The sequence below is a fragment of the Hymenobacter daecheongensis DSM 21074 genome (assembly GCF_900141805.1).
In the GTDB taxonomy this organism is placed as follows: Bacteria; Bacteroidota; Bacteroidia; order Cytophagales; family Hymenobacteraceae; genus Hymenobacter; species Hymenobacter daecheongensis.
On the sequence record NZ_FQYN01000001.1, the window covers coordinates 56,946 to 113,330 of the forward strand.

Annotated in this window: 57 protein-coding genes (2 of these 57 running past the window's edge); 26 read left to right on the forward strand and 31 right to left on the reverse strand. The window is 59.3% G+C overall.

Going from position 1 to position 56,385, the window contains the following annotated elements; genetic code table 11:
* The 7 genes from BUB62_RS00250 to BUB62_RS00280 all read right to left on the reverse strand — a co-directional run.
* On the reverse strand, positions 1-1,898 hold the 5' portion of the coding sequence (locus tag BUB62_RS00250; RefSeq protein WP_073104716.1) for a TonB-dependent receptor. Its footprint begins 481 nt before the window's first position; 1,898 of the gene's 2,379 nt are visible here — the first part of the coding sequence; the start codon lies at positions 1,896-1,898; its stop codon lies off the left edge, out of view.
* 100 nt (positions 1,899-1,998) lie between these two features.
* Complete coding sequence (locus tag BUB62_RS00255) at positions 1,999-2,727, reverse strand: head GIN domain-containing protein (protein ID WP_084538708.1); 729 nt, start codon at positions 2,725-2,727, stop codon at positions 1,999-2,001.
* A gap of 354 nt (positions 2,728-3,081) precedes the next feature.
* Positions 3,082-3,660 (reverse strand): YdeI/OmpD-associated family protein, encoded by a 579-nt coding sequence (locus BUB62_RS00260; RefSeq protein ID WP_073104720.1) that lies wholly within the window; start codon positions 3,658-3,660, stop codon positions 3,082-3,084.
* 86 nt (positions 3,661-3,746) lie between these two features.
* Entirely contained in the window at positions 3,747-4,151 is a 405-nt protein-coding gene (locus BUB62_RS00265) for a DoxX family protein (protein ID WP_073104721.1), read from the reverse strand.
* Between the two features lie 78 nt (positions 4,152-4,229).
* Complete coding sequence (locus BUB62_RS00270) at positions 4,230-4,793, reverse strand: Crp/Fnr family transcriptional regulator (RefSeq protein WP_084538709.1); 564 nt, start codon at positions 4,791-4,793, stop codon at positions 4,230-4,232.
* Between the two features lie 93 nt (positions 4,794-4,886).
* Entirely contained in the window at positions 4,887-5,468 is a 582-nt protein-coding gene (locus tag BUB62_RS00275; protein WP_084538710.1) for an RNA polymerase sigma-70 factor, read from the reverse strand.
* Positions 5,469-5,588: 120 nt separating this feature from the next.
* Entirely contained in the window at positions 5,589-6,902 is a 1,314-nt protein-coding gene (locus tag BUB62_RS00280; protein ID WP_073104725.1) for an MFS transporter, read from the reverse strand.
* A 151-nt stretch (positions 6,903-7,053) separates the two neighbouring features.
* Here BUB62_RS00280 and BUB62_RS00285 point away from each other — a divergent pair, with 151 nt between their 5' ends.
* From BUB62_RS00285 to nth, 5 genes are all read left to right on the forward strand, one after another.
* A complete protein-coding gene (locus tag BUB62_RS00285; protein WP_073104726.1) occupies positions 7,054-7,482 on the forward strand; it encodes a hypothetical protein in 429 nt (142 codons plus the stop codon).
* An 83-nt stretch (positions 7,483-7,565) separates the two neighbouring features.
* A complete protein-coding gene (locus BUB62_RS00290) occupies positions 7,566-8,135 on the forward strand; it encodes a DUF6799 domain-containing protein (protein ID WP_073104728.1) in 570 nt (189 codons plus the stop codon).
* Positions 8,136-8,473: 338 nt separating this feature from the next.
* Positions 8,474-9,109 carry an RNA polymerase sigma factor gene (locus BUB62_RS00295; protein ID WP_073104729.1) on the forward strand — a complete coding sequence of 212 codons (636 nt, stop codon included), beginning with the start codon at positions 8,474-8,476 and terminating at the stop codon, positions 9,107-9,109.
* Positions 9,048-9,278 carry a hypothetical protein gene (locus BUB62_RS00300; protein ID WP_073104730.1) on the forward strand — a complete coding sequence of 77 codons (231 nt, stop codon included), beginning with the start codon at positions 9,048-9,050 and terminating at the stop codon, positions 9,276-9,278. Before BUB62_RS00295 ends, BUB62_RS00300 begins: the two co-directional genes overlap by 62 nt.
* Positions 9,279-9,393: 115 nt before the next feature.
* Entirely contained in the window at positions 9,394-10,113 is a 720-nt protein-coding gene (nth, locus tag BUB62_RS00305; protein ID WP_073104733.1) for an endonuclease III, read from the forward strand.
* A 140-nt stretch (positions 10,114-10,253) separates the two neighbouring features.
* Here nth and BUB62_RS00310 read toward each other — a convergent pair whose 3' ends face one another.
* On the reverse strand, positions 10,254-11,462 hold the full coding sequence (locus BUB62_RS00310; RefSeq protein WP_073104734.1) for a glycosyltransferase family 4 protein: 1,209 nt from the start codon (positions 11,460-11,462) through the stop codon (positions 10,254-10,256).
* Positions 11,463-11,581: 119 nt separating this feature from the next.
* Positions 11,582-12,583: a gliding motility lipoprotein GldB gene (gene gldB, locus BUB62_RS00315; protein ID WP_234988434.1), complete on the reverse strand. Its 1,002-nt coding sequence runs from the start codon at positions 12,581-12,583 to the stop codon at positions 11,582-11,584.
* A gap of 108 nt (positions 12,584-12,691) precedes the next feature.
* Here gldB and BUB62_RS00320 point away from each other — a divergent pair, with 108 nt between their 5' ends.
* Complete coding sequence (locus BUB62_RS00320; RefSeq protein WP_073104736.1) at positions 12,692-13,378, forward strand: porin family protein; 687 nt, start codon at positions 12,692-12,694, stop codon at positions 13,376-13,378.
* Between the two features lie 253 nt (positions 13,379-13,631).
* On the opposite strand, the gene BUB62_RS00325 is transcribed toward BUB62_RS00320, so the two are convergent.
* From BUB62_RS00325 to BUB62_RS00335, 3 genes are all read right to left on the reverse strand, one after another.
* Positions 13,632-15,242, reverse strand: a complete 1,611-nt coding sequence (locus tag BUB62_RS00325) for an Rne/Rng family ribonuclease (protein WP_073104738.1) — start codon at positions 15,240-15,242, stop codon at positions 13,632-13,634.
* A 325-nt stretch (positions 15,243-15,567) separates the two neighbouring features.
* Positions 15,568-16,461, reverse strand: coding sequence for a tetratricopeptide repeat protein (locus BUB62_RS00330; RefSeq protein WP_073104740.1), 894 nt, complete (start codon positions 16,459-16,461; stop codon positions 15,568-15,570).
* Positions 16,462-16,534: 73 nt separating this feature from the next.
* A complete protein-coding gene (locus BUB62_RS00335; protein ID WP_073104742.1) occupies positions 16,535-16,840 on the reverse strand; it encodes an HU family DNA-binding protein in 306 nt (101 codons plus the stop codon).
* Between the two features lie 245 nt (positions 16,841-17,085).
* Here BUB62_RS00335 and mutY point away from each other — a divergent pair, with 245 nt between their 5' ends.
* From mutY to recG, 4 genes are all read left to right on the forward strand, one after another.
* Positions 17,086-18,126, forward strand: a complete 1,041-nt coding sequence (gene mutY, locus BUB62_RS00340; protein WP_234988441.1) for an A/G-specific adenine glycosylase — start codon at positions 17,086-17,088, stop codon at positions 18,124-18,126.
* Positions 18,127-18,211: 85 nt separating this feature from the next.
* Positions 18,212-18,634, forward strand: a complete 423-nt coding sequence (locus BUB62_RS00345) for a single-stranded DNA-binding protein (protein ID WP_073104744.1) — start codon at positions 18,212-18,214, stop codon at positions 18,632-18,634.
* A 161-nt stretch (positions 18,635-18,795) separates the two neighbouring features.
* On the forward strand, positions 18,796-19,395 hold the full coding sequence (gene gldD / locus BUB62_RS00350; RefSeq protein ID WP_073105909.1) for a gliding motility lipoprotein GldD: 600 nt from the start codon (positions 18,796-18,798) through the stop codon (positions 19,393-19,395).
* A 65-nt stretch (positions 19,396-19,460) separates the two neighbouring features.
* Positions 19,461-21,554 carry an ATP-dependent DNA helicase RecG gene (gene recG, locus BUB62_RS00355; protein ID WP_073104747.1) on the forward strand — a complete coding sequence of 698 codons (2,094 nt, stop codon included), beginning with the start codon at positions 19,461-19,463 and terminating at the stop codon, positions 21,552-21,554.
* Positions 21,555-21,614: 60 nt separating this feature from the next.
* Here recG and BUB62_RS18860 read toward each other — a convergent pair whose 3' ends face one another.
* Complete coding sequence (locus tag BUB62_RS18860) at positions 21,615-21,848, reverse strand: hypothetical protein (RefSeq protein ID WP_143163966.1); 234 nt, start codon at positions 21,846-21,848, stop codon at positions 21,615-21,617.
* A 409-nt stretch (positions 21,849-22,257) separates the two neighbouring features.
* On the opposite strand from BUB62_RS18860, the gene BUB62_RS00360 reads away from it, so the two are divergent.
* Positions 22,258-23,706, forward strand: a complete 1,449-nt coding sequence (locus BUB62_RS00360) for a hypothetical protein (RefSeq protein ID WP_073104750.1) — start codon at positions 22,258-22,260, stop codon at positions 23,704-23,706.
* A gap of 305 nt (positions 23,707-24,011) precedes the next feature.
* On the opposite strand, the gene BUB62_RS00365 is transcribed toward BUB62_RS00360, so the two are convergent.
* From BUB62_RS00365 to BUB62_RS00400, 8 genes are all read right to left on the reverse strand, one after another.
* Positions 24,012-25,796, reverse strand: coding sequence for an acyl-CoA dehydrogenase family protein (locus tag BUB62_RS00365; protein WP_073104753.1), 1,785 nt, complete (start codon positions 25,794-25,796; stop codon positions 24,012-24,014).
* A 185-nt stretch (positions 25,797-25,981) separates the two neighbouring features.
* On the reverse strand, positions 25,982-26,302 hold the full coding sequence (locus BUB62_RS00370; RefSeq protein WP_073104755.1) for a 50S ribosome-binding protein YggL: 321 nt from the start codon (positions 26,300-26,302) through the stop codon (positions 25,982-25,984).
* 73 nt (positions 26,303-26,375) lie between these two features.
* On the reverse strand, positions 26,376-27,554 hold the full coding sequence (locus BUB62_RS00375) for an acetyl-CoA C-acyltransferase (protein WP_073104758.1): 1,179 nt from the start codon (positions 27,552-27,554) through the stop codon (positions 26,376-26,378).
* Positions 27,555-27,757: 203 nt separating this feature from the next.
* On the reverse strand, positions 27,758-30,166 hold the full coding sequence (locus BUB62_RS00380; protein WP_073104760.1) for a 3-hydroxyacyl-CoA dehydrogenase/enoyl-CoA hydratase family protein: 2,409 nt from the start codon (positions 30,164-30,166) through the stop codon (positions 27,758-27,760).
* Between the two features lie 144 nt (positions 30,167-30,310).
* On the reverse strand, positions 30,311-30,790 hold the full coding sequence (locus BUB62_RS00385) for a MarR family winged helix-turn-helix transcriptional regulator (RefSeq protein ID WP_073104763.1): 480 nt from the start codon (positions 30,788-30,790) through the stop codon (positions 30,311-30,313).
* Positions 30,791-30,921: 131 nt separating this feature from the next.
* Entirely contained in the window at positions 30,922-31,707 is a 786-nt protein-coding gene (locus tag BUB62_RS00390; protein WP_084538711.1) for a carboxypeptidase regulatory-like domain-containing protein, read from the reverse strand.
* 128 nt (positions 31,708-31,835) lie between these two features.
* Complete coding sequence (locus tag BUB62_RS00395; protein WP_073104769.1) at positions 31,836-32,630, reverse strand: SdrD B-like domain-containing protein; 795 nt, start codon at positions 32,628-32,630, stop codon at positions 31,836-31,838.
* A gap of 135 nt (positions 32,631-32,765) precedes the next feature.
* A complete protein-coding gene (locus BUB62_RS00400) occupies positions 32,766-34,544 on the reverse strand; it encodes an AMP-dependent synthetase/ligase (protein WP_073104772.1) in 1,779 nt (592 codons plus the stop codon).
* Between the two features lie 237 nt (positions 34,545-34,781).
* Between BUB62_RS00400 and BUB62_RS00405 the strand changes: the two genes are divergently transcribed.
* The 3 genes from BUB62_RS00405 (at position 34,782) to murQ (ending at position 37,519) form a co-directional block, all read left to right on the forward strand.
* Positions 34,782-35,930, forward strand: a complete 1,149-nt coding sequence (locus BUB62_RS00405; protein WP_073104775.1) for a formimidoylglutamase — start codon at positions 34,782-34,784, stop codon at positions 35,928-35,930.
* A 287-nt stretch (positions 35,931-36,217) separates the two neighbouring features.
* On the forward strand, positions 36,218-36,490 hold the full coding sequence (locus BUB62_RS00410) for a cytochrome b5 domain-containing protein (protein WP_073104778.1): 273 nt from the start codon (positions 36,218-36,220) through the stop codon (positions 36,488-36,490).
* A 228-nt stretch (positions 36,491-36,718) separates the two neighbouring features.
* Positions 36,719-37,519: an N-acetylmuramic acid 6-phosphate etherase gene (murQ, locus tag BUB62_RS00415; protein WP_073104781.1), complete on the forward strand. Its 801-nt coding sequence runs from the start codon at positions 36,719-36,721 to the stop codon at positions 37,517-37,519.
* Between the two features lie 431 nt (positions 37,520-37,950).
* On the opposite strand, the gene BUB62_RS00425 is transcribed toward murQ, so the two are convergent.
* Together BUB62_RS00425 and BUB62_RS00430 are read right to left on the reverse strand one after the other, a co-directional pair.
* On the reverse strand, positions 37,951-38,292 hold the full coding sequence (locus tag BUB62_RS00425) for a DUF5615 family PIN-like protein (RefSeq protein ID WP_073104785.1): 342 nt from the start codon (positions 38,290-38,292) through the stop codon (positions 37,951-37,953).
* 6 nt (positions 38,293-38,298) lie between these two features.
* Entirely contained in the window at positions 38,299-38,532 is a 234-nt protein-coding gene (locus BUB62_RS00430) for a DUF433 domain-containing protein (RefSeq protein ID WP_073104788.1), read from the reverse strand.
* 159 nt (positions 38,533-38,691) lie between these two features.
* On the opposite strand from BUB62_RS00430, the gene BUB62_RS00435 reads away from it, so the two are divergent.
* On the forward strand, positions 38,692-39,258 hold the full coding sequence (locus tag BUB62_RS00435; protein ID WP_073104791.1) for a hypothetical protein: 567 nt from the start codon (positions 38,692-38,694) through the stop codon (positions 39,256-39,258).
* Between the two features lie 75 nt (positions 39,259-39,333).
* Here BUB62_RS00435 and BUB62_RS00440 read toward each other — a convergent pair whose 3' ends face one another.
* The 3 genes from BUB62_RS00440 to era all read right to left on the reverse strand — a co-directional run bounded on the left by BUB62_RS00440 (position 39,334) and on the right by era (position 42,250).
* Positions 39,334-39,582, reverse strand: a complete 249-nt coding sequence (locus BUB62_RS00440) for a hypothetical protein (protein WP_073104793.1) — start codon at positions 39,580-39,582, stop codon at positions 39,334-39,336.
* Positions 39,583-39,847: 265 nt separating this feature from the next.
* Positions 39,848-41,170 carry a ribosome biogenesis GTPase Der gene (gene der, locus BUB62_RS00445; RefSeq protein ID WP_073104796.1) on the reverse strand — a complete coding sequence of 441 codons (1,323 nt, stop codon included), beginning with the start codon at positions 41,168-41,170 and terminating at the stop codon, positions 39,848-39,850.
* A gap of 180 nt (positions 41,171-41,350) precedes the next feature.
* Positions 41,351-42,250 (reverse strand): GTPase Era, encoded by a 900-nt coding sequence (era, locus tag BUB62_RS00450; protein ID WP_073104799.1) that lies wholly within the window; start codon positions 42,248-42,250, stop codon positions 41,351-41,353.
* A 206-nt stretch (positions 42,251-42,456) separates the two neighbouring features.
* Here era and hemH point away from each other — a divergent pair, with 206 nt between their 5' ends.
* Positions 42,457-43,500: a ferrochelatase gene (gene hemH, locus BUB62_RS00455; protein WP_073104802.1), complete on the forward strand. Its 1,044-nt coding sequence runs from the start codon at positions 42,457-42,459 to the stop codon at positions 43,498-43,500.
* Here hemH and BUB62_RS00460 read toward each other — a convergent pair.
* The 3 genes from BUB62_RS00460 to BUB62_RS00470 are packed head-to-tail and all read right to left on the reverse strand — an operon-like array spanning position 43,497 to position 44,925.
* Positions 43,497-43,721: a hypothetical protein gene (locus BUB62_RS00460; protein WP_143163967.1), complete on the reverse strand. Its 225-nt coding sequence runs from the start codon at positions 43,719-43,721 to the stop codon at positions 43,497-43,499. The genes hemH and BUB62_RS00460 overlap by 4 nt on opposite strands.
* Positions 43,722-43,727: 6 nt before the next feature.
* Positions 43,728-44,216: a PRC-barrel domain-containing protein gene (locus tag BUB62_RS00465; protein ID WP_073104807.1), complete on the reverse strand. Its 489-nt coding sequence runs from the start codon at positions 44,214-44,216 to the stop codon at positions 43,728-43,730.
* A gap of 46 nt (positions 44,217-44,262) precedes the next feature.
* Positions 44,263-44,925, reverse strand: coding sequence for a hypothetical protein (locus BUB62_RS00470; protein WP_073104810.1), 663 nt, complete (start codon positions 44,923-44,925; stop codon positions 44,263-44,265).
* A gap of 120 nt (positions 44,926-45,045) precedes the next feature.
* Here BUB62_RS00470 and BUB62_RS00475 point away from each other — a divergent pair, with 120 nt between their 5' ends.
* Both BUB62_RS00475 and BUB62_RS00480 read left to right on the forward strand, forming a co-directional pair.
* Positions 45,046-46,026, forward strand: a complete 981-nt coding sequence (locus tag BUB62_RS00475; RefSeq protein ID WP_073104813.1) for a DUF2157 domain-containing protein — start codon at positions 45,046-45,048, stop codon at positions 46,024-46,026.
* On the forward strand, positions 46,023-47,222 hold the full coding sequence (locus tag BUB62_RS00480; RefSeq protein WP_073104817.1) for a hypothetical protein: 1,200 nt from the start codon (positions 46,023-46,025) through the stop codon (positions 47,220-47,222). The genes BUB62_RS00475 and BUB62_RS00480 overlap by 4 nt, the downstream gene beginning before the upstream one ends.
* A gap of 6 nt (positions 47,223-47,228) precedes the next feature.
* Here the strand turns inward: BUB62_RS00480 and BUB62_RS00485 are convergent, their stop codons facing one another.
* The gene (locus BUB62_RS00485) at positions 47,229-48,371 is read right to left on the reverse strand and encodes a cysteine desulfurase family protein (protein ID WP_073105911.1); all 1,143 of its coding nucleotides are present in this window, start codon (positions 48,369-48,371) and stop codon (positions 47,229-47,231) included.
* A 159-nt stretch (positions 48,372-48,530) separates the two neighbouring features.
* Positions 48,531-49,919 (reverse strand): phosphoglucosamine mutase, encoded by a 1,389-nt coding sequence (glmM, locus tag BUB62_RS00490; protein WP_073104820.1) that lies wholly within the window; start codon positions 49,917-49,919, stop codon positions 48,531-48,533.
* Positions 49,920-50,080: 161 nt separating this feature from the next.
* Here glmM and mazG point away from each other — a divergent pair, with 161 nt between their 5' ends.
* The 8 genes from mazG to BUB62_RS00530 form a co-directional block, all read left to right on the forward strand.
* Positions 50,081-50,920, forward strand: a complete 840-nt coding sequence (gene mazG, locus BUB62_RS00495; protein WP_073104823.1) for a nucleoside triphosphate pyrophosphohydrolase — start codon at positions 50,081-50,083, stop codon at positions 50,918-50,920.
* 273 nt (positions 50,921-51,193) lie between these two features.
* Entirely contained in the window at positions 51,194-52,078 is an 885-nt protein-coding gene (locus BUB62_RS00500) for a MotA/TolQ/ExbB proton channel family protein (RefSeq protein ID WP_084538712.1), read from the forward strand.
* Between the two features lie 67 nt (positions 52,079-52,145).
* The gene (locus BUB62_RS00505; RefSeq protein WP_073104826.1) at positions 52,146-52,769 is read left to right on the forward strand and encodes an ExbD/TolR family protein; all 624 of its coding nucleotides are present in this window, start codon (positions 52,146-52,148) and stop codon (positions 52,767-52,769) included.
* 12 nt (positions 52,770-52,781) lie between these two features.
* A complete protein-coding gene (locus BUB62_RS00510) occupies positions 52,782-53,309 on the forward strand; it encodes an ExbD/TolR family protein (RefSeq protein ID WP_073104829.1) in 528 nt (175 codons plus the stop codon).
* Complete coding sequence (locus tag BUB62_RS00515) at positions 53,306-54,130, forward strand: energy transducer TonB (RefSeq protein WP_234988443.1); 825 nt, start codon at positions 53,306-53,308, stop codon at positions 54,128-54,130. The genes BUB62_RS00510 and BUB62_RS00515 overlap by 4 nt, the downstream gene beginning before the upstream one ends.
* A gap of 226 nt (positions 54,131-54,356) precedes the next feature.
* On the forward strand, positions 54,357-55,178 hold the full coding sequence (locus BUB62_RS00520; protein ID WP_159437377.1) for an energy transducer TonB: 822 nt from the start codon (positions 54,357-54,359) through the stop codon (positions 55,176-55,178).
* 215 nt (positions 55,179-55,393) lie between these two features.
* Entirely contained in the window at positions 55,394-55,648 is a 255-nt protein-coding gene (locus BUB62_RS00525; protein ID WP_073104835.1) for a hypothetical protein, read from the forward strand.
* On the forward strand, positions 55,638-56,385 hold the 5' portion of the coding sequence (locus BUB62_RS00530) for a PstS family phosphate ABC transporter substrate-binding protein (protein ID WP_073104838.1). The gene runs 215 nt beyond the window's last position; 748 of the gene's 963 nt are visible here — the first part of the coding sequence; its start codon is at positions 55,638-55,640; the stop codon falls past the right edge of the window. The genes BUB62_RS00525 and BUB62_RS00530 overlap by 11 nt, the downstream gene beginning before the upstream one ends.

Here is a 56,385-nt window from a genome sequence, read left to right on the forward strand (position 1 = left end):
CAGCCGGTGAAGTCGCCCTGGTTTTTCTTCACGTAGAACTCGGCCCCGTAGGCGCGGCCGCGGCCGTAGAGCAGCTCGGCCTCCAGGTTTTTGTTGAGCAGCGTGTTGGCCCCGTTGATGTAGTCGATCTGGTTGTCCATGCGCTTGCCAAACACCTCCACCGAGGCCTCGTAAGCGTTGTCCTGGAAGTTGCGGAAGTAGCCTACGGCCACCTGATCGGCTTTTTCGGGCCGGATGTTGTTGGTGCTCGGGGTCCAGACATCCAGCGGCGAGGAGGCCGTGGTGTTCGATACCAGATGAATGTACTGCACCATGCGGTTGTAGCTGGCTTTCAGCGAGCTGGTTTCGCTGAGGGCATAGCGTAGCGAGGCCCGGGGCTCCAGGTTGGGGTAGCGTTTGATGACTTTGCCCGCGCCGTACTGCCGCGGGTTCACCGGCGTTTTCTGGCGGCCGTCGGGGCCTTCGTAGTCGAACACGGTGCCCGCGCCGAGGTAGTCGAACATGCTCAGACGCAGGCCATACTGCGCCGAGAGCCGAGCCGAAAACGTCTGCTCGTTGTCGAGGTAGGCATCGTATTCCACGGCCTGCTGCTCATCCAGCGCCAGCGGGCGGAAGATGGAGCTGGCATTGCCGGGCGTGACGCGGCCGGGCAAAAAGGTGTAGTAAATGGCGCCCGCGCCGAAGTTGAGCGTGCTCTGCGGCGTGCGGTAGTAGTTGAAATCGGCCTTCAGGTTGTAGTTCACGATGTTGGACTTCCAGTCGAACGCCTGATTGCCCTCGGGCACGCCCAGGCCGTAGTCGTACTTGCTCACCACGCCCGTCACGTTGGCAAACAGCCGGGCGTTCAGCACGTGGTTCCAGCGCACGGTGCCGGTACGGTTGCCCAACGTATTCTTGAAATCCTTACCGAAGGCGAAAACGTCGCGCCCGAGGTAGCCGCTCACGTAGAGCCGGTCCTGGGTGCCCAGCGTGTAGTTGGCCTTCATCGAGAGGTCGTAGAAATACGCCTGATTGTCCTTCTGCGCGGGTATCAGCTTCAGGAACAAGTCGCCGTAGGAGCGCCGCCCGGCCACGATAAATGAGCCCTTATCTTTCACGATGGGCGCTTCCACCGCCAAGCGCGACATAATCAGCCCCACGCCGCCGCTCACGCCCAGGCGCTGGGTGTTGCCCTCCTTCATGCGCACATCCAGCAGCGAGGAAAGCCGCCCGCCGTACTGCGCCGGAATGCCGCCCTTCACCAGCTTGATGTCCTTCACGGCATCGGGGTTGAAGGTCGAAAACAGCCCGAACAGGTGCGAGGCGTTATAAATCGGGGCCTCATCCAGCAGAATCAGGTTCTGATCGACGCCCCCGCCGCGCACGTTGAAGCCCGCGGCCCCCTCGCCCACCGTGCTGATGCCCGGCAGCAGCTGAATGCTGCGAATCACATCGACTTCGCCCAGCAGCGCCGGCATCAGCTTCACCTGCTTCAGGTCGAGCCGGTTCACGCTCATCTCGGTGCTTTTCACGTTTTCGTCGGGTTTCTGGCCCGTTATCAGCACCTCACTAGTCTGCACGCCGCGGGTGGCCAGGCGCACCGAGCGGGTCAGGCTGGTGGTCAGCGTGAGGGGCGTTTCCTGCGCCTCGTAGCCCAGGTAGGTGTAGGTGATGGTGTAAGTGCCTTTCGGCAGCGTGAGCGAGTAAAAGCCGTACTCATTGGCCGTAGCGCCCACGGCCAGGGCTTTCACGAATACCGACGCGCCCACCAGGGCCTCGCCGTTGGCGGCATCGCGCAGGTAACCGCTCAGCGTCACGCTGGCGTTGGCGTCGGGGGCGCGGCCGGGGCCGGGCTGCTGGGCCATGGCCGTGAGGCCGGGCAGCAGCAAAAGCAGAAACAGCAGAAAAGGGCGGAGCATAAGCAGCCAGGAAAAGAGGAGTAGTTGAAGGGAAAAGGCCGGCCAAAGCCGCCACCTGCCGCCGGGCGGGCCGAAAAGCGGCAGAAAGTCCGGCAAAAAGCTAGTTGGCATCCACCACGCGGCCGGAACCCGACACGCGCACCGTCACGGCCGGCCGGCCGCGGTAGTAGATGTTGCCCGAGCCGCTGATGGTGGCCCGCAGGGCCTCCGAGGCCGTGAGGTAGCACGCGCCCGAGCCGCTGATGCGCACGTCGGCCGTTTGCAGCCGCAGCCCATACGCCTCCACCTTGCCCGAGCCGCTGAGGTCCACGCTATGGCTGTGCGCCGCGCCGCTGAGCCGTACCGTGCCCGAGCCGGAAATATCGGTATCCAGGTCGCGGGCCGTGATATTATCGAACCCGATACTGCCCGAGCCCGACAGCGCCAGGTCCAGATCCTGCACCTGCCAGCCTTCCTTTCCCTGCAATTCTCCGGAACCCGCCACGGCCACCGCCTGCAGGTTGGGCGTGGTGATATACACCCGAATAGGCTCGTGGCGGCGCACCTGCACCCGCCCGAAGCCGATGCTCAGCTTTTCGCCGCTCACGCTGGTTTGCAGCACCTCGAGCACGTTGCGCTGGGCCTCCACCCGCACGCTGGCCGGCGTGCCCTGCGTGAGGTACACGGTGCCATCAATGGCCAGATCAACGCGGTTGAAAGCCGATACGGCGCGATTTTCAGCCTCCACGGGGCCGCTGCCGCTGATGCGGTCCGGGAAAATGTCGTGGTCGTGGCAGCCGCTGAGCAGCAGGCTCAACGCGAGCAGGGCGGAAGAAAGGAGTGTTTTCATAGCGGTAAGCAGGTTTAGGGGTCAGAACTTGATGAGGATTTCAAGTGTCTGATCCGCAACCGGCCCGCCACCCCTACGCGGTGAGGAAAAATATTTTTTGCCGCTTATTAGCTTCTGGCTTTCAACTAAAAAAGGCAGCCATGCCGGGTGCGCCATGACTGCCGTTTGCAGAAGTTGAATCTGGGAACAAGCTTAGAAGCTGTTCGAGTTGCTTTTTCAGGCCGTTGAACCGTGTAGAGACGCATAGTTGCGTCTTGTCAGCCGCGCCAGCACAACGATTGTCGTTCAACGACGAGACGCAAGTATGCGTCTCTACACGGTTCTGACTACTCTTTCGCTAACGCAAACAGCTTATTAGTCATTCAGCCCTATGCCGTTGAGAATGTGGGGCACGGATTTTTCCACCCGTGCCGCTCGGGTTTGGGCCTGCTTGGGCGCGGAAAAATAGAGGATATAGGCCCGCTGCCGGCCGGGCGTCAGACCATAGAAAGCGGATTTCAGCGCAGCGTTGCCGGCCAGCTTGCTCGCCAGCTCATCAGGCAGCGCAAACTCCTCCGGCGTTTTGAACGCTACTTTCAAACCGGATTTTTCCACTGCCACGGCCTCCTCAATGTACGCTTTCACTAGGGCTTCGCTTGCCACTACCTGCTGCACCGAGGTGAACCGCAGCTGCCGGGCGGCCTGCGTATTGGCCGTTTGCTGAATCAGCAGGCCGTTGGGGTCACGCAGCAAGGCTCCTTTAATGAACAGAAGCGCACAGTAGTCTTTGAATACGTGCAGCAAAACGACGTTGCGGCTTTGAAACGTGTAGCACGGTACGCCCCATTTCAATTCTTCCGCAAGGCCGCAGTCCAGCACGAAGGTGCGCAGGTGCTCTATTGCCTCCAGCCACTTGCCGGCTTTGGTGAAGTAGAAATCAACTTTGGGGTTCATCTCCTGGCTATTACTGGGTTGGTCTGATCTTTTATCTGCGGCTCGCAGCACCGCCCTGAAAAGCAGGCGCGGCCGCGCCCAAGCGGCTAGCCCGGCGCCGGGAGCGGCGGCGCGGGCACCAGCCGGCGGCCGGCGGGGCGCAGATACCAGGAGGCCACCGTCAGGCCGGCGAAGACAAACGGGGCCAGCGACCCACCCAGGCCGTCGCCGCTGACTAGGTGCGACACGGTGGCCCCCGTCAGCAGGAAAAAGAAGCCCGCGTAGGCCCATTCCTTGGCCAGCGGCCAGCCCGGCACCAGAATCACCAGCACCCCCGCCAGCTTCCACGCCCCCACTATCGACAATACGTAGAGCGGGTAGCCCAGATGCCGCATTCCCTCCACGTTGAACCGGGCGTGCAGCAGCTGAGCAGTGCCCCCGGCCAGCATTCCGAAGGCCAGCAGGCCGGTTATCAGCCAAAACAAGAGGTGGGGCGAGCGGGCAGTTTTCATGGGGTAGTTGGAGGAGACTGAAGTTCTTCCCAAAGCTATTCGCCGCCTGCGCCCAATCTTTTAACAAATGATAAAAAGCTACCGGCCGGCCCGGATGCGGCTCAGCGACACCTGCGTGATGCCCAGGTACGCCGCCAAATCGCCTAGGCTAATGCGCTGCAGCAAGGGCGCTTTTTCCTGCACAAACAACTGGTAGCGCGTGGTGGCATTTTCCTCCAGCATCTCGCTGATGCGCTTCATCATGCCAACGGAGGCGAAGGCCAGCAGCTGCCGAAACAGCGTTTCGACGGCGTGATGCCGGTGGCAGAGGCGCTCAATATCCGGGCGCGCAATGCTGTAGACCGTGGTAGGCTCCAGGGCCAGCAGCTGGTATTTGGAGGGGGCGCTGGTCAGGTAGCTGTTGATTTCCGTGAACAGGATAGTCTCCTTGAAGAAGGTCATAATGAACTCCTTGTCCTCCTTGTAGAACGATGACTTCACCAGCCCCTGCTCGATAAAGTGGTAATGCTGGCTAACCTGCCCGGCCCGGAGCAGACAGGTGCCTTTGGGAAACTCCTGCCGCACGAAGGCCTGCAGCAGCTCGTCGCGGGCCGGCGGGTCGAGCTTCACAATTCGGTCGGTATAAGCCAAAACTGGGTGCATGCCCGCAAATTTGGCAGAATAGTCCGCAACGGCGGGCGCGTGGATAGGCCGCCGGGCAGGGCACGTTTCACCGGCCTCAGGACTGGCAAATTCTCACAACAGCAGCAGATACATATTCTTCAGCAGCCCGCTCAACTGTTTGCGCATAATGCGCAGGGCTTTGCCCATCTGGTTTTCCACGGTTTTCGGCGAGATATCCAGCGTTTCCGCAATCTGCTGGTAGCTCAGCTCGTCGTAGCGGCTCATGGTGAACACGGCCCGGCACTGCGGCGGCAGCCGGGCCAGCGCGGCCGCCACCGAGGCTTCGGCCTCCTGCTGATACAGCGCGTGCAGGGCGTTGTCGGCGGCGGGCTCGGCGGCGGCGGGCAGCTCGGCCCAGGGCACCTGCCGCTGGTGGCGCTCGGTGTGGCGCAGCGCCGCGTTTAGCGCCGCCCGGTACAGATACGCGCCGTAAGTAGTGCTGACAGTCAGCGTGTCGCGGCTGTTCCAGATGCGCAGGAACACATCCTGTAGCAGGTCTTCCGTCACGGCGCGGTCCTGCACCACGCGGTGAATCACATTGCCCAGCGGGCGGTAAAACTCCCGGAACAGCAGTTCCATAAACGCCTCCGCATCCGTCGCCCGCAGGTGGGCGAGGCGGGCTTCGAGCGCAGCTTCGGACGGGGGAACAGCCATGGTGCGGGGTGGCAGCGGGGCCCTGATCAGCCGGATTCTTTAGCACAATTCTGCGCCAAAGCTACACTATATAGCGTTGCAGCTATTGCCAACGACCGGTTTGTGCGCTTCCGGCTGCTTTCAGACTGCCGGCTCGGCCTGTTTCGGGGTCAGGTCGAGGGTGCGCAGCTTATCGGCCCGCCACGCCGTGACGCCCACCACGCCCAGCGTCATCAGCCCTCCAAACACCACCGAGGGCACCACGCCCAGCCACCGGGCCATCACCCCCGACTCAAAGGCCCCAATCTCGTTGCTGGAGCCGATAAAGATGTTGTTCACCGCCGACACGCGCCCTTTCATGTATTCGGGCGTGAAGGTGTGAATGAGTGTGGAGCGCACGATAACCGACACGGAATCGAACACGCCGGTGAGAAACAGCAGAAACAACGAAAGCCAGAAGTTAGTGGACAGCGCAAACGCAATGGTGGCCGCGCCGAAGCCTGCCACCGCCCACAGCAGCTTGCGGCCCGCGTGTCGCCACAGCGGAAAGTACGTCAGCGCCACGGCCATCAGCACCGAGCCCACGGCCGGCGCGGCCCGCAGGTAGCCGTAGCCCTGGGCTCCCACTTTCAGAATGGTATCGGCAAAGATGGGCAGCAGGGCCACGGCCCCGCCAAACAGCACCGCAAACAGATCCAACGACAGCGCCGCCAGCACCAGCTGGTTGCCGAAAATGAACTGCACGCCCGTCAGCAGGCTTTCCTTCAGGCTGGGCTTCTCGCCCTCGCGGACGGGCAGCGGCCGGCCGGCAATGGACACATACAGCCCCAGCGCCAGCGCCATCAGCCCCGCATCCACGGCGTAGGCCGTCGTGATGCCGGTTTCGGGATGCACGCGGCCCGCAAAGCCGATAATCAGTCCGCCAATGGCCGGCCCGATGACCGACGAGGCCTGCCAGGTAGTGCTGTTCCAGGTAATGGCGTTCGAAAGCCGCTCCCGGTCGGGCAGCAGCTGGGGCATAAACGAGAACAGCGCCGGCCCCAGAAAGCCCCGCGCAATGCCGCTCACAAACAGCACCGCGTATAGCGGCAGCGTATACAAGGCTTCCTTCGCCAGCAAAGGCCGCCCCCACGGCCCCGACAGCCACCACAATGCCACCGAACACAGCAGCAGCACCGCCACGGCCAACACGATGATGTTTTTGCGCCGCACCGAGTCGGCCACGTGCCCGGCATACAGCGATACCACGATGCTGGGAATGGCCTCGGCCAGCCCGATCAGGCCCAGCGCCAGCGGGTCGCCGGTAAGCTTCAGAATCTGCCAGCTCACCACCGCGCCCTGGATCTGGGTGGCAATGACCATGCTGGCCCGGGCCGAAATCAGGCGGCGGAAATCCGGAATCCGCAACGCGGCGTATGGGTCATGACGAAGGGGAGCGGGGGCGGCAGCTGGCATAGCGGAAACGAGTCGGGTGGAAGCGGGCCAAAGGTAGCGGGAAACCCGCCCTGGGCACTAAACCCGCCTATGTTTCAGATGCCGGGCCGCCGCGCTACTGTGCTGCAGCAACCGTCTATTTTCTCCTATCTTGCCCTCTATACACTGCGCCATGCCTGCCCTTACGCTGCCCGTAGCCGATTTTATGGAGCTTACCTTCCGTCCGGATGCGGGCACGCTGCTGGGGCGCTGGCACCGTCCGGTGAGTGAGCCGGAGGTGCAGCAGGGCTACGAAGCCACATTGGCGGCCGCCACCGCCCACCGCTCGCGCTACTGGCTCCTCGACCTGCGCCGCCGCGGCCCCATCAGCGAAGACAGTACCCATTGGGTGCTGGAGGCGTTTTTGCCGCGGCTGGCGTCTCTGCTCGGAGGCCGCGTCTACGTGGCCTTTCTCATGTCGCCGGGCCACCTGAGCGCCGTCGATCAGGAAAACGGCGCGCCGCTGGTGGCCAGCGCCGCCTGCCACGTGCGCCTGTTCACCGACGAGGGCAACGCCACCGAGTGGCTGCTGCGCCGCCAGCGCCACGAGGGCCAGGCGTAACCCTGCGTGCCCCAACCGCGTCAGTAGTCTGGCCGGCAGTTGATTTTGCTGCGGCCTATCTTTCTCCCCAACACCTGCCTCGTATGCGTTCCTTCTATCTTGCCTGCGGGGTTGCGGGTAGCCTGCTGCTTGCTGCCGCGCCCGTTTTCGCCCAAACCACTTCCCCGGCCCCGGCCCGCGCCACCAGCCTGAAAGATGGCGTGTACCGCAAAGGCGGCCTGACCATGCGGCTGCAGGCCGGCCAGACCAGCCGCCTTTCGGCCCCCGTCACCATGGCCAACGGCCTCACCATTCGTCCCGATGGCATTATGGTGAGCAAAGACGGCACCCGCCAGATATTGGAAGAAGGCAAAGCCGTGAACATGCAGGGCCAGATTGTGGGCTTCGCCGATGATATGATGTCGGCCCCCGCCATCGAGCAGCGGGCCCGCCAGGTGGCCGGCGTTACCGAGACGCGCGTGGCCATGCCCGATGCCGGCCCCGTGCCCGCCCGCTTGGCGCTGGAGCTGCTACGCACCGAGCGCCGCTTAGCCCTGCTCCAGCAGCTCGCCGACAAGCTGGCCCAGCGCGCCGGCACCGCCACCGGGCAAACCGCTGCCACCGCCGCCCTCGATGCGCAGATCCGGGACCTGGACGCGCAGCTGAAACGCTAGCGCGCCATTGGCGCGCCACCGTCTGAAAACCCCAAAAGCCCGCCTTGGCGGGCTTTTTTTATGTGCCACTCTATGCCCTGGGCACGGCGTTTCGCGCTTTTGCAGCGCCAGCCACCGCCGGCTGCCATCCGGCCCAAAAACGCAGTATTTGATTTTTTCAATACCGGGTTTCAAAACTGTGCAATTTTTTTTCTCATTTGGCAGCAAACCCATTGTGTTTAGCAAACCAGTTATCTACATTTGATTTCTTCAATCACCTCCTTTCCGGGTCCTACCCACTCATCGGCAACTGCACTCTATGGCCTAAAGCTCTACTTCCCATTCACTAAGTAGTCTTTATGGAAACCATGCAGCCGAGCGACTCCGCTCTGATTTCGCTCTATATTGCCGGCAAGGAAGATGCCTTCGCTTTATTGTTAGACCGGCACAAGAGCCGCGTTTTCACGACGATCATGCTGATCGTGCGCGACGAGGACGTGGCCGACGATCTGCTGCAGGATGTCTTCATCAAGGCCATTCACACCATGAAAAGCGGGCGCTACAACGAGGAAGGGAAATTCTCATCCTGGATCTGCCGCATCGCGCACAATCTGGCCATCGATTTTTTCCGGCGCGAAAAACGTAGCCCACTTTTGAGCCTCGATACAACAAGTCATGCCTTCAACTCGTTGTCGATGGCAGAAGAGGGGGCGGATGTGTCTATCTCCCGGGAAGAAACCTACGCCCGTCTTCGGGAGTTAATTCAGGACCTACCTGCGGCGCAGAAAGAGGTGCTCGTGATGCGACACTACGGCGACATGAGCTTCCAGGAAATTGCCGACGCGACGGGGGTCAGTATCAACACTGCCTTGGGGCGGATGCGCTACGCCCTGATCAACCTGCGGAAGAAGATGGCCGCACAACCCGTTTTCTATGATCAAAACCTTTACCCACGAGAAGCTCCTGCGGTACGTGTACAACGAGTTGCCGGCTAAGGAGCACCAGGAAGTAGAGCACGCCCTGCTTCACGACCCCGAGTTGGCCACTATTTGCGCCGACCTGCTGCTGGCTCAGCGCTGCCTGGACGGCCTGCAGCGTCAGCCCCGCCAGCAAACCACCGATTCGATTCTGCAATACTCGCGCACCTTTTTGAAGGCGGGTTAGCAGCGGCACAAGCCCAAGAGAGGGAAAGAGTAAATGCGCCAATGGCGTGGGAAAGACCTGCTGAACCAGCATCTTTGCCCCGGCATCCGCGCCATTTATTCTCTCCCTCTTTTTTATGCGCAAGCCCGAACGGTTCCGCCGCTTCCTCGACTATTTCACCACCAATTTTCCCGAGCCCCAAACGGAGCTGCACTACGGCAACCCGTACGAGCTGATTGTGGCCGTCGTGCTCAGCGCCCAGTGCACCGATAAGCGCGTAAACCAGATTATGCCCGCGCTGCTGGCGCAGTTCCCGACGCCCGCGCACCTGGCCGCTGCCTCTCCCGACGATATTTTCCCGCTCATCCGCAGCGTATCCTACCCCAACAACAAGGCCAAGCACCTGGCCGGCCTGGGCCGCCTTCTGACCGAAGAATTCAACTCGGAAGTGCCGAGCACACTGGAGGAGTTGCAGCGCCTGCCCGGTGTGGGCCGCAAAACGGCTAATGTAATTCTGTCCGTCATTTACAACCAGCCCACCATGGCCGTCGATACGCACGTTTTTCGCGTGTCGCACCGCCTGGGCCTGGCTGCCCTCACGGCAACCACACCGCTGGCGGTGGAGAAAGAGTTGGTGCGGTATATACCCGAAGCCCTGATTCCGAAGGCCCACCACTGGCTTATTCTGCACGGCCGCTACATCTGCGTGGCCCGGCAGCCGAAGTGCGCCATCTGCCCGCTCAAAGATTTCTGCAAATACTACGCGCAGCATTTCGGCGAACCTGCCCCCAGCGCCTGCAAACAGGGTTCTGCCCCCAAACAAGCTTCAACTATTTTGCCAGACAGTACAACTTAGCACAAAACTGGTTATAGCGGGTACATAAGCTCAGCTTGGAGTGAGTAGCGCGAAAATCTGTTGCGCGACGAGCATAGCAAGTATCCGAAACCGCGCAGTTCCAGACACTCGCTGTACTCATCGCGAAACGGATTTTCACGTTACTCGCTCTGGCTGGTGGCAGCTTCCAGCACCCGCTGCACCGTAGCGGCAATCTGCTGGCGGTCAAATTGCGCGGCGGCTACTTGCCGGCCGTTTTCGCCGGCTGCCCGCAGCGTTTCCGGCTGCGCCAATATATTCTGTAGGCAGGCCGCTAAAGCGTCGGCATCGCCGGCGGGCGCATACCAGCCGCAGCCATACTGTTCCACCAACGCCTTCGTCCAGCCCTGATTAGTGACGACAACGGGCGTGCCTACCGCCAGACTGTCGTAGAACTTAGCCGGCGAATTAGCATCCAGCACCGGCAGATTCAGGAACGACACCACCGACATATCGGCCAGCCGGAACCACCCGAATACGGTATGGCGCGGCTGCGGCGGCACCAGCCGGATGCTGGTGCACCGCGCGGCCGCGGCCCGCACCAGCGGCTCATGAAATCCCAGCCCCATGAACAGCCACACCACGTTTGGCCGCCGGAGCGCGAGCAGTTCGGCGGCAGCTACCAGCGTCGGAATATCGTTGGCACGGCCAAAGGTGCCGGCGTAGAGCACCACCTGCTTGCCGGCCAGCCCGTGCGCCTGCCGCAGCGCTTCTACTGCCTCCGGCGTTGCCAGCGCGGCCAGCTCCAGGTCGGTGCCGTTGAGTACGGTCGTAATTTTTTCCGGCGCGATGCCCTGCGCCTGCACGTAGCGCGTCATGTCGGGCGAGAGTGGCAGAATATGTTGGGCGCTGCGGTAGAGGCTCTTTTCCAGGGCAAAAAGCCTGTTTTGCGCGAAGCGCGTGGGCACGGCGCCCATGGCAATGGGGAACGACGGCCACAAATCCTGCACCTCAAACACCCACGGCACCCGCCGCTGCCGCGCCACCTGCGCCGCCGCCCACGCTGCCGTCAACGGCGTAGAGATGCCCCAGATAACGTCTGGCCGCTCCAGGCGCAGCCCTTCGCGCACAGCATACGCCGCGTATTGCCCGAAAGCCAGCACCCGTCGCGCCACGCCCATCTTATTAGCATACGGCACCTCGGCAGCCCGCATTTCCACACCCTCCGGCAGCCAGGGGTACAGGTGCGTCAGCCGCTGGGTTTCCCAGGTGCGCGTCGTAATCAGCGTAACGCGGTGCGACTTTGCCAGGTGCGCCAGCAACGAATAGTGCCGGCTCGTGGCCGGGCAGTCGGGGTTCGTGTGGTACTGGCTGAAAACGGCAATGTGCACGTGGAGTCAATTAAGAATTAGGAATTAAAAATTGAGAATTCTGTCTCACCCAACTTGACTAAACCCGTGGCTGCTGAGAAATTTTTTAATTCTTAATTCTCAATTTTTAATTGAGCGCGTCAGCGCTTCGGCCGGTAGCGCGATTCGCTCAGGATGCGCTGGGGGTCTCTTTCGGCCATCAGCTGTTTCAGCGTCACGTTGGGGTGCTCGGCCATGTACTTGCGTACGATCTGCCAGCCCACCCATGCCCCCACCCGGCCGGGGCAGGTCTGGCCAATTTCGGGCACGTTGGGCCGCTCGCCCATGTATTTCTGAATGGTGAAAGGCGCCGTGTTGTAAATCAGGTTCTTCTCGATGAAGTGCGCCCAGATTTTGCCCTCGTTAAACTGCACCCCCGCCATTTCCGGGCCTGTAAAGCCCATCAGCAGCGTATCGGCGGTGCAGGGCAGCACTTTTTCGGCGAAGTAGAGCGACTTCCCAAACTGCACCATCTCGCCCAGCATGGTCTGGTTGGTCAGCGCGTGCTGGTTGTATTTGCTGCTCACGGCCAGCGCCGCCGTAGGCATGAGGTAGGCCGGCGCGTAGCGGCGCAGAATGTACTCGGGCAGGTTGGGCCGGTAGCTGGCTTTGGGCCCCACGAAGAAGTCGAGGCTTAGCACCATCAGGCTGTCATTCACGAACATATCCTGGCTCAAGCCGCTGACAAAGGTCTTGACTGGCGGCACCCGAAAATCGGGAAAGTAGTAGCGCACGTGCTGAAACATGCGCTGCAGCTGCGCCTTCAGCACCTCCGTGTCTTTAAATTCGGCTTCTGCCTCTTTGCCTAGTTTCTGCAGGCCCTGGTTGGTGGCCAGCTTCACCAGCGCCTGATCCAGCACTTCCTCCGACGGATACTGCTTGCGCTGCAGAAACTGATCGGCAAACAGCGGATGCTGCCGCACGAACTGCCGGGCCTCGGCGGGCGTGCGAATCTGGAAGAACGGCTGCTCCAGGCGCTCCAGCTGCACGGGTGCCGCTACGCGGGCCACTTCGGGGTTCGACTCGCACTGAGAAGTATCCGTACTGCAGCCATTGCTCAGCAGGAGCACGGAGCCGAGCGCGGCGGTCAGGAAAAGACGCATGGGGGCGGTGTTGTAAGGCACGCTTCTATATTTGGGCGAAAATAACCTAAATCGAAACGCCAAGCGGCCCGCTTTCGTCTAAAGCACAACTCCCTATCCCCTTTTGCCATGAAAAAATCGTTGCTCGCCCTGCTCCTGCTGGGTGCTTCCGCCGGGGCTGCTTCGGCGCAGGTCGAAATTGGCCTCAAACTTTCGCCCTCCGTGGCCTATCTGCGGGCCGATTCGCCATCCGGCTCCAGCTTTCAGAACGAGAAGAGCAAGGTTACCCTCGGCGGTGGTCTGGTGGTCGATTATTTCTTCGGGCAGAACTACGCTTTCAGCTCTGGCCTGTGGCTGACGGGCAAGGGCGGCACCATTTCCTACACCGATAAAACCAGCGCCACCAACGCCGACCCGGTGCGCCGCAACCAGGAAATCGGCCTGCAGTACCTGGAAGTGCCTCTCACCGTCAAGCTTTTCACCAACGACGTGGCCACCGACACGAAAGTGTACTTCCAGCTCGGCGGCTCCGTCGGCGCCCTCATCGGCAGCCGACTCAACGGCGACAAGCGCTACACCGACCCCGCCACGGCCCAGGAAACGGAAGCCAGCAAGCACTTTATTCTGCCCGATGCAGCGGCGTTAGTTGGAGCCGGCGTAGAGTATCAGCTCGGCCAAAGCACCAAGGTATTTGCCGGCCTCTCCTACCACCGCGGCCTAGTCAATATCGAAAAGTACTTCGACAAGGACCGTGGCATTAAGGACGTTACGCTCAAGAACAACGAAATTGCCCTTGATCTTGGCTTGAAGTTTTAAGCTGTCATTGCGAGGACGAAGGACGAAGCAATCCGTCCTGGACAATGAGTTGAGCCCTGTTAAACTACAAAGCCCTGACGTATGCCGTGCGTCGGGGCTTTGTGCTGAAAAAGAGCTTTTCACATTTCAGAGGACAGATTGCTTCGCTTCGCTCGCAATGACAGACGAAAAAGCCCCGCCGCTCATCTCGAGCAGCGGGGCTTTCTTCTTATCAGGAGGGCTTTTCGCAGAAAAAACCGTCAATCAGTACTCATTAGTCCGTCAACTCCTCAACCTCACGGTCCTGGAGACGGCTCATGGCGGCGGCGGGGGAATGCAATTCGATTTCCTCGCCCCGCTCATCCTCGATGCGGTAGTCGGTGAGGCCCAGGGACGTATCCTTCATAACCTTCACCCACTTGTAATACTTGAGATACCACTTCATCTGCTTCGACACCAATCCCTTGGTGTAATAAGCGTGCAGGAAGGGGTGCACATACAACGAGATGCCCGACTGGTTCTGGGTCACCAGCAGGTCTTCGATGCTGTTGTCGATTTCGTCCGTTACGAGGATAGAAGCCGAAATCTTGCCCGTACCACCGCAGGTTGGGCACACCTCGCCGGTGATGATGTTCTCGGCGGGACGTACGCGCTGCCGCGTGATCTGCAGCAGCCCAAACTTGGTGAGGGGCAATACGGTGAAGCGCGCTTTGTCGTGCTTCATCGTGTCGCGCACGGCATCTTCCACTTTCTTACGACTCTCGGCACTCTTCATGTCGATAAAATCGACCACGATGATGCCGCCCATGTCGCGCAGACGGAGCTGCCGGGCTACCTCCTTGGCCGCCAGCATGTTGATCATGAGGGCCGTAGCCTCCTGGTCACTTTCCTGGTTGCTCTTGTTGCCGGAGTTCACATCGATGACGTGCAACGCCTCGGTGTGCTCGATGACGAGGTAGCCGCCGCCGGGCACGGTCACGGTTTTGCCAAACAGCGTTTTGAGCTGCTTTTCCAAACCAACGTGCTCAAACACTTTCACCTTACCGGTGTGGAGCTTGAGCAGACCGAGCTTGTCGGGCGCAATCTTCTGGAGGTAGCTGCGCATCTCCTCGTACATCGGCGCCGAATCCACGGTGATGGAGTCGAAGCTTTCGTTGAGCAAGTCGCGTAGCATGGAGCTGGAGCGGCCCAGCTCACCCAGTACCTTGTCGTTCGGCTTGGCCGTACGCAGGGTCTGGAAAAGCGTTTCCCAGTTGGCCGTCATGCTTTGCATATCCTTGTCGAGCTCGGCCACCTCGCGGCCTTCGGCCACGGTGCGGATAATCACGCCGAAGTTGTCAGGCTTGATGGAGGCAATGAGCCGCTTGAGCCGCTCCCGCTCCGTCTTGCTGACGATCTTCTTGGATACGCTTATCGTGTTGGAAAACGGCACCAGCACCAGGTAGCGGCCGGCCATGGAAATATCCATGCTCAGCCGGGGCCCTTTCGTGGAAATCGGCTCCTTCACAATCTGGACCAGCAGCTGCTGACCCTTTTTGAACACGTCGGCGGCTTTGCCGACTTTGTCGAGCGGGCCTTCAAACTGGAAGGTTTTGAGCGCGCCCGTGGTAATTTTCTGCGATTGTACGCCCTTGCTCCACTTCATCATCGAGGGAAACTGCTCCCCCAAGTCGCCGTAGTGCAGAAAGGCATCCTTTTGATACCCGATGTCAATGAACGCGGCGTTCAGACCGGGCATAACTTTCTTGACCGTCCCCAGGAAAATGTCGCCAACCGAGTAGTTGGTGTCGTTGCGGTCGAAATGGTATTCGATGAGCCGCTTATCCTGGAGCAGGGCAATCCGTTCTCCGTCCTGAGTAGAATTAATGACTAATTCGTTACTCAATGGGTCAGTTGGTTAAGTGAATACACTGCCGTGGCGAGCCTACGCCCCCGAAACCCGCAAAGGGAAGCCGGTGCACTTGGCACCAGCTTCCCTTCCAAGGCCACGGGGAAAGCGAAAAACCAGCCACTCTCAGAGTACTTACGTGAGAGATAGGACGGACCAGCGGCCGAGGCCGCAGTCCGACGAGCAAACCCCGGGAGGCTTACTTCTTCTTGTGACGGTTCTTGCGCAGACGCTTCTTCCGTTTGTGAGTGGCAATCTTATGACGCTTTCTCTTTTTACCGCAGGGCATGATGAGGAGGTTAGGGTTTGTAAAAAAGGTTACTTACTTCAACTGAGCGAGTTGCTCATCCACCGATGCCGATAGCGCCGGGTCTGTGCTCAAGCTCTTGACTTTCAGGAAAGTCGCCTTGGCTTCTTCTTTGGCATTGGTTTTAGCCAAAGAGACGCCGAGGTAAAACTGGCCGTTGATGTTCTCGGGGTTGACTTTCGTCAGCTCCCGGAAGCGCTCTACGGCCTTATCGTACTGGTTGCTCTGAATGGAGAGCAGGCCCAGGTTATACAAGGCACCTTCGTTGCGCGGATCGGCCACCAGCACCTCGCGAAGCAGCGTAACGCCCTGTACGGGGTTGTCGCTGGCCATGTAGGCCATGCCCAGGTTGGTCTTGGCGTCGAGGTTTTCGGGGTTGTTCTTCAACACCTTCTCGTACAGTTCGCGGGTTTTGGTGGCCAGCATTTTCTGCCGTTCCTCCGTGGCCGCGAAGCTGAACGCCTCGAAATACGAATCCGCCGCCCGCTTCCAGGTTTGCTCGCCGGGGCGAGCCACGGCCAGCTGCTCGTAGTAGTAGCCTGCGCTGTCGAACTTCTCGACCTCACGGTACTTCACGGCCAGATCCGATGCCACGCGCAGCTTGGCCACCGGGTCGCGCTCGGCCGAGTACTTAGCCAGCAGCCCGTCGATTTCCTTCCGTTTGGCGGGAGCTACCGTCATGTGCGGCTGCTCGGCCGTGGCGCCGGCGGGCGCGGTGCCGTCTACGGAGGCCGTGGACGGCGCGGCGGCGCCGTTGTCGCGGTTGGCCGTGCGGGCCGCCTGCTGGCTCATCTCGCTTTTGCCTTCCTTGGGCTTCACAATACCTTTGGGCAGCACGTACAGGCCGGCCGCCACCGCGAGGGCAGTGACTACGAGAACAAGCTGATGGGAGGAACTAGAGGATGCCATAGGGAAAAAGCAGGCCGCCGGGTTCCGAAGTCGGATACCCGGCGGCGCGCCGCAATGTTACGAAGAAAGGAGCTTAGGCCTGGGCCAACTCTTTAATCTTCTTGCTGTTTTTGATCTTGCCGATGAAGGTTTTCGACGGCTTGAAGCTCGGAATGAAGTGCTCGTCGATGATAATCGACGTGTTTTTCGAGATGTTGCGGGCGACTTTTTTAGCTCGTTTCTTGTTTACGAAGCTACCGAAGCCCCGCACGTAGATGTTGTTGCCGTCGGCCATCGAATCTTTTACCACTTTGAAGAAGGCTTCAACGGTAGCGGATACGTCTGCTTTCTCAATGCCGGTCTTGTCGGCGATTTCGGCGATTACTTCTGCTTTAGTCACGCTGGTAAGTGTACTAGGGTGTGAAAAATGGGTACTGGGCAAAACGCCCCAATTCAAGACGTAAGCCCTTGCCCGGTAAGCTGTTGTTTACGAATTGGGGCCACAAAGGTACCCGTACTTTTTGGTTTTGCAATACTTTTCCCACTTTCCGCTTCGCCGGCTTCTGCATCAGCAAACCCCTATCTCCCAATATTTTGCCCAACATAAGTACCCCTGCCACCGCCCCCTATTTTGCCCCTGCCCTCTTGGAATGGTACCCGCGGCACCGCCGCGACCTGCCCTGGCGCCACACCCAGGACCCGTATGCTATCTGGCTATCAGAGGTAATCCTGCAGCAAACCCGCGTGAAGCAGGGCCTGCCTTACTACCTCGATTTCATCACGACCTACCCCACCGTGCACGACCTGGCCGCCGCGCCCGAAGATGAGGTGCTGCGCCACTGGCAGGGCCTGGGCTACTACTCCCGGGCCCGCAACATGCACCACACCGCCCAGCAGGTGGTGCGCGAATACGACGGCAAATTTCCTGACACTTACACCGAATTGCTGAAGCTCCGCGGCGTGGGCCAGTACACGGCGGCGGCCATTGCCTCCTTCGCCTTCGGCGAAAAAGTGGCTGTGCTCGACGGCAACGTGTACCGGGTGCTGGCCCGCGTGTTCGGCATCACTGCGGATATTGCCGCGCCTGCCAGCCGCAAGCAGTTCCAGACCCTGGCCGACGCGCTGATTCCGGCCGCCGCGCCAGCGGAATTCAATCAGGCCATTATGGAGTTTGGGGCCATTCAGTGCACCCCTGTTAAGCCCGATTGCCTGTTTTGCCCGTTGCAGCAGCACTGTTTTGCTTTTCAGCACGGCATGGTGCAGGAATTGCCGGTGAAAAGCAAAGCCAAAGCCAGCCGCACGCGCTACTTTCACTACCTGGTGCTGCGCCACGGCGAAACGGTGTATCTGAAAAAGCGCGGCCCGAAAGACATCTGGCAGGGCCTCTATGATTTCGCCCTCACGGAAACCGACGCCGCCGAATTGCCGCCAATGGCGCTGCTCGATGCCGTAGAGTCGCTGGGCGGGCAGTTGGCCACTGACCGGGCCGCGGAGCCCGTGCAGGCGCTCCGGCACGTGCTGAGCCACCAGAAAGTGGAGGCTAAGTTTCATCCGGTGTGGCTGCGGCAACCATTGGCGCAGCCGGCTCTGCAGGCGGCGGGGCTGGCAGCTTTCACGGCCACGGAGGCGCACGATTTGCCCAAGCCCATTCTAATTGCTAACTACATTGACACAATCTGGAAATAAAAACTAAAAAATTTGGATATACAGGAAATAGCTGCTATTTTTAATACAGGAAATTTTTCTCCCCTAACGACTTAACGGTCAGATCATGGCAGGCATCAACAAAGTAATTCTGGTAGGCCATTTGGGCAAAGACCCGGAAGTACGGCATCTGGAAAGCGGGGCCAGCGTGGCCAACTTTACGCTGGCGACCAACGACTACTACAAAGACAAGAGCGGCACCCGTATCGAGCGGACTGAGTGGCACAACATAACGGCCTGGCGCGGGCTGGCCGAAGTGGCCGAGAAGTATCTCAAAAAGGGCCACCAGATCTACGTAGAAGGCAAAATACGGACCCGGCAGTACCAAGACAAGGACAACCAGACGCGCTACATCACCGAGATTGTGGCTGATGAAATAACGATGCTGGGTGGCCGGCCCCACGCCGATGGGCAGCAGAGCCAAAACCAGCAGCCGGTGGAGGCGCAAACCTTCCGGCAGGAGCCGGAAATTGATCAGCTGCCGTTCTAAGCATCCGCTCCATCTAGTTTCGGGAAAGGCCTTGGCACGTTGCCAGGGCTTTTTTCGTTGTGCCTGCGCGGTGGCCGGGCCGCAGAGCCGCCGCCACTGGGGCCACTTGGCAACGCTGCCCAATTCCGGCTACCTTTGACTACTCAACCGCATTGCTCAAAATGCCTGCTTTTCAACTTCCGCGCAGCCTCGGGGCAACCCTTCTGGGTCTGGCGCTGCTGACTACCGCCTGCTCCGGGCCGTCTGACTTTACGCCCAAGCCCAAAGGCTACAACCGCATCGATTTGCCGCCGCACTCCTACCAGCAGCTGGCACCGGGTCACCCGTACACGTTCCAGTATTCGCGCTACGCCAAGGTGCGCCGCGACTCTTCCTACCTGGCTCAGCCGCACTGGATCAACGTGATTTATCCGCAGCTCCACGCCAATGTGCAGATAACCTACATGCCGGTGCAGAATGATAAAAAGCGGTTTGGCAAGCTGATAGAAGATGCCCTCAAGCTCACGGCCAAGCACCAGATCAAGGCTTCGGCTATTGATGAGAGCATCGTTAAAACGCCGAGTGGCATGCAGGTGGCCATTTTTCAGCTGGCGGGCGAAGTGCCGAGCCAGTTTCAGTTTTATACCACCGACAGCACCCGCCACTTCTTCCGCGGGGCGCTGTACTTTCCCACCGCCACGGCCAACGACTCGCTGGCCCCGGTTATCGACTACGTGAAGAAGGATATCATGCAGATGCTGAATACGTTGAAATACCAGTAGCCGCTGGCGTTATTCATCCCATATCGTACCTGATAAGCTAACAGCCGACTGCCAGCAGCTTCTGAATGAGCTTTTTTAATACCAAAATCGAGAACCTGCGGGGGGTGGGCTCCCAGCGGGCCACGCTGCTGCAGAAGGAGCTGAACATCTTCACCTACGGCGACTTGATTCAGCGCTACCCCTTCCGCTACCTCGACCGTACCCAGTTCTACAGCATCGTTGATTTGCACGAAGACCTGCCCTACGTGCAGGTGAAGGGCGTTTTGCGCAACCGTGAAGTGGTGGGCGAAGGGCCGAAGCAGCGCATGGTGGCCAAGGTATCGGATGGCAGCGGGGAGCTGGAGCTGGTGTGGTTCAAGGGGGTGAAGTGGCTGCAGAGCATCATCAAAAACCACCAGGAATACATCGTATTCGGCAAGCCGACCGTGTTCAATGGCAAGCCGCAGATGGCGCACCCGGAACTGGAGGAAGTGACGGAGGCCAAGCCGGGCCAGAGCTTTCTGCAGCCGGTATACAACACCAGCGAGAAGCTCAAGAACTACCATCGTATTGATAGCAAGGCTATTGCCCGCATGGTCTCCGACCTGCTCAAGATTGCCCTGCCGCACGTGCAGGAGTCGTTGTCGCCGGCCCTGATTCAGCACTACGGGCTGATGAGCAAGGCCGAGGCTTACCAGCAGATTCACTTTCCGCAGACACCCGAGCTGCTCCAGGCGGCCCGGTTCCGGCTCAAGTTTGAGGAGCTTTTTTACGTGCAGCTCAAGCTGCTGCGCCAGAAGGATCAGCGCAAGGTGACGCTGGCGGGCCAGATTTTCCGGGAGGTACCCACGCTGGTGCACTTCTACAAAAACGTGCTGACCTTCGACCTGACCGGGGCCCAGAAGCGCGTGATTCACGATATCTACAAGGATTTCTGCACCGGCCAGCAGATGAACCGCCTGCTCCAGGGCGACGTGGGCTCGGGCAAGACCATCGTGGCCTTCATCAGCATGCTCATGGCCGCCGACAACGGCGCGCAGAGCTGCCTGATGGCCCCCACCGAAATTCTGGCCGACCAGCACTACGTGGGCCTGAAAGTGTATGCCGATCTGCTGGGTCTGAAGCTGGGCAAGCTTACGGGCAGCACCCGCACCGCCGAGCGGCGCGTGCTGCACGAGCAGCTCCGCAGCGGCGAAATGCACATGCTGGTGGGCACCCACGCGTTGCTCGAAGACGTGGTGCAGTTCAAAAACCTGGGCCTCACCATCATGGATGAGCAGCACCGCTTCGGCGTGGCCCAGCGCTCCAAGCTCTGGCAGAAAAACCCGGCCGTGATACCGCACGTGCTGGTGATGACGGCTACGCCCATTCCGCGCACCCTTGCCATGACGCTTTACGGCGACCTGGACGTGTCCGTCATCGACGAGTTGCCAGCTGGCCGCAAACCCATCGTGACCGTGCACCGCTACGACGCCAACCGCCTGAAGGTGTTTCAGTTCGTGCGCGACCAGATCAACCTGGGCCGGCAAGTCTACATCGTGTATCCGCTCATCGAGGAGTCGGAAACGATGGATTACAAAGACCTCACCGATGGCTACGAGAGCGTGGCCCGCGCCTTCCCGGAGTTCCAGATCAGCATTGTGCACGGGCGCATGAAGGCCGAGCAGAAGGATTTCGAGATGCAGCGCTTCGTGAACCGCGAAACCCAGATCATGGTGGCCACCACCGTGATTGAGGTGGGCGTGAACGTACCCAATGCCTCCGTTATGATCATTGAAAGCGCCGAGCGGTTTGGCCTCTCGCAGCTGCACCAGCTGCGCGGCCGCGTGGGCCGGGGCGCCGAGCAGAGCTACTGCATTCTGATGACGGGCTACAAGCTCAGCAAGGACAGCCGCACCCGTCTCGAAACGATGGTGCGCACCAACAACGGCTTCGAAATTGCCGACATCGACCTGAAGCTGCGCGGCCCCGGCGACCTGATGGGCACCCAGCAGAGCGGCGTGCTCGACCTGCTCATTGCCGACTTGGCCAAGGACGGCCGCATCCTGACCGAATCCAGGGCGGCGGCGCAACGGCTGCTGGAGGATGACCCCGGTCTGGCCAAGCCCGAAAACGCGAATATCCGCCACCACATTGCCTCGCTGCCCGCCACGGCCGTTAACTGGAGCCGCATCAGCTGAGGCGCGGGCCGGAAAGTGCCGGGCACAAAAAAGGCGACTTTGAAAAAGTCGCCTGCCGGGTTATTCTAACGAAACGGTTGTTCGGGTGCTGGGGGCCGTGGCCTGCCAGAGTCGGCTGCCGCTGCCGCCAATGCTTTGCTCGGGGTTCACTTGGCGGGCGAAGAAAGAGGTATTGCGGACGGGAGTTTCCTGCTGGGCGGGTTTGGCTGCTACGGTAGCGTTAGCGGGCTGTTTAACGAGCCGGCCACCTATGATAAGAGCGAAAAGTAAAGCGAAGCGTAAGGAAGATTTCATAGCTAAAATGTGTGGCAGTAAGCGGCGCGTGCCCCTACAAAATCAGGGCCAAGAGCGACTTCAATCGGTTAAAAAAGCGGGTATTTGGTAAAATACCTGCCAACGTGTTCCTCTGCATAGTGCCAAGGACTTTTCGGTTGATCAGCAGCCAAGTTTACATACTGTATTCAAATTATACAATATATTCCGTAAAAACGAGGCTTCTGATCCTTTTCTTTTCGTGGCAAAGGAAAAGCATTAGCGACGAAAAATGCCGACCTGTGCGTTAAGGAAGCATGAACAAATCGTTACGCACAAGCCGTTTGCCTGTGGGGAGCGGGGCATGTACGCTTGCCGGCCCCGATTGGATACCTTTGGAGAGTACATTTTTTCGGCTTTAATCACTTTTTCAACTTAACTGGCTTTTACCGTGCGCTTTACAAATCTGCTTGCCGCCAGCCTTCTCTTCACCAGCCTGCTGGCCAGCCAGATATCGCTGGCGCAGAAGGTGAAATCGGTTCCGTTCAGCTACCTGCCCGAGAAGGCCGAAGACCGCTACAACCAGCGCGTGACGCGCAAGATGCTGCCGCTGCCGGCGGGCGGTTTCATCATATTGGCGCACAAGGCGGGCACCGACTACGCCGTGGAGCGCTACGATGCCGACCTGAAGCTCGTCTGGACGGCGGCCGTGCCCGTGGCCGCCGGGGAGAGCATCGAGGCGTTCAGCCACAGCCCTGAGCAGGCCTGGGTTATCGTTCATCATAAGGACGAGGCCAGCCAGAACCTCACCGCCCTGCCCATCGACCTACGCAATGGCCAGAAAGGCCCGCTCAAAAAGCTGGTGGAGGCCGCCGCCCGCGACCGGCGCCCCAGCATCGCTATTTCGCCCGATGGCACCCGGCTGGTGGCCTACCGCTACCTCACTCGCGAGGTGCAGATCAAGGCCATCAGTGCCTCGATCTATGACCAGAAGCTCACCAAGCTCAAGGACCGCACCTACGACTTCCACGACCTCGGCGACTTCTTCTCCCCCACCGTGTTCGTGGCCAACGACGGCACGCAGTACGCCACGCTCGTCAGCGACCAGATGAAGAAGCTGACCGTGCGCCGCTACCGCAACGACAACCCCGATATCAAGGTGATGTCAGTAGCCGTGGGGGGCACATTCGGCGGCAAGGCCGTCACGGTGTTCGACTCGCGCTTCACGCTGCAGCCCGACAACATGCTCTACGCCGCCGCCATCTGCAACGAGCGGGAAAGCGGCCTCTACTACAGCTTGAAAGTGGTAAAATTCGACTTTATCGATAAGGGCGACATGAAATTCGCGCCGGAGTTCCGCTTCACGCCTGAGTATCTGGCCGAAGTAAACAAAGCCACGCAGGCCAGCGCCAAGCGGCTGGAAGACGTGTATATCTCCGACCTGCTTCTCACCGAAGAAAAACAGTTGGTGGTAGTAGCCGAGAAGAAATATGAGGAAGGCGGCGACGAGTCGCCGGTGCATGCGCGGGAGCTGCACCTGTTCGGCTACAACGAGTTTCAGAGCCCAAGCTGGCACCGCATCATCGCCAAAGACCAGGTGGCACCGCCCACCGAGTCGTTCACCGGCATCGGCTACCGCGCCGCCGTGTTCGGCCCCGAAATCCAAATCCTGACCCAGGAGAAGCTCAATGGCAAATCGGACCTGTACGTGCGCCGCGTGGATGCCCGCACCGGCGCGACGCAGCCCGCCAAAGCCCTTGGCCTGACCGTAGCCGCCGACCAGAATCTGGCCTACGTAAAGGACTTCACCGGCTGGCTCGACGCGAAAACCATTATCGGCGTAAGCCGGCCCAGCAAGAAGTCGGCGGCGCTGATGCTGAATAAGATTGTGGTAAAGTAACCCGCTGTCATTGCGAGGACAAAGGACGAAGCAATCCGTCCTGTGAAATGTAAAAAGCTCATTTTCACCAGAAAGCCCTGACGTAACACATACGTTAGGGCTTTTCAGTTTATAAGGCTTGGCTCGTTGCCCAGAACGGATTGCTTCGCTTTTCTCGCAATGACAAAAGGCCGCTCCCGGTATCGGGAGCGGCCTTTTGCTTATTCACAATTTCAGAGCCGGATTTTGCGGACAACCGCCTGCCAGCAGCCGTCCACAAAATCCGTGAAATCCGAAAAATCCGCGCGAATCCGTGGTCCGTGGTGTTAGTACACGTACTCGTTGGCGGCAATCAGCTTGTCGGCAATGCGACGACGGGCTTCCTTGGCATTGTAGAGGTCCGCTTTGGTGAAGCGCTTCAGGCCCATAGCCAGCAGCTTCTGCTCGTCACCTTCGGTCATGGAGGCCAAGGCGTCCTTGCCGAACTTATTCACCTGGTCCACGGTGTCATACAGGTACACGCGGGCAATGTCGATCTGGGTCGAAACGGCCTCTTCGCCCTGGGCGGCGGCTTCCTTCTCCACGCGCAGCAGCGTGCTTTCGGCGGTGTACACCTTGATGGCCATGTCGGCAATGTTCATCAGCACTTCCTGCTCCTTGGCCAGCGAGTTCATGTACTTCTGCACGGCCGTGCCGGCTACCATCAGGATAGCCTTTTTCAGCTTGCCCAGCGTCTTCTTCTCGGCGGCGAACAGGCCGGTTTCCTCTTCCGTGTTGAAGTCCGGAATGGCCATCAGCTCGGCCTGCACGGCCTGGGCGGGGCCCATCAGGTCCAGCTCACCTTTCATGGCCTTCTTCAGGATCATGTCAACGGCCAGCATGCGGTTGATTTCGTTGGTGCCCTCGAAGATGCGGTTGATGCGCGAGTCGCGGTAAGCGCGGTCCATGGGGTAGTCGGCCGAGAAGCCGTAGCCGCCGTAGACCTGCACACCTTCATCCACCACATAATCAAGTACTTCCGAGCCTTCCACCTTTAGGATGGCGCACTCTACGGCAAACTCGCGGGCGGCACCTAGCAGGGCTTCGTTGTGGCTCTGGCCCTGGCTGAGCAGCTCCTGCTCCATTCGGGCAATGTCCATCCCGGCGCGGTAAATAGCTGATTCGACGGCGTAGATGCGGATAGCCTGCTGGGCCAGCTTGTATTTGATGGCCCCGAACTTGGCAATCGGCATTTTGAACTGCACCCGCTCGTTGGCGTATTTCACGCTCAGCGTAGCCGCCATCTTGGTAGCGCCCAGGCAGGCCGCCGCCAGCTTGATGCGGCCGATGTTCAGGATGTTGAAGGCAATCAGGTGGCCCTTGCCGATTTCGCCCAGAACGGCATCCTTGCCCACTTTTACGTCGGAGAGGAACACCTGGCGGGTGGAGGAGCCCTTGATGCCCATCTTGTGCTCCTCGTTGCCGAGGCTCAGGCCGGGCGTGTCGCGGTCCACGATGAAGCCGGTGAATTTGTCGCCATCCACTTGGGCAAACACGATGAACACGTCGGCAAAGCCGCCGTTCGTAATCCACATTTTCTGGCCGTTCAGCACGTAGCCGCCGTCTTCCGTCGGCATGGCTTTGGTCTTCGCGCCGAGAGCATCCGAGCCGGAGCCGGGCTCGGTGAGGCAGTACGCGCCCATCAGCTCGCCGCTAGTGAGGCCGGGCAGGTATTTGGCTTTCTGCTCCTCGTTGCCGAAGTACAGAATGGGTAGCATGGCAATGCCGGTGTGGGCCGCGAAGGCCACCGGGAACGAGTGGCCGCCGCCTACGCCTTCGGTCACGCGGAGCGAGGTGGTGAAGTCCATGTCGAGGCCGCCGAACTGCTCGGGGATGCTCACGCCGAACAGACCCAGCTGACCGGCTTTTTCCATCAGCCCGCGCATCAGGCCTTCCTCGTGGTTGTCGAGGCGGTCGAGCAGGGGCGACACTTCCTTGTCCACGAAGTCCAGCGCGGTCTGGTGCATCATGTTCTGCTCCTCCGAGAAGTCGGCGGGGGTGAATACGCCCTGGGCGCTGGTTTCCTTGATGATGAACTCGCCGCCTTTCACAAGCTTGTTGGTTACTTCCATGACTAAAGGGAGTGTTTGGAGTTGGGTTTTTGAAGTCGAAAGCCGGCAAACTGTTCGGCTTGCCGAGTATTTAGAGCCGGGAGGCCCGGCGTTTTGTCGTACCGAAAGATACGAAATTATGTTATGCTTGCCGAGTACTTTGCGAAAAAGAAGCTCCGAACGGGTCGGAGCTTATTCCTGCTGCGCTACTGCGGAAAAGGGCCATACCAGGCATCCGTCAGCGCCGAGCTGGTGGCCTGAGCCACTTCGGGCCGCTGGGTCAGCCACTGCTGCAATTGCTGCTGCCGCTCCTGGGTTTGCTCTTTGGTCAGCCGGATGACGGGCTGCGCGAAGAAGGAAACCAGGGAGCCGCCCATCATCAGGTCCAGCACGTCCATCTGTTCCAGCAGCGCGTCCAGCAGAGCCTCCTTAGTTTGCGCGTCGTCGCTTTTCAGGACGAGCGTCACGTACCAGCCGAATTCCTGGAATTCGCCGATGTACTTCTTCTTGCGCAGGCGCTTTTTCATGGCTGGTTGGTTAGCGGATCAAACGAAATAGTGGTGGAACGAAGCCTTGGGGCAATTCGTCCCACCACGTCGGTTACTTCAGCAGCTCGTAGATGCCGGCTACGCCCTGGCCGCCGCCCACGCAGGCGGTAACCATGCCGTACTTTTTGCCCTGCGCCCGCAGCTCGTGAAACAGCTGGATGCTGAGCTTGGCGCCGGAGCAGCCCAGCGGGTGCCCGAGGGCAATGGCCCCGCCGTTCACATTTACCTTGCTCTGGTCCATGTCCAGCTCGCGCATCACTGCCAAAGACTGCGAAGCAAATGCCTCGTTCAGCTCAAACAGGTCGATATCCTCGAGCTTCATGCCGGCTTGCTTCAGGGCCTTCGGAATGGCCTTGATGGGCCCCATACCCATGATGCGCGGGTCGATGCCCTCGGTGGCGTAGGTGACCATGCGGGCAATGGGCTCCAGGTTCAGCTCCTTCACCATGCGCTCCGACATGACGATAACGAAAGCCGCGCCGTCGGAAGTCTGGGACGAGTTGCCGGCCGTGACGGAGCCATTGGCGGCAAACACCGGGCGCAGCTTGCCCAGGGCTTCCAGCGACGTATCGGCGCGGGGGCCTTCGTCGGTATCCACCACAAACGAGCGGGTCTTTTTCTTGCCGGTGGCCTGGTCGAGGTAGGTTTCCTCCACCGTCACGGGCACAATCTGCTCCTTGAACTTGCCTTCCTGGATGGCCTTGATGGCCTTCTGGTGGGAGTTGTAGGCAAACTGGTCCTGGTCTTCGCGGCTGATCTTATAGTCTTGGGCCACGGCTTCGGCGGTGAGGCCCATGCCGAGGTAGTAGTCGGGGTGCTCCTTGGCCAGCTTGTAGTTGGGCACGGTTTTCCAGCCCACGGTGGGCACCAGGCTCATGCTTTCGGTACCGCCGGCCACGATGCAGTCGGCCATGCCGGCGGCAATCTTGCCGGCGGCCATGGCAATGGTTTCGACGCCTGAGCCGCAGTAGCGGTTCACGATGAGGCCCGACACGTTCATCGGCAAAGCCAGCAGTGAAATCAGACGACCCATCTGCAAACCCTGCTCGGCTTCCGGCACGGCATTGCCGACGATGACGTCGTCGATGCGGGTGGGGTCGAGGGCGGGCACCGAGGCGACCAGGTGCTTAATGACGTCGGCGGCGAGGTCATCGGGGCGGGTGAAACGGAAACCGCCGCGGGTGGCTTTGCCTACTGCAGTTCTATATCCGGCAACTATGTATGCATTCATGTTTTTGAGTCTTTGAGAAGTGGTTGGGACTAGAGCTAGGCAGTTAGTTCCCCTCCTTTTTTCAAGGAGGGGTGCCCGAAGGGCGGGGTGGTTTGCTAGAGCTAAAAAACTAGAACTAGCCAGTCGTTCAACTAAACAACGATTGAACCACCCCGCCCTTCGGGCACCCCTCCTTAAAAAAGGAGGGGAACTAGTTTTTAGCTCTAGTTGCGCAGCGGCTTGCCCGTCGTCAGGATGCTTTGAATGCGCTCCAGCGTTTTCCGCTCGCCGGTCAGGCTCAGGAAGGCTTCGCGCTCCAGGTCCAGCAGGTACTGCTCGCTTACTTCGGTGGGGCTGCTCAGGTCGCCGCCGCACATGATGTAGGCCAGCTTGTTGGCAATTTTCACGTCGTGGTCGGAGATGTATCGGCCTTCGCGCATGGCCGAAACGCCGGTCATGAACATGCCCAACGCACCCTTGCCGTGCACCTTGATGTTGGTTTTCTGCACGGGCTGGGTGTAGCCGTCCTCGGCCAGCTCAATGGCGGCGGCTTTGGCCTGGGCCAGTACGCGGTTGGAATTCACCACAATTTCGTCGCCGCGGCGCATGAAGCCCAGGTCGAAGGCTTCAGCGGCCGAGGTCGAGACTTTGGCGGTGCTCACGGTCATGAAGGTGTTGCGGAGCAGGTTGAATTCCGGCTCGCCCTCCTCATACTTGGCTGCGGTGCGCAGGGTCATTTCCTTGGTGCCGCCGCCGCCCGGAATCAGGCCCACGCCGAATTCCACGAGGCCCATATAGGTTTCGGCGGCTGCCACCACGCGGTCGGCGTGCAGGTTCAGCTCGCAGCCGCCGCCCAGCGTGAGGCCGTGCGGGGCGCTGACCACCGGAATGCTGCTGTAGCGCATCCGCATCATGGCCTGCTGAAACTGGGCAATCATCATGTTCAGCTCGTCGTACTCCTGATCCAGCGCGAACATGTACACCAGGCCCAGGTTGGCCCCGGCCGAAAAGTTTGGGCCGTCGTTGCCGACCACCATGCCGCGGAAGTCCTTTTCGGCCAGTTCCACGCCCTTGAGCAGGCCCTGAATTACATCGGAGCCCAGTGCGTTCATCTTCGAGTGGAACTCCACGTTGATGATTCCGTCGCCGAGGTCGAGTACCGAAGCGCCCGAGTTTTTCCAGATCACCTTGCCGGTGCTGCGCAGGTTGTCGAGGATGATGAAGTTCTCCACGCCCGGAATGGCCTTATAGGCTTTCGAGTCGAGGTCGTAGAACTGCTTCACGCCCTGTTCGCTCACCTTGTAGAAGGTGGTGTGGCCGGCGGCCAGCATCTCCTCTACCCACGGGGCCACGGTTTTACCTTCGGCCTGGGCTATTTCCAGGCCCTTCTGCACGCCCAGGGCATCCCAGGTTTCGAAGGGGCCCAGCTCCCAGCCGAAGCCGGCCCGCAGCGCGTCGTCAATCTTGTAGAGCGAGTCGGTGATTTCCGGAATCCGGTTCGAGACGTAGGCAAACAGGCCCGCGAAGGTCTGGCGGTAGAAGTCCCCGGCTTTGTCCTTGCCGGCGGCCAGCACCTTGAAGCGGTCCGCCAGCTTCTCAATCGGCTTGGTGGCTTCCAGGGTGGCGAACTTTACCTTCGCACCGGGCTTGTATTCCAGCGTATTCAGGTCGAGGGCCTGGATTTCGGACTTGCCGCCCTCGCCCTTCACTTTCTTGTAGAATCCCTGGCCGGTTTTGTCGCCGAGCCACTTGTTCTCGCCCATCTTCTTGAGGAAGTCGGGCAGCTGGAACACGTCCTTGGCTTCGTCGTTGGGCAGGCCCTGGGCCAGGCCGTTGGCCACGTTCATCAGGGTGTCGAGGCCCACCACGTCGGAGGTGCGGAAAGTGGCCGACTTGGCGTGCCCGATAACCGGGCCGGTCAGCTTGTCTACTTCCTCCACGGTCAGACCGAGCTTGGTCATCACCTGCAGCACGTCCAGAATGGCGAAAACGCCCACGCGGTTGGCAATGAAGGCCGGCGTGTCTTTGGCCAGCACGGTGGTCTTACCCAGGTACAGGTCGCCGTAGTGCATCAGGAAATCCACGATGGCCGGATCGGTGTCGGGCGTCGGGATGATTTCGAGCAGCTTCAGGTAGCGCGGCGGGTTGAAGAAGTGGGTGCCGCAGAAGTGCTTTTTGAAGTCGTCGGAGCGGCCTTCGGTCATCAGGTGAATCGGGATGCCCGAGGTGTTGGAGCTGATGAGCGTGCCGGGCTTGCGGAACTGCTCCACCCGCTCAAACAGGCTCTTCTTGATGTCGAGGCGCTCCACCACCACCTCAATCGTCCAGTCGCAGCCGGCAATGTCCTTGAGGTTGTCGTCGAAGTTGCCGGTCTTGATGCGGCTCACGTCGGCCTTGCGGTAAAGCGGCGAGGGGTTGGCCGCTACGGCCGCCTGCAACGCCCCGTTCACGATACGGTTGCGCACCGCCGGGTTGTCGAGCGTGAGGCCCTTGGCTTCTTCGGCCGGCAGCAGCTCCTTGGGAGCAATGTCGAGCAGCAGCACCTGCACGCCGATGTTGGCGAAGTGGCAGGCAATGCGCGAGCCCATGACGCCGGAACCCAGCACGGCTACTTTCTTGATGGTACGATTCATTCTTGGAGAGGAATGAGGTGGGTGAGAAATGAAAGAATCAGCAGAAAGAACCTTCGCCCAAACTACTCGTCATGCCGAGTTTAGAGAAGCACGAAGGCGCGGTAAATGTTTGGCTATCAAAAGCAACGCCCCGAACCCAGGCCGCTAAGCCGCGGAGGATTCGGAGCGCAGGGGTTTTAGCTTGAAGTCATCATAGAGCGTTTTGCCCTCGATCATGCCCGCAATCTGGCTCACTACTTTAAAAAACACGGTCAGCTCGCTCTGCGGGATTTTGTCGCGCACCAGCAGGTTGAAGTGGCGCACCGTCTGGCGCGATATCTCCTTTTTGCGCAGGCCATCCTCCGTCAAAAAGATGCGCACCGAGCGTTTGTCCTGAGTATCGGCCTGCTTATATATAAGCCCTTTTTCCTCCATGCTGCGCAGAATGCGCGTCAGGGAGCGGGTTTCGAGGCCCAGCAGGGGTGCTATTTTGGTGGCGGGGGTTCCGTTTTCCTGGTCTATATTCAGCAGCACAAAACCGATGCTGGTGGTAATGTCGTGCTTGGCGGCCTGCGTGTTGTACATGCGCGAAATGGCGTGCCAGGCAACTTTTATGTTATAATCGACGGTTTCTTCGGGGGTCATGGCGCAATAGAAGTGGGGTAAACATACAAAGAATATGTTATGCTTGCATACTAGTTCGGCCGGAAAAAGTTTGGGCCAGGCTTTTTGATGGAAGCCTAGCCCAAATACAATGTGCTGTACCAACAGGGCACTTAAGGTACAATGAAGCTAACCACCGACGAAGGCGTGGTACTCAAGGAAGTGTACACGCTACGGCCCGTTGTCGGGTCGGTATAGATGGTAGTTGTGGTTGGGGAACCATACGCAATGGCATAACCGGTAGTGCCACTCACCAAACCAGCTGAATTGAGGGTCGCCTTGGAAAAACTGGTATTAACTGTTCCGTTAGCACTAGCGATATACGTACCCAGTGCTGTGCCGGTGTTCGAATTTACGCTACTGCTGGTGCCCACAAAAATAGTGGCACGCAAGCTTACGCTAGGGTTAATATTTGTGATAGTCATCACGAAAGGCACGGAAGTACCGCTTGGCGGGCCGAAGCTAAAGTTGCTGACGGCGTTGGTGGAAGGCTGCACCAGCGTATTCGTACCCAAGAAGGTAGCTTGGTCGCCGCCGATATGACCAACGCCCAGACGACGTAACGTACCCAGACCGCCACGGGTATAGGTTAGGTTGTAGGTCCCATTGCGCAGGTTGGCAAACTCGTAGCGGCCGTTGGCATCAGTGGTGGCCGTAGCAGCCGGAGTAACTCCCTCAAGAGTGACTACAACACCATTTTTCGCCAGGCTCTGGCCGTTTTCATCCAGTGGATTCACAAAGCCAAACAGGTTCCCAGTCAAATTCTGGCCGGACGGGCCTGTGGGACCTGTAGCGCCAGCGGCACCAGCGGGGCCCGGATCACCATCTTTGCCAGCACAGCTGGCCAATAGAGATAATGCGCAGATGGAAGAGAAAAGAAGATTAGAAAATTTCCGCATGTGGGAAGGTTTATGGGTATGGAGACGAATTGAGTTGAGTAGATCCGAAGCGTTGAGTGCTATTATGGAGCCTGGCTTCACAACACCCTCTTCTCAGGCACCGGCGGGAGAAAACAGCATCCGGTATACTACGGAACAACTACCGGCACGACTTGCGAGGCTGTTGGATTCATAGCCGGAAAAACTGTTCGCCCAGTAGTCGGGTCGTTGTAGCTGATGCTATAGTAGTCCGGTACTCCATACGCTACTACGTAAGCCGTACTGCCCGCAGCAAATCCTGCGCTGGTGAAGCGGCTACGCGTCACCTGAAAACTACCGGTTGAGCCTGAATACTGATAGACGTAATAGGTGCCCAGCAAGGTGCCGGTCGTAGAGGATACAGTCGACGTGGTGCCCCCATACAACACGACAGCCCGGTAGGAATTCGTCACCGCGTTGTTGTAGAAGAAGCCTGTCATCTCCGTGTAGTAGCCACTCGAAGGGTCGTACTTGGGCGCACTGGCCCGCAAGTTGGTTACCAGAGTTTGTGAGATGGCCGGCACGTAGGTTGAGGTGATGACTGTCGGGGCGTCGCCACCGACGTGACCAAAGCCGAAAATCTTGAAAGTACCCAGATCGTTCCGACTGAACGAGAGATTGTAAGTGCCGTTTTTCAGGTTGGCAAACTCATACCGGCCGCTAGCATTCGTGGTTTGTGTAAGCTGGGGCGTAACGCTGGTCACGGTCACTGTGACCCCTGCTTTGTTCAACTCTGTACCATCTTCACTAATCGGATTGACAAAGCCGACCAAGCTGCCAGACATGTTTGGGCCGGTGGGGCCAGCAGGCCCAGCGGGGCCCGGGTCACCTTGCTTACCAGTACAGTTGGCCAATAGCGACAAGGCGCAGATAGAGGCGAACAAAAGATTAGAAAACTTCCTCATAAAGGGAATGGTAAAAAAGAGAAAATAGGTTAAAAGCCGTCAAAATTATATATTATAAGTCAATAAATAAGCCTTGCTACTGCAGTAACAAGGCTTATTTATTGACTTATTGCTAAGCGCTGTCAGGCCTACTCCCTACCGCCGCTCGTCGCGGCTGTATAAGCCCTCAATCAGGCTCTTGTTGTTCTCCGTGATAATCTTGCGCTTCACCTTCATGGTGGGGGTCATTTCGCCGGTTTCTACAGTCCAGAGCTGAGGCAGCAGCGCAATCTTCTTCACCTGCTCCCACTGGGCAAAGCCCTGGTTGTACTTCTTCACCAGGTCTTCGTACATCTCCACCACCTTTTCCTTTTTAACCAGCTCTTCGTTCGAGCAGTCGCAGTCCACGCCGTTGCGCTTGCACCAGCCTTTCAGGTCGTCGAAGTTGGGGATGACGAGGGCGGCGGGGAACTTCTGGTCGGCCCCGACCACCATGGCCTGCTCCACCAGCGGCGACTCTTTCAGCTTACCCTCAATCACCTGCGGGGCAATGTACTTGCCGCCGGAGGTTTTGAACATCTCCTTTTTGCGGTCCGTGATTTTGAGGAACTTACCCTCCACCATCTCGCCGATGTCGCCGGTATGGAACCAGCCCTCGGCATCAAACTCCTTGGCCGTTAGCTCGGGCTGGTTGTAGTAGCCCACCATCACGGAGTCCGATTTGGTCAGGATTTCGCCGTCGGCGGCAATCTTCACCTGCGTGTTGTCGATGATGGGGCCCACGGTGCCAATCATGTTGTTTTCGGGCTCGAAGCCGCCCACGGCAATTACCGGCGAGGTTTCCGTCAGGCCGTAGCCTTCCATCACCCGGATGCCGGCGGCCCAGAACACCCGCGCCAGCCGGGGCTGCAGGGCCCCGCCCCCGCTCACTATGCAGCGCAGATTGCCGCCCAGCGCCTCACGCCACTTGTTGAAGATGAGCTTATTGGCCAGCTTGAGCTGGGTATTGTAGAGGAAGCCGTGGTCTTTCTGATTGTCGTATTTCAGGCCCAGATCCAGGGCCCAGAAGAACAGGCCTTTTTTGGCTCCTTCCAGCGTGTGGCCCTTGGCCACGATCTTGTCGTACACTTTTTCCAGCAGGCGCGGCACGGTGGTGAAGATTTCGGGCTTCACCTCGCGCAGGTTATCGGCAATGACTTCCATGCTCTCGGCGTAGTAGATGCTCACGCCGTTGATCATGTAGAGGTACGTCACCATGCGCTCGAAGATGTGGCAGAGCGGCAGGAAGCTCAGGGCCTTGTCGTTGGCCGTGACGGGCACGAAGCGCTGGGAGTTGCGGCAGTTGCTCAGAATATTGTTGTGGCTGAGCATCACGCCTTTGGGGTTGCCGGTGGTGCCGCTGGTATAGATGATGGTGAGCAGATCCTGGGGCTGCACGGCGGCTTTGAGGGGCTCCAGCGTCGCGGGGTCGCCTTTTTTGCCTATTTCCAGCAGCTCGCTGAAGTGGCGGGCTCCCTCCACCTTATCGAAGGTGAAAACGTGCTGCACCTCGGGAAGGGCGGCGGTGGCTTCTTTTACTTTGGCATACAGCGCCTTGTCGGCCACGAATACGGCTTTCACGCCCGCATCCTTGAAAATATACTTGTAGTCTTCCACCGTAATGCTGGGGTACATCGGCACGCTGGTGGCTCCGAGCTGGGCAATGCCGAAATCGGCGAACATCCACTCGGGGCGGTTCATGGAGATGATAGCCACCTTGTCGCCTTTGTTAATTCCGAGCGACAGCAACCCCAGACTGACCTGATTGGCCGTGTCCTGCACTTGCTGGGTGCTGGTTTTTTGCCAGGTTCCCGCGATTTTGGCCGCGAGGCAATCGGCTTTGGGCGTGTTGGCGAGTTGGTGGGTCAGAATGTCAAAGGAACGACGGACTTCCATGGTGGAGAGGGAGCTACGGAGGGTGGGAATAGCAGCGCGCCGGACCGCGAGAGGACTGAGCAGCTGCTTGTTTGCGTGGAAAAATAGCCAAATCCGGGCAGGAAAGGCTGCTTAAATAAATAGATTTTTTGGCGGAAACCCTATTCACGCCGTCGCCACCGGGCCCAAACACCGCCGAAATACGCGCAGGGGTGGCCGCTTTTGCGTAGTTTTGTTCACCTGCCCTTCCCGCGCCCGATGAATCTGGCCATCTTCTTTGATCCGCTCCCCGAGGAGCTTACCGCCCCCGCGGCGGCTTCTACTACGCTGGCAAACTACGCCACGCGCTTCCAGGACACGTTTCCGGACTGGCGCACCGCCGATCTGGCCCTCATCGGGCTGGACGAGTGGCGCGGCAGTGCTGCCGGCGCGCCCGCCCAGCACGGGGCCGATGAGGTGCGCCGCCGCTTCTACCAGCTCCAGAAAGGCACCGGCTCCCTGCGCCTCGTCGATTTGGGCAACCTGCGCCCCGGCCTCACGCTGGAAGACACCTATCTGCGCCTGCGCGAAATCATCGGCACGCTGCTGGAGCACAACACGGTGCCCATCCTGCTCGGCGGCAGCCACGACCTCGACTACGGCCAGTTTCTGGCCTACGAAAACCTGGACCGCCCCGTCAGCTTCGCCACCGTCGACTCGCACGTGGACATGGCCGAGCACGACACGGCCGCGCCCGAGGCGGCCCACCTGCGGCGCATTCTGATGCACGAGCCCAGCTTCCTGTTCAACTTCGCCCAGCTCGCCCACCAGCAATACTTAGTGGCTGCCGACGTGCTGGCCGCCCTCGAAAAGCTGCACTTCGAAACCCTGCGCCTGGGCCAGGTGCGCGACGATATCCGGCAGGCCGAGCCGCTGCTGCGCCAGGCCGACTTCGTGAGCTTCGACGTGGCCGCGCTGCGCTGGAACGACGCGCCCGCTTACTACCCCGCCAACCCCTTCGGCCTCACCAACGAGGAAGCCGCCAAGCTGGCCTGGTACGCCGGCCACAACGACCAGCTCAGCTCCTTCGGCCTCTACGGCTACCGCCCCTGCTACGACCAGCACGGCCTGGCTGCCAGCACCCTGGCCACCATGCTCTGGTACTTCGTGGAGGGCTTCTACCACCGCCGCGGCGAAACCGACTTCCAGAGCCGCCGCTTCACGCGCTACGCCGTGGGCCTGCCCGGCTCGCCGGCCAAGCTGGTGTTCTACAAAGCCAAGCGCACCGAAAAGTGGTGGCTGGAAGTGGAAAGCATGGCCAACAGCGACATTAAGCGCATTGTGCCCTGCAGCTACGAGGACTATTTCAAAGCCGCCCAGGGCGACTTGCCCAACCGCTGGATCCTGACACAGGCGCTGCTGGGGTAGAGACGCATACTTGCGTCTCGTCGTTGAACGACAACCCGGCAAACGGCGCGAACGACGAGACGCAAGTATGCGTCTCTACACCGTATCCGCTTTCTGAAATTTCAACGCAAACAGCTTCTTACTATAGTTCTCCGGTTGGTATACAAGTCGTCTGGCTCCCCTCTCCCCAAGGCTTCGCGCCTAAAGCGAACCGGGGCCGGGGGTGAGGTCCCGAGACTGCACCAGACACCCCAATCTGAGAACGGCTATAAAATGCTGACCACCCGCACCTGGCAACTCCCAACAGAATGACCCCGGCAACTGGCAATTCGCAACCAACAACCGATACCCTCCCCGAATACTCCCGCGCCCAGCTGGCCCTGCGCAACGGCCAGGACCGCGACGAAATCTGGGTGGGCTACCAGGGCCTGATCTACGACGTGACCAAATCCCGCCTCTGGAAGCGCGGCAACCACTACGAGCACTGGGCCGGCCAGGACCTGACCCGCGAGCTGGACCGCGACGCGCCCCACACCCCCAACGTCTTCGACAAGTTCTCCGTTATCGGACGCCTGAAGTGACGCTGAAACGCAGCCGCCACGGAAGCCGCCTGTCATTGCGAGGAGGAACGACGAAGCAATCCGTCCTGAACAACGAGCCAAACGTTGATTAATCAGAAAGCCCTGTCTTCAACATCCACCAGGGCTTTGTAGGTCAACAGGGCTTTTCACATTTGAGAGGACGGATTGCTTCGTTCCTCGCAATGACAGGCCAGCACATCAGCACATTAAAAATTAGCACATCAAGAAATGTCTACCGAAAGCCCCTCCCACTTCAACCACCTCGAAACCCTCTCCACCCGCGAGCTGCTGGCCGGCATCAACAGCGTAGACCAGACGGTGCCCCAGGTGGTGGCCGGCGCGCTGCCGCAGATTGAGGCCCTGGTCGAAGCCACCGTGGCGCGGCTGCAGCGCGGCGGCCGGCTGTTCTACATCGGGGCGGGCACCAGCGGGCGGCTGGGCATCTTGGATGCTTCGGAGTGCCCGCCTACGTTTGGCGTGCCCGCCGGCCTGGTCGTGGGCATCATCGCCGGCGGCGACTCGGCCATCCGCAAAGCCGTGGAAAACGCCGAGGACGACCCCCAGCAGGCCTGGCGCGACCTGGCCGCCTACAATATCAACGCCGATGATATCCTGGTCGGCATTGCCGCCTCCGGCCGCACGCCCTACGTGATTGGCGGCCTGGCCCTGGCCCGCCGCCACGGCATTGCCACCGGCTGCATCGTCTGCAACCCCGACTCCGCCGTGGCCGCCGTATCCGACTATCCCGTGGAGGCCGTCACCGGCCCCGAGTTCGTGACGGGCAGCACCCGCCTCAAGGCCGGCACCGCCCAGAAGCTGGTGCTCAACATGCTCACCACCGCCACCATGATCCGCCTGGGCCGCGTGAAAGGCAACAAAATGGTGGACATGCAGCTCTCCAACCTCAAGCTCGTGGACCGCGGCGAAAAGATGATCATGGACGAGCTGGGTATCCCGCAGGAAGAAGCCGCGGCGCTGCTGAAGCAACATGGCTCGGTGCGGGCGGCTATTGAGGCGTATAAACGCTAAGGACTCTTATGGAAGGCCACGTTATCCAACAGCACCTGGGCAAGATTGGAGCCTTGGTAATAATCGGCCAATGGGCCGTACTGCAGTATGTTTTGCAGTTGGATAAACATGACCCTTTGATGAGTCTGATTGATGGCGGGTTCTTGTTCTTACCGCTCGGTTTAGTGTTAGTAACTATAGCGTATATGGCTTTCCGGGCCGGACGCTGGCTTGCGGGCTGTGTTTTACTTGCATTTTGCTTGCCGGAACTTCTGCTAGGAGCCGCGATGCTATATGTACATACAGCTTAGCAGGCGTAAGCCTAACGCGCCCCCCACTACCGCCGCCACTCTATTGTTGCTGGCTCCCCAGCTGGAGCGAGTTTAACATAGCTTTTACCAGCTATGACGTAAAAACTGACCCGCCATTGATGCGCGGGCGGCAAACCGGCTTCACCCCAACCGCAACAGCAATAGCCCAAACTCCGTCTGCTCCCCCAAAAACTCCCGAAGCTGCGGCAGCTTGGCCAGCAGGAACTCCGCCAGCTTAGCCGCGGGCACCTGCGCGTTCTGTATGGCCACCACACGGGGCGGAAATCCCTCGGTAATCACCAGCCGCAGGAAATCTTCATCCTTGGTTACAATATCATAGCCATGTTGGCGGGCGTAGCGCCAGATAGTGGTATCCGGGCTGTTCGCCAGGCCCACGTCGCGTACGTGCAACACCGCCGCGCAGTGCGGGCGCAAGTAGGCTGCTAAGCGCCACGATATATTTTCGTCCAACAGTAGCCGCATGCTTACTTACGCCACGGAAAGCAGCACCACGCTTTCCTTATAGGCCGCATATAGCAAACAAGCCCGCACCTGCTCCGGACCGATGGCTGGGAAATCCTCCTGAATATCGGCTGTGCTCATGCCATTGGCCAGCATTTCCAGCACCTCCGCCACCGTAGTGCGTGTGCCCTTCACCACCGGCTTGCCAAAGCGCACCTGCGGATTCAGTTCGATGTAAGCAGAAATAGCGGTAGCATCCATAGCAGTACAAGTTAGCGGGTCGTTTCTAAACTTAATCAAAAAGCAGTCGATAGCTGTACGCAATACCAGCTGTCCCGGCCCCAACAAGCGTACGAACCCGGAGCTTTTCCGGCTCCCGGTTGTTGCTTCTTCATCCGTGTACCCTTATCCGCGTCTGCCGTGCATACCATTGAGCCGCATTACAACTGGATTGACCAGTACTCCGCCTCCGAAGACCCCCGCTCCCCCCTCTTCGAAGCCGAAAACAGCCTCGACACCTTCACCAATACCATCTACGGCTACTACATCCACCCCCAGTGGGACAGCCTCGACTCCGACACGCTCTTTCTCAAAATTCTGTTTGTCGACTACGACGAGGGCATCGGCATCATCGAGCTGCTCGGCGAGTGGAACGACGCCATCGAAAACGACGTGATGCAGCTCAAGCGCAACATCATTGATCTGATGGTGCACGAAGGCATCCGCAAGTTCATCCTCGTGGGCGAAAACGTGTTCAACTTCCACGGCTCCGACGACAGCTACTACGAAGAGTGGTTCGAAGACGTGGAAGACGGCTGGATTGCCGGCCTCAACTTCGCCGAGCACGTCATCCGCGAAATGCGCCAGTACAACGTAGACAGCTACATCAACTTCGGCGGCCAGCTCGACGAACTCCCCTGGCGCACCTACGCCCCCCGCAAGCTCTTCAAGGCTGTGGATAAGATTATTGGGCACCGCCTGGGGTAGGAGCCTGCCGCAAACAAAAAAAAGAGCCTCTCCGCCAGGGAGAGGCTCTTTTGACAAGCCTGAAAGGCCGGGAAACTACTTAACTTCCTGAGCGGGAGTCTCGGTAGCAGCGGGCATCTTGTCAGCCGACTCTTCCATAGCGTCAGCCTTGTTGTCGGCCGAGTCACGTACGGCATCAGCCTGATCTTCCATAGCGTCAGCTTTGGCTTCGCCAGCAGCTTCTACGTTTTCAGCAGCCTGCTCGGTAGCCTCTTCTTTCTTGCTCTCGCAAGAAGAGAACGACAGGGAAACAGCAGCCAGGGCGAGGAAAAGAACTTTTTTCATGATGAGGGTTTGTTGGGGAAATGAAAATTCGATTGGGAGTGAAGTAAGCGGCTCGCCGCGAAATTCAGGGGTTTATACTAACCTCAACTGAAGGTAACCCGGCGCGGGAGAAAAATATTTCGCCCTTTTGGTATCCTCAGCCACCAGCCCGTCATGCTGAGCTTGTCGAAGCATCTCTACCACGCCGTTTGGGTGGTAACTCAACGAAGCGGTAGAGATGCTTCGACAAGCTCAGCATGACGGGCTGATAATAGGTAATGCCAGTTTACTTCTTGCGGAAAATAACGCCAATCGGGACGCCTTCGAAGCCGAAGTTTTCGCGCAGGCGATTTTCCAGGTAGCGCACGTAGGAGTCGCGCACGTACTGGGGCAGGTTGCAGAAGAAGGCAAACACCGGGTTGTGCGTGGGCAGCTGCGTCACGTACTTAATACGCACCATCTTACCCTTCACGGATGGTGGCTGGTGCTCCTCAATGGCGCGCAGCATCACCTCGTTCAGCTGCGAAGTCGGGATTTTCTTGGTCTTGTTCGCATACACCTGAATGGCCGTTTCAATGGCCTTGTGCACACGCTGCTTGGTCGTAACGGAGGTGAAAATGATGGGCGGATAGGCAATTGGCGCAATCTTCTCCAGAATTTCCTCCTCGATTTTCTTGGTCGTGTTGGTTTCCTTATCCTCGATGAGGTCCCACTTGTTCACCAGAATCACGATGCCTTTGCGGTTCTTGTCGGCCAGGGCGATGATGTTCACGTCCTGAGCCTCAATGCCGCGGGTAGCATCCAGCATCACGATGCAGACGTCGGACTCTTCCATGGCCCGGATGGAGCGCAGCACGGAATAGAATTCGATGTCCTCCTTCACCTTGGTCTTGCGGCGCAATCCGGCGGTGTCAATCAGGATAAACTCGTTGCCGAAGGCGTTGTAGCGCGTCTTGATGGCATCCCGCGTGGTGCCGGCAATATCGGTCACGATGGTGCGCTCCTCGCCCAGCAGCAGGTTTACCAAGCTCGACTTGCCCACGTTCGGGCGGCCGACCACGGCAATCTTGGGCAGGCCTTCGTCCTGCACTTCTTCCCATGGATCCTCGAAGTGCGACACCACGGCATCGAGCAAATCGCCGGTGCCGGAGCCGCTCTGCGAGCTGATGGTGAAGATGTCGCCGTCGCCCACGCCGAGGGCATAGAACTCGCCGGCCGCGTGGGCGCGGGCGTTGGTATCAGCCTTGTTGCCAACGATGTAAATCGGCTTTTTGCCCTGGTAGCGGCGCAGCACGTTGGCAAACTCCTCGTCGAGGCCGTGCATACCGGCTTCCACGTCGACCATGAACAAAACCACATCGGCCTCATCAATGGCCAGCTTTACCTGGCGGCGGATGCTTTCCTCGAACACGTCGTCGGAGCCGTGTACGTAGCCGCCGGTGTCGATGACCGTGAAGTGCTTCCCGATCCAGTCGCCGTAGCCGTAGTGCCGGTCGCGGGTTACGCCGCTCTGGTTGTCCATGATGGCCTTGCGCTGGCCAACCAGGCGGTTGAAAAGGGTGGATTTGCCCACGTTCGGGCGCCCCACAATGGCAATGGTATTCTTCATACGTCTGACTCCAGCCGCCGGCCCGACCAAGTTCGGCAGTGCCCGGAGTAGTTAAGTGAATGTGAGGTCGGAAAGTGGTGAGTTGGTGACTTAGTGATTTAGTGAGTTTGCTGCTCTAGCTGCGCATATGGCGCAAGCCGAACAGCAAACTCACTAAATCACTAAGTCACCAACTCACCATTATTGCTTATACCCAAACTTATTCAGCGCTTTGGGGTCGGTGCGCCAGTTTTCGTTGACTTTGACGTAGGTTTCGAGGAAGACCTGCTTGTTGAAGAACTTCTCCATTTCCTCGCGGGCCCAGATGCCAACTTTCTTCAAAGCCGCGCCTTTCTGCCCGATAATGATGCCCTTCTGGCTGGCCCGCTCCACGTAGATGACGGCCCGGACGTGGATGATGGTTTCTTCCTCCTTGAACTCCTCGATTTCGACCTCGCAGCTATACGGAACTTCTTTTTTATAGAGCTTGAAGATCTTCTCCCGAATCATTTCGGCGGCGAAGAAGCGCTCCGGCTTGTCGGTCATCTCATCCTTGGGGTAATAGGCCGGATGCTCGGGCAGGTAGCCCAGAATCAGGTCGAGCAGCTCGCCGGTGCCGAACTTTTCCAGCGCCGAGATGGGCAATACGCGGGCCGCGTTGGGCAGTTGCTCGCGCCAGTAGTCCACCTTGGCTTCCACCACGGCCTGGTCGGCCTGGTCGATTTTGTTGACGAGCAGCAGAATCGGCGTGTCCACCATCTTGCGCAGGCGCTCCACTACCGGCTCCTCGTCGTGCTTTTCGTAGATGTCCGTCACGAACAACACCACGTCGGCATCTTCCAACGATGAGTACACGAACGACATCATGGCGTTGTGCAGCTCGTATTTGGGCTGAATGATGCCGGGCGTGTCGGAGTACACCAGCTGAAAGTCGTCGCCGTTCAGGATGCCCAGAATGCGGTGGCGCGTGGTCTGGGCCTTGCTGGTCACGATGCTGAGCCGCTCGCCCATCAGCGCGTTCATCAGCGTCGACTTGCCCACGTTGGGTTTGCCGATAATACTCACAAAGCCAGCACGGTGCGGTTTAGGTTCAGTCGTCATTTCCAGTTCTGAAATTGGGCCCGCAAAGGTACGACTTTTACGCCGCCGCTCCGATAGATCCTAAAACATAGCGGCCAGCAAGATTGTCTGCCCTGCAAAGTTTCACTTCGCCGCGCGTTGTGCGACCTTTGCAGCCGCCTTACCCGTCGTTTGCCGGCGGCCGGATTCTCCGGTCGCGCAGCGGCCCTTTGTGTTATTCTCCGTTTATGTCCGCTCCCGCCTCCGCCCAACGCCGCATCGGCGTGCTGCTCGTCAACCTCGGCACGCCCGACTCGCCCCAGACGCCCGACGTGCGGCGCTACCTGAATGAATTCCTCACCGATGGCCGCGTGGTGGATATGCCGGCCGCTATCCGCTACCCGCTGTTTCGCGGGCTGGTTGTGCCGCTGCGGGCCCCGAAATCGGCTAAAATCTACCAGGAGCTCTGGACGGAGCGCGGCTCGCCCCTGCTTTTCCACGGCCTCGACCTGCAGAAGAAAGTGCAGGAGCAGCTGGGCCCGAACTACGTGGTGGCGTTCGGGATGCGCTACCAGAACCCGAGCATTGAGAAGGCGCTGGCGGAGCTGCGCGACGCGGCCGTGGAGCGCATTATCGTGCTGCCGCTGTTTCCGCAGTATGCGGCGGCCAGCACAGGCTCGGTGCAGCAGAAGGTGATGGAACTCGTGAGCAAGTGGTGGGTAGTGCCGAGCATCAGCTTCATCAGCACGTTTACCGATAATCCGGGCTTTATCGGCACCATCGTCACGCTGGGCAAGGCCGAAATGGCCAAGCGTGACTACGACCACATCGTGTTCAGCTACCACGGCATCCCGGAGCGGCACGTGCTAAAGGGCAGCCACAACGGCTACTGCAAGCTAGGCAACTGCTGCGCCAGCTACAACAAGAACAACCGCTACTGCTACCGCGCCCAGTGCTTCGAAACCTCGCGTCTGGTGGCCGCCGGCCTGGGACTCTCGCCGGAGCAGTACACGGTAGCCTTCCAGAGCCGCCTGCAAAGCCGCCTGCGCGACCCATGGCTGCAGCCCTACACCGACGAAGTGCTGAAGGAAATGCCCGCCAAAGGCCTCAAAAACGTGCTGGCCTTCAGCCCTGCCTTCGTCGCTGATTGCCTGGAAACGACCATCGAAGTCGGCTCCGAGTTCAAGGAGCTATTCGAAGAAGCCGGCGGCAACCATTGGCAACTGGTGCCTTCGCTGAACTCGCATCCGCAATGGGTGGATGCCGTGGTGGGGATGGTGAAGGAGAATTAATTCTCGCCGCGGAACAGCCGCAGCGCGGCGGCAGATTTGTAGAATCGAAGCAGAAAAAAGGTGAAAGCCGCGAAGCGGTGGCAGAAACGCCCGAGCGGCTCTGTCACCGCTTCGCGGCTTTTTTGTGCAGCTGCGTTTACTACTACAAATCTGTCGTCGCGCAGCGGCTGTTCAGCTACGCCGTTCAACTGATCGGCACTGACTGAAAAGCGCCGCACCAAAGCTGTTTAGCTGCCCTCGCCCAGCCGGCGGCGCTGATAAAAGCGCTGGTCGTTGTAAGAATCCTGGTCGTAGAAACTGCCGGGGCCGGCAGCGGGCAGCGGCAGTTTCAAAGAGCGCAACATGGCTTCTTCGTACTCCCGGGTTATCTGGATTTCGACGTAGGGCGGGTACTCCAGCACCGATTCCTGGGTAAGTGAGGTCACGAATACGTTGTCGCCATCCTCATCCAAAGCGGCCACGCCGATGGGCAGCAGAATGTGGCGCTCGTGCTCATTAATCTGCAGCGCGGCATCCAGCTCAATATCGAGGTAGCGCACCTTCAAGGCCTGGGAGTCCACAATCAACTCGAACACTTCGCCGAACTTCTTGCCGTCGCCGCCCCGCACCGACCAGCCGCGCACGTCGGGGTTGCCATCGGCCACTTCAAACTCGGTCAGGTCGCGCAGGCGGCGCAGGTGCATGCCATCGGCAGAGGGAATAGTGGTATTTTCCATGAAAAGCGGGGCGTTATGTCAATAATTCAGCACTGAGCTACCTGGTTCAGGAGGCCGATTCGCTCAATGCCCGCACGATTTCGGCGGCCTTCGTGAAGAAGGCTTGCAGCTGAGGCTGATCGGCGGCCGTCTGGCGGCCCGAAAGCTGGCGGGCCTGCTCGGTCAGCTCGCTCACCGGGCCTTCCAGGTCGGGGTAGGCTTTCTGCTGCATAGCCTGCAACAGAGCCGTGACGGCTACCAGGCCGGGTTTCAGGCTGGCGTTGGCTTCATTGAGGCGGCTGGTGGCGCTGGTCAGGTCATTGCGCTTTTCGCTCACGGCGGGGTCGCGCAGGTCGGCGCGGTCGGCCAGGTCGGAGAGGGTGGCGCTGAACATTCGTAGACCGCGGCGGCCGTAGTCGGGAGTGGCGGTTTCGGCGGCAAACGCGGCCAGTTCATCGGGGGTGGCGGGAGCTTCTTCGGCAGCCATATCGGCTACGGCGGCGTTGTTGGTGCCATCGGCGGGCGGCGGGGTGGCGCGGGCAATGGCTTCAGCCTCCGCATCGGAAACCGGAGCGGTAGTGCTGGCCGCCGGGGCAGCGGGCGTAGGCGAAGGGCCGGTATCGGAGCGCAGAAAGAAGTAGGCAATCAGACCCAATACGGCCAGGGCCAGCAGCACGAGCAGCCAGGGGCTGGGCGAGGATTTCTTGCGTTGAATGTTGATTTCGGCCATGCGAGCAAACCAGTTTTAGCACGCGGCCGCCCCCATTGGCAGCCGCTCAGTGCCGAATGATACGCATTCCGCGAGAGTTGGTATGTTTACCCGAACCTTATTGGCTTCCGGCCGCTGCCTATGTCCTGCGAGGAAATAATTGCCGACCTGACTGCCAGGGAGTTGCTGCCGCCCGCGCAGGCCGCCGCTATCCGCGACTATGAGCGCACCCGCCCCTTCTCGCTGCACTACGAGCTGCGCACGCTGCTGTATCTGGGCATCGTGCTGCTCAGCGGCGGGCTGGGCGTGCTGCTCTATCAGCATCTGGATGAGCTGAGCCACGGCGTTATCATTGCCGGGCTGGTGACTATTCTGCTGGCCTGCTTCCTGTATGCCTTCCGGCACCGCGCGCCCTTCACCTGGCAGCTCGCGCCCCCGGCCGGCGTGCTGCCCGATTATCTGCTCTTGCTGGGCTGCCTCACGTTTCTGACCCTCGAAGGCTACGTGCAGGCCCAGTACCAAGTGTTCGGCACGCGCTACGGGCTGGCGCTAATGCTGCCGGCGGTGCTGTTTTTCGCGCTAGCCTACCTGTTCGACCACCGGGGCGTGCTTTCAATGGCCATCACGGCGCTGGCGGCGTGGGTGGGCGTGAGCATCGCCCCGACTTCCGCCTTCGTGCGCAACGACTTTTCCAGCGTTGACCTCAGCGGCAGCGCCATTTTGCTGGGCCTGCTATTGCTGGGCGCGGGGCTGGCTTCCGAACGGCTAAACCGCAAGCCGCACTTCGCCTTCACCTACATTTCGCTGGGCAGCAATCTGGCCCTGCTGGCCGCCACGGCCGCGCTTTTTTCCTACCAGCGGGCTGTGCTCCCGCCCTTCGCGGCGGGCATCCTGATTCTGGCTATCAGCACCTTTCTGGTCTGGTACGCCCGCCGCACGCATTCCTACCTGTTTCTGCTGATGGGCGTGGTATATGGCTACATCGTGGTGACGTATGGGTTCTTTCAGCTGCTGGACTTTTCGGGCGGAGACTGGTTTTTGGCGAGCCTTTACTTCCCTCTATCGGCGGCGGGCGTCGTATTTCTCTTCAAGAATATCCACAAAATTCTGCGCCAGCCATGAATGTAAAAGCCTATCCTACGGCTTGGCCTTATGCAGAAGCCGTGCAGAAGCTGGCCCGCCGCTGGCAGCGGCAACAGCTGATTTCCGCGCCTCAGATGGAGGCCATCAAGGCCGCGTATCCGCTGAGCTATTATCGGCCCCACGTATTTATTCGCGTCGGCCTGTTCGTGTTCACGCTGTTTGGGTGCTGTGCGGCGGCTGGTCTTATTCCTGGGTTGCTGGGGTTTCAGAATTTCAACTTCATTTTGCTGGCTCTGCTTTGTGCTGGCGGCAGCCTACTTCTGCTCGAACACCTCATTCGCGAATCCCAGCTCTACCATTCAGGCTCCGACAATGCGCTGCTATATTTCAGCCTGACTTGCCTGATTTTCGCGGTTTTCTACGCCGTCGGCGAAGCCACACCGGCTCCGTACCGCGCCAGCTTCTCGCTCACCAACCCATTTCTGCTGCTGGCGCTGCTGCCCACGCTGGGCCTGCTGATGGCTGCCGTCATCCGCTACGCCGACCGCTGGGTGGCGGCCGTGACCTACTGCACCTACCTGCTGCTCGTTGCGGGCTTTCTGCTGCAGTTCGCGGCCGGGCGGTTGGTGCTGTCTTTTGCCATCATGTTGGCTTCCGCGGCGGCCTACGCGCTGGTGCTCCGCCTGGCCCGCCGCCCCGATTATCTGTACTACAAGCCCTGCTTCGATCTGCTGAAAGCGCTGGCCCTGATTACGTTTTATCTGGGCGGCAACTACCTGGTGGTGCGCGAGGGCAACGCGGCCCTAAGCGCACTGACGGTTTCGCGGCAGGTGCCGTTCGCGCCCCTGTTCCACTTTTTCACGGCGGGTATTCCGCTGCTATACATCGTGGTGGGCCTGCGCCGCCCGCACCGCACCTGGCTCATTGTGGGGTTGCTCGCGCTGGCGTTTTCGCTCTACACGCTCCGCTTCTACCGTGCCCTGCTGCCGCCCGAAATAGCCGCCACGCTGGCCGGGGCCGTACTCATCAGCCTCACCGTTTGGGCTTTCCGCTACCTGCGCACGCCTCGCCACGGCCTCAGCGCCGCCGCGGAGGGCGACGAGAACAAGGATTCGCTGCTCAATCTGGAATCTCTGGTAGTAGCCCAGACTGCCCACGCCCCCACCCCGCAGCCCCGCGGCTTCGAGTTTGGCGGCGGCAGCTCCGGCGGCGGCGGGGCCGATGGCAAGTATTGAAAACGGCTATACCGAAACCTTGCGGTACATTTTCGCCAGCTGCTCCACCGCGAAATCCACTTCCGCTTCGGTATTGTACTTGCTCATCGAGAAGCGAATGGCGCCCCGGTTGGGGTCGCAGCCCAGGGCCGTCAGCACATGCGAGCCGGCATTGGCCCCGCTGGTGCACGCCGAGCCACCCGAAACCGATACGTGGTTGATATCCAGGTTGAACAGCAGCATTTCTGTCATTTCCGATGCCGGTAGGCTCACGTTCAGCACGGTGTACAGGCTCTCATCGGCCAGCGCCGAGCAGCCATTGAACGCCACGTCCTCGATTTCGCTCGTCAGCCGCGCAATAAACCGGTCTTTCAGGCCCTGAATATGGCGATGGTGCTCCGCCATGTGGCTGCTGGCAATTTCCAGCGCCTTGGCCAGCCCCACAATGCCGTACACATTCTCCGTACCGGCCCGCACGTTGCGCTCCTGCGAGCCGCCATGAATCAGCGAATCAGCCTGCACGCCCGAGCGGCGGTACAGGAAGCCCACGCCTTTCGGGCCGTGAAACTTATGGGCCGAACCCACCAGAAAGTGCGCTTTCAACTGCTGCACATCGTGGCGGTAGTGCCCCATCGTCTGCACCGTATCGGTATGGAAAATAGCCTCGTGCCGCGCACAGATGTCGCCGATGGTCTGAATGTCGTTCAGGTTGCCGATTTCGTTGTTGCCGTGCATCAGGCTCACGAAGGAGCGCGAATTAGCCGCCAGCAATTCCTCCAGATGCGCCAGATCCAGACGGCCCTGCGCGTCGTGGCGCACGTAGCTCAGCTTGATGTCGCCGCTTTTTTCCAGCGCCTGCAGCGTGTGCAGCACCGCGTGGTGCTCCAGCGGCGAGGTGATGGCGTGGCGCAGTCCCAGCGTGCGAATGCTGCCGAACGCCGCGTAGTTATCGGCCTCGGTGCCGCCCGAGGTGAAGGAAATTTCAGCCGGCGAGGCATTGAGTAGGTGCGCAATGGTTTTGCGGGCATTCTCGATAGCGGCCCGCACCTTGCGCCCGTGCCCATGAATGCTGCTGGGGTTGCCGAAATGCTCGCGCATGAAAGGCAGCATCGTTTCCAACACTTCCGGGTCCAGCGGCGTGGTGGCAGCATTATCGAAGTAAGCGGCCATGGGAGCGGCCGCCGATGCGTGCAGATCGGGCGTAGATAGCATACGGACAGGTTGAAATGGAAGCGCCGTGAACAGCGCGCCACAAAAATAAAGGATTCCGGCGGGCCCGCCGGAATCCTTCAGAAATCTGAGTGGCATACTACGCCAACCGCTCGCACCTTACGCCGAAATAATCTCTTTGATATCGGCAATGATTTTATTAGCCAGGTGGTCGGCCGTGGCATTCGAGTCCGATTCGGCATAAATCCGGATAATCGGCTCCGTGTTCGACTTGCGCAGGTGCACCCACTCCTTGTCAAACTCGATTTTAACGCCGTCGATGGTGTTCACCGGCTGCTTGGCGTAGCGCTTTTCCATCTTGCGCAGCACCAGATCGGTGTCGATTTCCGGCGTCAGCTCAATCTTGTTTTTGGAGATGAAATAGCTCGGATAAGAGCCCCGCAGGCGCGTCATGGTCAGGCCTGTTTTGGCCAGATGACTGAGGAACAGCGCAATGCCCACCAGCGAGTCGCGGCCGTAGTGCAGCTCAGGGTAAATGATGCCCCCGTTGCCCTCGCCCCCGATAATGGCGTTGGTTTCCTTCATTTTGGTCACCACGTTCACCTCGCCCACAGCAGCGGCGGCGTACTGGCCGCCGGCCTTTTCGGTCACGTCGCGCAGGGCGCGGGTGCTGCTCAGGTTGCTCACCGTGTTGCCCCCGCCGCTCTGCTGCAGCACGTAGTCGGCCACGGCCACCAGCGTATACTCTTCGCCGAACATGGTGCCATCCTCATTCACCAGCGCCAAGCGGTCCACGTCAGGATCCACCACAATGCCGAGGTCGAAGGAGCCTTTCTCCATCGTCTTGGCAATTTCACGCAGGTTTTCGGGTAGCGGCTCGGGGTTGTGGGCGAAGTCGCCGGTGGGCTCGCAGAAGAGCTTTTCAATAGTTTCCACGCCCAACGCCTCCAGCAACATCGGCACCGCAAAGCCCCCGCAGGAGTTCACCGCATCTACTACCACCCGGAAATTCTTGGCTTTAATGGCCTTCACATCCACCAGCGGCAGCTTCAGAATTGCGTCGATGTGCTTTTGCAGAAACGTGTCGTCGGTGGAGTACTGGCCGAGCTTGGTCACGGGCGCAAAGTCGAAGGCTTCGGTGTCGCCGAGGTGCAGTACCTGCTGGCCGTCCTTGTCCGAAATGAACTCGCCCTTGTCGTTGAGCAGCTTCAGCGCGTTCCACTGCTTGGGGTTGTGCGAAGCCGTCAGAATGATGCCGCCACCAGCTTTTTTGGCCGGCACGGCCATTTCCACCGTCGGCGTAGTGCTCAGGCCCAGGTCGATGACGTTGATGCCCAGGCCCTGCAGCGTGGCCGCCACCAGCTTGCTCACCATCTCGCCGGAAATGCGGGCATCGCGCCCGATGACGATGGTGTTGTTTTTAGTTTTGTCCAGTACCCAGGTGCCAAAGGCAGCCGCGTACTTCACCACGTCGAGCGGAGTCAGTCCTTCACCGGCCGCGCCGCCGATAGTACCTCGAATGCCGGAAATTGATTTAATCAGTGCCACAAGTCAGGTCAGTTTTTGAGTCGGCAAAAGTAGAGAAACGCGCCTGCTTTCCCTACGCAAGTAGGCGGTGCCGCGCCGTAATCAGCGGCCACAAATCCGGCAAAAGAACCTTCCCGACCAGCAGGACCGCCATAAAAACATCCGTATCGTATATTTGACTAATGGAAATATCAACCCCTACGCCCGGCCGCCGCGCCGACCAGCTCGCCGCTTTCGGCCGCCTGCTCGACGTGCTGGACCGCCTGCGGGCCGAGTGCCCCTGGGACCGCAAGCAAACGATGCAGAGCCTGCGCCACCTCACCATCGAGGAAACTTACGAACTCTCCGACGCCATCCTGCGCGACGACCTGCCCGACGTGAAAAAGGAGTTGGGCGACGTGCTGCTTCACCTCACCTTCTACGCCAAGATAGCCTCCGAAACCAACCAGTTCGACATCGCCGACGTGCTCAACGCGCAGTGCGAAAAGCTCATTTTTCGGCACCCCCACATCTACGGCGACGTAACCGTACAGGATGAAGAAGACGTAAAGCGCAATTGGGAGCAGTTGAAGCTGAAAGAGAAAGGAAATTCTTCCGTATTGGGCGGCGTGCCCACTTCCTTGCCGGCGCTGGTGAAGGCTATGCGCATCCAGGAAAAGGCGCGGGGGGCGGGCTTCGACTGGGAGCGCCAGGAGCAGGTCTGGGAGAAAGTGCAGGAGGAGCTGGCCGAATTTGGCGATGAATTCGCCAACGCTGACCCCGCCAAAATGAACCAGGAGCGGGCTACCGCCGAATTTGGCGACCTGCTTTTCTCGCTGGTCAACTTCGCCCGGTTTGCCAATATCAACCCTGAAGAGGCTTTGGAACGTACAAATCGTAAATTCATCCGGCGCTTCCAGTTTCTGGAAACCGAGGCTGCCCGCGAAGGCCACCGCCTCACAGATCTGAGCTTAGCGCAGATGGATGTTTATTGGGAGCAAGCCAAAAAACTACCCCCATCTGAGCTACCTGAACCAGCGTAGGAATAGCCTTTTTTTGAGGCACAAACCGTTTTAAAGCGTTTAAACGCATTTTCCATTTGGCAGCGCGTTGCTTTTTATTTAGGTTTGCCAAGGATAGACTGAATTCGCAAGGGGCCCCGCGCACGAGCAGACCCACGATTTCCGCCGCCTTATTCGGGAGCGGAGCGTGCGGGTGAGCGGGGCCGCCGTCGTCTTTGGCCCTGTCCACTTCACTTGTTCACCTTTTACTACTTAATTCAACCTTTCACCACCAACCACTAATTCTCCGGAACAATGGAACAAAAGAATGCCATGAACAAGAACGTGCGGCCCGCCGCTCCTGCTGCACCCAAAGGTGAGGCAAAAGGTGGGTCAGCGTTTGCTGCCATCGTGATTCCCCTCGCATTTGTTGTCTCAGTTATAGTTTACCTCTTCGTGTTTGGTAACGGCAGCAACTTTCAGGGCGGCGACAACGCAAACAACCCATTGCCCGGCAACTGGCTCGGCATCGTTTACAAAGGCGGCCCCATCGTACCGCTGCTGCTGACCATGTTCCTGCTGGTATTCACGTTCTCGATTGAGCGTTTCCTGACCATCAGCAAGGCTAAAGGCACCAAGAGCATTGAGACTTTTGTGCGCACCATCCGTCAGAAACTGAACGTAAACGACATCACCGGTGCCATTGCTACCTGCGACCAGCAGAAAGGCTCGGTAGCCAACGTGGTGAAAGCCGGCCTGGGCAAATACCAGGAGATGGCCCGTGAGCGTAACATGGAAAAAGACCAGAAAATCCTGGCTATCCAGAAGGAAATCGAGGAATCGACGGCGCTGGAATTGCCAATGCTGGAGAAAAACCTGGTTATCCTCTCCACGCTGGCTTCTATCGCCACGCTGGTAGGTCTGCTGGGTACGGTATTCGGTATGATCAAGGCCTTCGCCGCTCTGGCGCAGGGTGGTGCTCCCGATGCCGTAGGTCTGGCCAACGGTATTTCGGAAGCTCTGATCAACACGGCTCTGGGTATCGGTACGTCGGCCATTGCCATCGTAGCCTACAACTTCTTCACCAGCAAGATTGACGAGCTGACCTACAGCATCGACGAGGCTGGCTTCAGCATCATTCAGACCTTCGCCCAGCAGCACGGCGAAACGGCTCACACGACGACGACCACTCAGGCTTAGTTCGCTGCCAGCGCACTAAACCGCAGTTTGTGTCGTTTCTGAATCATCGCTATTAACCACGCCAGAAATGCCCAAAGTAAAGCCCCATAGAACGTCCCCTTCGCTGGATATGACCCCGATGGTGGACCTGGCATTCCTGCTGGTGACGTTCTTCATGCTCACCACCAAGTTTGCTCCCGAGGAAGCGGTGGTGGTGGACACGCCCTCATCTACCTCCGAGCTGCGCCTGCCCGAAAGCCACGTTATTACGATTTCGGTGGACAAGGACAAGCGCGTATTCTTCGGGATGGATGATGCCAAGCCCAAGATGGCCATGCTGTCGCGGGTCGGAGCCAAGTATGGTGTCACCTTCACGGCGGCCCAGGCAAAGACCTTCTCCAACCTGTCCAGCTTCGGCGTACCGGTGCAGCAGCTGCCCGATTTCCTGAGCCGCGACAACGAGCAGCGCAAAACCATCAAGCAGCCCGGCATTCCGGCCGACTCGCTCAACAATCAGTTCATTGATTGGGTGGTAGAGGCGCAGGCTGCCAGCCGCAAGGAGTTTGGTAAGCCAGCCTACGTTGCCATCAAAGGCGACGGTGTAGCTGACGTGCCCACGGTGATGAAAGTCATCAAGCTGCTGCAGGATAAGAACATCAACCGTTTCAACCTGATTACGGACTTGGAAACCAAGCCCGTAGCCGGCAAGTAACCCCGCAGAGCCATGGCCGAAATACAACAACAAGACAAAGGCGGCGGAAAAGGCGGAAAAAAGAGAGCCAAAAAAATGTCGACCAAAATCGACATGACTCCCATGGTGGATTTGGCTTTCCTGCTCCTCACCTTCTTCATGCTGACCACTACGTTCGCCAAGCCGACCGTCATGCAGATGACGATGCCGGTGCCGCCGAAGAAGGATGATCCGCCTCAGGAGCTTCCAGCTTCCAATGCTTTCACCATCCTGATGGACGAAGGCAACAAGGTGTACTACTACGAAGGGCTGCTCAAGGAAGGCGAAGCAAAGCCGGAATTGATACCAACCAGCTATGCTGCCGACGGCATTCGTAAAGCACTGTTGGAGCGTAAGCGCCGGGACCCCAAAACGGTGGTGCTGATTAAGCCGGCCGATAAGTCCAATTACAAGAACATGGTTGACATCCTCGACGAGATGAACATCACTGACCAGAAGAAATATGCGTTGGTGAAGATCTCAAAAGCGGATGAGGACCTCATTAAAACCTCTGGCAAATGATGGATAACACGCAACTGGCGCGTGCATCGTTCGACGACATCGTTTTTGAAGGCCGCAACAAGGCCTACGGAGCGTATGTTCTGCGGCGCTTGTACGGTAGCCACGTTACGCGGGCCCTTCTCATTGCAGTCGCCATTTTCGCCATCATGGTTAGCTTCCCGCTCATCGCGCGGATGTTTAGCAACGATGACATCAAGAAGGATGACAAGATGCTGAAGGTGAACGAGCTGATGGAAGCTCCGCCGCTGGACGAAACAAAACCCCCACCACCGCCCCCACCACCGGAGGCCCCGCCTCCGCCCCCACCAAAGCTTTCCACCATCAAGTTCACCCCTCCGGTGGTGAAGAAGGATGAGGAAATCAAGAAGGTGGAGGAAATTCCGGACCAGGATGAGCTCAAGGAGAAGGTGGTTGCCACCGAAACTGTGAAAGGCAACACCGACAACCCTAACCTGGAAGGTCTGGAAGGCAAAGGCAACGAGGTGGTTGCAGAGGTAGTTGAGCAGAAGGTATATACCTACGTAGAGCAGATGCCAGTATTCCCCGGCGGACAGGAAGCGCTGCTCAAGTACATCGGTGAACACGTCAAATATCCTGCTCTGGCCCTGCGCAATCAGGTGGAAGGCAAGGTATTCATCGCCTTCGTTGTCGGCCCAGACGGGCAGGTATCGGATGTGAAGATTCAGAAGGGTATTGGCGCAGGCTGCGACGAAGAAGCCGCCCGCGTTATCAAAACCCTGCCGAAGTTTGCTCCCGGCAAGCAGAATGGTCGGGCCGTAAGTGTTTCGTATACGGTGCCTGTAACCTTCGCTATTCGCTAAGCTTACTTAGCTCCCGCTAAACCGGGTGCTGTTTAAAAACCTCAGATTGGCCTTCGGGCTGGTCTGAGGTTTTTTTATGTTGAAAAATGTCATCGGCTTACATACTATCTAGGTTTGTCTGGGCGTTTTGAGTCTGAAAGCCAGCGAGTAAGATGTTGTGGAGTAGAACTAGGGCTTGGGTAATCTGTGTCTGCGACCATTTTTTCACCTTTAGCCCTATATGCCCATGAACACCTTGCACCTGAACACCGCTTCGCTGGATGACATAGTTTTTGAAGGCCGCAATCAATCGTATGGCGCTTATGTGCTGCGCCGCATTTATAGCCGCCATCTGGTCACGGGGCTGACTATTTCGATTTTGCTTTGCCTGCTGCTGGTGGCCCTGCCCCTGCTGGTGCAGCGACTGTGGCCGGCTATGGTGGTGGTGCCCCCAATACCTGTAGAAGGAAGGGTAACGCTGGAACCTTATACTCCGCCCAAAGAAGCCACCAAGCCGGCCGCGGCGCGGCTCAAGGTGCCACATACGGTGGTGGTAACGCCGCGGGCCGATAGAGTGCCGCAGGTAGTGAAAGACCCTTTGACCAAGCCCCAGGAGCCGCTGGCTCCCGGCAGCCTTGCCGACCCTGGAGCCACGGTAGGTCCCGCAGCTACGGATACCGGCCTCGACGTTGGCAGTGGCCCAGCAACTGCCCCACACTCCGATTCGGGCAAGGCGGCCAACCCGGCCCCACCGGCTCCGTTCGTGCACGTAGAAGTGATGCCGGAATTTGCGGGCGGCGCTGATGCGCTGCGGCAGTACATGCAGCGCAATCTGAAATATCCGCGGCAGGCGCTGGCAGGTGCGGTATCTGGTAAGGTGTTCGTGGCTTTCACGGTGCAGGCCAGCGGTGCCATATCAGATGTGCAGGTGCTCAAGGGCCTGGGCTACGGCACCGATGAGGAAGCCGCCCGCGTGGTGAAGGAAATGCCGGCCTGGACTCCAGGGCGGCAAAACAGCCATCCGGTGGCGGTGCGCTACACGCTACCCATTACTTTTCGGTATGAATAGCCGCCATAGCCCGCAATAGCTGGCCAGCAGTATATTTGCTGAAATTGGTGTTTGATAAGTCAGAAAACAGCCGGTTGAGCCCAACCGATTGTTTTCTGACTTTTTGCATCTGCTCCCGGCTTCAGGCTGAAGCGGGCGCAGGACCAAAGCGAACAATCTGCTGGTATTTTCGCGTTATGCTGTAGTTCCTTGGCTTATTCCTTCTTCACTTTCGTATGCTAAACCGCCCTACCACAGATGAGCGTCTGGGCAAATCGCCCCAGCGCCTAGTGCCCTACTTCCTGCTGGTGATGTCCGTGATTTATATGGGGCTGGGCGTTTTTCTCTGGCTTGCGCACGGCCTCATTGCGCTGCCGCTGGGCACGCGCCGTATTCTGGGCACTGTTTTCCTGCTCTACGGAATCATTAGATTTGTCCGGACTTACGGGCAGCATTTCAAACGCAAACCGACCTACGACGATGAACAATAATTTGTGGAAGGCCGGTGTGGCGCTGGCGCTAAGCAGCTTTTCGCTGGTAGCCTGCAACAGCGTCGGCAACTCGGGCGCGGCGGCCGAAACCGACACTACCACCAGCGGCAGCATCAGCATCAGTGTAGACGAAACATTTGCCCCGATTCTGGCCTCTCAGGTCGATACATTCCAGAAGCTTTACCAGAGCGCGAAAGTAAAGGCCGCTTACAAGCCTGAACAGGCCGCAATTCAGGATCTGATTGACAACAAAGCCCGCGTGATAGTAGTGGCCCGGCAACTGACCGGTGCCGAAACAGCCGAGTTTGACCGCCTTAAGCTGGTGCCGCGCGCCATTAAGCTGGCTACCGATGGCCTGGCCATTATCGTGCACCCCAGTAACCCCGACTCGCTGCTCACTATCGCGCAACTGCGTGACATTTTCACGGGCAAAACGGCCGACTGGAACCAGGTGAGCGGCAAGAAGAAGCTGGGAGCCATCAACGTGGTTTTTGATGCCAACCGCTCCAGCACCGCCCGCTACGTGCAGGATTCGGTGACGCGTGGAGCCGCGCTGACCCAGCGCGTATTTGCGGCCAAATCGAACCCTGCTTTACTGGATTACGTTGCTACACATCCCAGCGCCATCGGCGTAGTAGGGGCCAATTGGATCAGTGACCGGGACGATGAGGCTGTGCAGCGCTTTTTGAAGCGGGTGCGCGTGGTCGGTATCAGTGCCAATCCGAATCCGCAAAAGG

Coding starts and splice junctions, on each gene's coding strand:
- BUB62_RS00255 (WP_084538708.1), bottom strand. CDS start 2,727: ATGAAAACACTCCTTTCTTCCGCCCTGCTCGCGTTGAGCCTGCTGCTC.
- BUB62_RS00260 (WP_073104720.1), bottom strand. CDS start 3,660: ATGAACCCCAAAGTTGATTTCTACTTCACCAAAGCCGGCAAGTGGCTG.
- BUB62_RS00265 (WP_073104721.1), bottom strand. CDS start 4,151: ATGAAAACTGCCCGCTCGCCCCACCTCTTGTTTTGGCTGATAACCGGC.
- BUB62_RS00270 (WP_084538709.1), bottom strand. CDS start 4,793: ATGCACCCAGTTTTGGCTTATACCGACCGAATTGTGAAGCTCGACCCG.
- BUB62_RS00275 (WP_084538710.1), bottom strand. CDS start 5,468: ATGGCTGTTCCCCCGTCCGAAGCTGCGCTCGAAGCCCGCCTCGCCCAC.
- BUB62_RS00280 (WP_073104725.1), bottom strand. CDS start 6,902: ATGCCAGCTGCCGCCCCCGCTCCCCTTCGTCATGACCCATACGCCGCG.
- BUB62_RS00285 (WP_073104726.1), top strand. CDS start 7,054: ATGCCTGCCCTTACGCTGCCCGTAGCCGATTTTATGGAGCTTACCTTC.
- BUB62_RS00290 (WP_073104728.1), top strand. CDS start 7,566: ATGCGTTCCTTCTATCTTGCCTGCGGGGTTGCGGGTAGCCTGCTGCTT.
- BUB62_RS00295 (WP_073104729.1), top strand. CDS start 8,474: ATGGAAACCATGCAGCCGAGCGACTCCGCTCTGATTTCGCTCTATATT.
- BUB62_RS00300 (WP_073104730.1), top strand. CDS start 9,048: ATGATCAAAACCTTTACCCACGAGAAGCTCCTGCGGTACGTGTACAAC.
- nth (WP_073104733.1), top strand. CDS start 9,394: ATGCGCAAGCCCGAACGGTTCCGCCGCTTCCTCGACTATTTCACCACC.
- gldB (WP_234988434.1), bottom strand. CDS start 12,583: ATGCGTCTTTTCCTGACCGCCGCGCTCGGCTCCGTGCTCCTGCTGAGC.
- BUB62_RS00320 (WP_073104736.1), top strand. CDS start 12,692: ATGAAAAAATCGTTGCTCGCCCTGCTCCTGCTGGGTGCTTCCGCCGGG.
- BUB62_RS00330 (WP_073104740.1), bottom strand. CDS start 16,461: ATGGCATCCTCTAGTTCCTCCCATCAGCTTGTTCTCGTAGTCACTGCC.
- BUB62_RS00345 (WP_073104744.1), top strand. CDS start 18,212: ATGGCAGGCATCAACAAAGTAATTCTGGTAGGCCATTTGGGCAAAGAC.
- gldD (WP_073105909.1), top strand. CDS start 18,796: ATGCCTGCTTTTCAACTTCCGCGCAGCCTCGGGGCAACCCTTCTGGGT.
- recG (WP_073104747.1), top strand. CDS start 19,461: ATGAGCTTTTTTAATACCAAAATCGAGAACCTGCGGGGGGTGGGCTCC.
- BUB62_RS18860 (WP_143163966.1), bottom strand. CDS start 21,848: ATGAAATCTTCCTTACGCTTCGCTTTACTTTTCGCTCTTATCATAGGT.
- BUB62_RS00365 (WP_073104753.1), bottom strand. CDS start 25,796: ATGGAAGTAACCAACAAGCTTGTGAAAGGCGGCGAGTTCATCATCAAG.
- BUB62_RS00370 (WP_073104755.1), bottom strand. CDS start 26,302: ATGAAAAAGCGCCTGCGCAAGAAGAAGTACATCGGCGAATTCCAGGAA.
- BUB62_RS00375 (WP_073104758.1), bottom strand. CDS start 27,554: ATGAATGCATACATAGTTGCCGGATATAGAACTGCAGTAGGCAAAGCC.
- BUB62_RS00380 (WP_073104760.1), bottom strand. CDS start 30,166: ATGAATCGTACCATCAAGAAAGTAGCCGTGCTGGGTTCCGGCGTCATG.
- BUB62_RS00385 (WP_073104763.1), bottom strand. CDS start 30,790: ATGACCCCCGAAGAAACCGTCGATTATAACATAAAAGTTGCCTGGCAC.
- BUB62_RS00390 (WP_084538711.1), bottom strand. CDS start 31,707: ATGCGGAAATTTTCTAATCTTCTTTTCTCTTCCATCTGCGCATTATCT.
- BUB62_RS00395 (WP_073104769.1), bottom strand. CDS start 32,630: ATGAGGAAGTTTTCTAATCTTTTGTTCGCCTCTATCTGCGCCTTGTCG.
- BUB62_RS00400 (WP_073104772.1), bottom strand. CDS start 34,544: ATGGAAGTCCGTCGTTCCTTTGACATTCTGACCCACCAACTCGCCAAC.
- BUB62_RS00405 (WP_073104775.1), top strand. CDS start 34,782: ATGAATCTGGCCATCTTCTTTGATCCGCTCCCCGAGGAGCTTACCGCC.
- BUB62_RS00410 (WP_073104778.1), top strand. CDS start 36,218: ATGACCCCGGCAACTGGCAATTCGCAACCAACAACCGATACCCTCCCC.
- murQ (WP_073104781.1), top strand. CDS start 36,719: ATGTCTACCGAAAGCCCCTCCCACTTCAACCACCTCGAAACCCTCTCC.
- BUB62_RS00425 (WP_073104785.1), bottom strand. CDS start 38,292: ATGCGGCTACTGTTGGACGAAAATATATCGTGGCGCTTAGCAGCCTAC.
- BUB62_RS00430 (WP_073104788.1), bottom strand. CDS start 38,532: ATGGATGCTACCGCTATTTCTGCTTACATCGAACTGAATCCGCAGGTG.
- BUB62_RS00440 (WP_073104793.1), bottom strand. CDS start 39,582: ATGAAAAAAGTTCTTTTCCTCGCCCTGGCTGCTGTTTCCCTGTCGTTC.
- der (WP_073104796.1), bottom strand. CDS start 41,170: ATGAAGAATACCATTGCCATTGTGGGGCGCCCGAACGTGGGCAAATCC.
- era (WP_073104799.1), bottom strand. CDS start 42,250: ATGACGACTGAACCTAAACCGCACCGTGCTGGCTTTGTGAGTATTATC.
- hemH (WP_073104802.1), top strand. CDS start 42,457: ATGTCCGCTCCCGCCTCCGCCCAACGCCGCATCGGCGTGCTGCTCGTC.
- BUB62_RS00465 (WP_073104807.1), bottom strand. CDS start 44,216: ATGGAAAATACCACTATTCCCTCTGCCGATGGCATGCACCTGCGCCGC.
- BUB62_RS00470 (WP_073104810.1), bottom strand. CDS start 44,925: ATGGCCGAAATCAACATTCAACGCAAGAAATCCTCGCCCAGCCCCTGG.
- BUB62_RS00475 (WP_073104813.1), top strand. CDS start 45,046: ATGTCCTGCGAGGAAATAATTGCCGACCTGACTGCCAGGGAGTTGCTG.
- BUB62_RS00480 (WP_073104817.1), top strand. CDS start 46,023: ATGAATGTAAAAGCCTATCCTACGGCTTGGCCTTATGCAGAAGCCGTG.
- BUB62_RS00485 (WP_073105911.1), bottom strand. CDS start 48,371: ATGGCCGCTTACTTCGATAATGCTGCCACCACGCCGCTGGACCCGGAA.
- mazG (WP_073104823.1), top strand. CDS start 50,081: ATGGAAATATCAACCCCTACGCCCGGCCGCCGCGCCGACCAGCTCGCC.
- BUB62_RS00500 (WP_084538712.1), top strand. CDS start 51,194: ATGGAACAAAAGAATGCCATGAACAAGAACGTGCGGCCCGCCGCTCCT.
- BUB62_RS00505 (WP_073104826.1), top strand. CDS start 52,146: ATGCCCAAAGTAAAGCCCCATAGAACGTCCCCTTCGCTGGATATGACC.
- BUB62_RS00510 (WP_073104829.1), top strand. CDS start 52,782: ATGGCCGAAATACAACAACAAGACAAAGGCGGCGGAAAAGGCGGAAAA.
- BUB62_RS00515 (WP_234988443.1), top strand. CDS start 53,306: ATGATGGATAACACGCAACTGGCGCGTGCATCGTTCGACGACATCGTT.
- BUB62_RS00520 (WP_159437377.1), top strand. CDS start 54,357: ATGAACACCTTGCACCTGAACACCGCTTCGCTGGATGACATAGTTTTT.
- BUB62_RS00525 (WP_073104835.1), top strand. CDS start 55,394: ATGCTAAACCGCCCTACCACAGATGAGCGTCTGGGCAAATCGCCCCAG.